51 protein-coding genes and 3 pseudogenes are annotated in these 56,453 nt (G+C 46.3%); 14 read left to right on the top strand and 40 right to left on the bottom strand.

Features of this window, described 5'->3' with window-relative positions:
- Nucleotides 1–230: 230 nt before the first annotated feature.
- From AMS66_RS31605 to AMS66_RS05675, 3 genes and pseudogenes are all read left to right on the top strand, one after another.
- A pseudogene (locus tag AMS66_RS31605) lies at nt 231–622 on the top strand (hypothetical protein); the annotation flags it as partial.
- A 22-nt stretch (nt 623–644) separates the two neighbouring features.
- Nucleotides 645–1,067, top strand: a complete 423-nt coding sequence (locus AMS66_RS05670; protein WP_236703218.1) for an alpha/beta hydrolase family protein — start codon at nt 645–647, stop codon at nt 1,065–1,067.
- A 133-nt stretch (nt 1,068–1,200) separates the two neighbouring features.
- Entirely contained in the window at nt 1,201–1,929 is a 729-nt protein-coding gene (locus AMS66_RS05675) for a YoaK family protein (RefSeq protein WP_236703220.1), read from the top strand.
- Nucleotides 1,930–1,953: 24 nt separating this feature from the next.
- On the opposite strand, the gene AMS66_RS05680 is transcribed toward AMS66_RS05675, so the two are convergent.
- The gene (locus AMS66_RS05680; protein WP_053779870.1) at nt 1,954–2,850 is read right to left on the bottom strand and encodes a LysR family transcriptional regulator; all 897 of its coding nucleotides are present in this window, start codon (nt 2,848–2,850) and stop codon (nt 1,954–1,956) included.
- A gap of 138 nt (nt 2,851–2,988) precedes the next feature.
- Here AMS66_RS05680 and AMS66_RS05685 point away from each other — a divergent pair, with 138 nt between their 5' ends.
- The 3 genes from AMS66_RS05685 to AMS66_RS05695 all read left to right on the top strand — a co-directional run bounded on the left by AMS66_RS05685 (nt 2,989) and on the right by AMS66_RS05695 (nt 6,422).
- Entirely contained in the window at nt 2,989–3,693 is a 705-nt protein-coding gene (locus AMS66_RS05685; protein ID WP_053779871.1) for an O-methyltransferase, read from the top strand.
- 77 nt (nt 3,694–3,770) lie between these two features.
- Nucleotides 3,771–5,102, top strand: coding sequence for an MFS transporter (locus AMS66_RS05690; protein ID WP_053779872.1), 1,332 nt, complete (start codon nt 3,771–3,773; stop codon nt 5,100–5,102).
- Nucleotides 5,103–5,300: 198 nt separating this feature from the next.
- On the top strand, nt 5,301–6,422 hold the full coding sequence (locus AMS66_RS05695; protein WP_053779873.1) for an AbrB family transcriptional regulator: 1,122 nt from the start codon (nt 5,301–5,303) through the stop codon (nt 6,420–6,422).
- A 79-nt stretch (nt 6,423–6,501) separates the two neighbouring features.
- Here the strand turns inward: AMS66_RS05695 and AMS66_RS05700 are convergent, their stop codons facing one another.
- The 10 genes from AMS66_RS05700 to AMS66_RS05740 form a co-directional block, all read right to left on the bottom strand.
- Nucleotides 6,502–6,705, bottom strand: coding sequence for a hypothetical protein (locus AMS66_RS05700; RefSeq protein ID WP_053779874.1), 204 nt, complete (start codon nt 6,703–6,705; stop codon nt 6,502–6,504).
- 76 nt (nt 6,706–6,781) lie between these two features.
- Nucleotides 6,782–7,045 carry a YkgJ family cysteine cluster protein gene (locus AMS66_RS05705; RefSeq protein WP_053779875.1) on the bottom strand — a complete coding sequence of 88 codons (264 nt, stop codon included), beginning with the start codon at nt 7,043–7,045 and terminating at the stop codon, nt 6,782–6,784.
- 29 nt (nt 7,046–7,074) lie between these two features.
- Nucleotides 7,075–7,929: a hypothetical protein gene (locus AMS66_RS05710; protein WP_053779876.1), complete on the bottom strand. Its 855-nt coding sequence runs from the start codon at nt 7,927–7,929 to the stop codon at nt 7,075–7,077.
- A 275-nt stretch (nt 7,930–8,204) separates the two neighbouring features.
- The gene (gene treP / locus AMS66_RS05715; RefSeq protein ID WP_053779877.1) at nt 8,205–10,223 is read right to left on the bottom strand and encodes a PTS system trehalose-specific EIIBC component; all 2,019 of its coding nucleotides are present in this window, start codon (nt 10,221–10,223) and stop codon (nt 8,205–8,207) included.
- A gap of 29 nt (nt 10,224–10,252) precedes the next feature.
- Nucleotides 10,253–11,974: an alpha,alpha-phosphotrehalase gene (gene treC / locus AMS66_RS05720; protein WP_053779878.1), complete on the bottom strand. Its 1,722-nt coding sequence runs from the start codon at nt 11,972–11,974 to the stop codon at nt 10,253–10,255.
- 314 nt (nt 11,975–12,288) lie between these two features.
- Nucleotides 12,289–12,417: a hypothetical protein gene (locus AMS66_RS34325; protein ID WP_269084531.1), complete on the bottom strand. Its 129-nt coding sequence runs from the start codon at nt 12,415–12,417 to the stop codon at nt 12,289–12,291.
- Between the two features lie 62 nt (nt 12,418–12,479).
- Entirely contained in the window at nt 12,480–12,866 is a 387-nt protein-coding gene (locus tag AMS66_RS05725) for a cation:dicarboxylate symporter family transporter (RefSeq protein WP_236703242.1), read from the bottom strand.
- Between the two features lie 163 nt (nt 12,867–13,029).
- Nucleotides 13,030–13,722 (bottom strand): metal-dependent hydrolase, encoded by a 693-nt coding sequence (locus tag AMS66_RS05730; RefSeq protein ID WP_053779879.1) that lies wholly within the window; start codon nt 13,720–13,722, stop codon nt 13,030–13,032.
- 131 nt (nt 13,723–13,853) lie between these two features.
- On the bottom strand, nt 13,854–15,545 hold the full coding sequence (locus tag AMS66_RS05735) for a glycoside hydrolase family 13 protein (RefSeq protein WP_053779880.1): 1,692 nt from the start codon (nt 15,543–15,545) through the stop codon (nt 13,854–13,856).
- A gap of 120 nt (nt 15,546–15,665) precedes the next feature.
- Nucleotides 15,666–16,124, bottom strand: coding sequence for a VanZ family protein (locus AMS66_RS05740; protein WP_053779881.1), 459 nt, complete (start codon nt 16,122–16,124; stop codon nt 15,666–15,668).
- 688 nt (nt 16,125–16,812) lie between these two features.
- On the opposite strand from AMS66_RS05740, the gene AMS66_RS05745 reads away from it, so the two are divergent.
- A complete protein-coding gene (locus tag AMS66_RS05745; protein WP_053779882.1) occupies nt 16,813–17,610 on the top strand; it encodes a CPBP family intramembrane glutamic endopeptidase in 798 nt (265 codons plus the stop codon).
- A 252-nt stretch (nt 17,611–17,862) separates the two neighbouring features.
- On the opposite strand, the gene AMS66_RS05750 is transcribed toward AMS66_RS05745, so the two are convergent.
- From AMS66_RS05750 to AMS66_RS05815, 14 genes are all read right to left on the bottom strand, one after another.
- A complete protein-coding gene (locus AMS66_RS05750; protein WP_053779883.1) occupies nt 17,863–20,295 on the bottom strand; it encodes a glycogen/starch/alpha-glucan phosphorylase in 2,433 nt (810 codons plus the stop codon).
- A 293-nt stretch (nt 20,296–20,588) separates the two neighbouring features.
- A complete protein-coding gene (glgD, locus tag AMS66_RS05755) occupies nt 20,589–21,692 on the bottom strand; it encodes a glucose-1-phosphate adenylyltransferase subunit GlgD (RefSeq protein WP_053779884.1) in 1,104 nt (367 codons plus the stop codon).
- Nucleotides 21,693–21,718: 26 nt separating this feature from the next.
- Nucleotides 21,719–22,888, bottom strand: coding sequence for a glucose-1-phosphate adenylyltransferase (locus tag AMS66_RS05760; RefSeq protein WP_053779885.1), 1,170 nt, complete (start codon nt 22,886–22,888; stop codon nt 21,719–21,721).
- A gap of 463 nt (nt 22,889–23,351) precedes the next feature.
- A complete protein-coding gene (locus AMS66_RS05765; protein ID WP_053779886.1) occupies nt 23,352–24,494 on the bottom strand; it encodes an amidohydrolase family protein in 1,143 nt (380 codons plus the stop codon).
- A gap of 2 nt (nt 24,495–24,496) precedes the next feature.
- Entirely contained in the window at nt 24,497–25,555 is a 1,059-nt protein-coding gene (locus AMS66_RS05770; protein WP_053779887.1) for a pyridoxal-phosphate-dependent aminotransferase family protein, read from the bottom strand.
- Nucleotides 25,539–26,324: an ABC transporter ATP-binding protein gene (locus tag AMS66_RS05775; protein ID WP_053779888.1), complete on the bottom strand. Its 786-nt coding sequence runs from the start codon at nt 26,322–26,324 to the stop codon at nt 25,539–25,541. Before AMS66_RS05775 ends, AMS66_RS05770 begins: the two co-directional genes overlap by 17 nt.
- Nucleotides 26,325–26,326: 2 nt before the next feature.
- Complete coding sequence (locus tag AMS66_RS05780) at nt 26,327–27,079, bottom strand: ABC transporter ATP-binding protein (RefSeq protein ID WP_053779889.1); 753 nt, start codon at nt 27,077–27,079, stop codon at nt 26,327–26,329.
- A complete protein-coding gene (locus tag AMS66_RS05785; RefSeq protein WP_144424419.1) occupies nt 27,079–27,945 on the bottom strand; it encodes an ABC transporter permease in 867 nt (288 codons plus the stop codon). The genes AMS66_RS05780 and AMS66_RS05785 overlap by 1 nt, the downstream gene beginning before the upstream one ends.
- A complete protein-coding gene (locus AMS66_RS05790; protein ID WP_236703222.1) occupies nt 27,942–28,886 on the bottom strand; it encodes an ABC transporter permease in 945 nt (314 codons plus the stop codon). Before AMS66_RS05790 ends, AMS66_RS05785 begins: the two co-directional genes overlap by 4 nt.
- On the bottom strand, nt 28,883–30,502 hold the full coding sequence (locus AMS66_RS05795) for an ABC transporter substrate-binding protein (protein ID WP_053779890.1): 1,620 nt from the start codon (nt 30,500–30,502) through the stop codon (nt 28,883–28,885). The genes AMS66_RS05790 and AMS66_RS05795 overlap by 4 nt, the downstream gene beginning before the upstream one ends.
- Before the next feature lie 233 nt (nt 30,503–30,735).
- On the bottom strand, nt 30,736–31,887 hold the full coding sequence (locus tag AMS66_RS05800) for an iron-containing alcohol dehydrogenase (protein WP_053779891.1): 1,152 nt from the start codon (nt 31,885–31,887) through the stop codon (nt 30,736–30,738).
- 302 nt (nt 31,888–32,189) lie between these two features.
- Nucleotides 32,190–33,050, bottom strand: a complete 861-nt coding sequence (locus tag AMS66_RS05805) for a GNAT family N-acetyltransferase (RefSeq protein ID WP_053779892.1) — start codon at nt 33,048–33,050, stop codon at nt 32,190–32,192.
- Between the two features lie 128 nt (nt 33,051–33,178).
- Entirely contained in the window at nt 33,179–34,873 is a 1,695-nt protein-coding gene (locus tag AMS66_RS05810) for a M3 family oligoendopeptidase (protein WP_053779893.1), read from the bottom strand.
- A 262-nt stretch (nt 34,874–35,135) separates the two neighbouring features.
- A complete protein-coding gene (locus tag AMS66_RS05815) occupies nt 35,136–35,837 on the bottom strand; it encodes a glycoside hydrolase family 12 protein (protein ID WP_053779894.1) in 702 nt (233 codons plus the stop codon).
- A 623-nt stretch (nt 35,838–36,460) separates the two neighbouring features.
- Here AMS66_RS05815 and AMS66_RS05820 point away from each other — a divergent pair.
- Nucleotides 36,461–37,201: a hypothetical protein gene (locus AMS66_RS05820; RefSeq protein WP_144424420.1), complete on the top strand. Its 741-nt coding sequence runs from the start codon at nt 36,461–36,463 to the stop codon at nt 37,199–37,201.
- Nucleotides 37,202–37,343: 142 nt separating this feature from the next.
- Nucleotides 37,344–37,556 carry a hypothetical protein gene (locus AMS66_RS05825; RefSeq protein WP_053779896.1) on the top strand — a complete coding sequence of 71 codons (213 nt, stop codon included), beginning with the start codon at nt 37,344–37,346 and terminating at the stop codon, nt 37,554–37,556.
- 98 nt (nt 37,557–37,654) lie between these two features.
- On the opposite strand, the gene AMS66_RS05830 is transcribed toward AMS66_RS05825, so the two are convergent.
- Entirely contained in the window at nt 37,655–40,402 is a 2,748-nt protein-coding gene (locus AMS66_RS05830; protein ID WP_053779897.1) for a PAS domain S-box protein, read from the bottom strand.
- A gap of 273 nt (nt 40,403–40,675) precedes the next feature.
- Between AMS66_RS05830 and AMS66_RS05835 the strand changes: the two genes are divergently transcribed.
- Nucleotides 40,676–41,503 (top strand): protein-glutamine gamma-glutamyltransferase, encoded by an 828-nt coding sequence (locus AMS66_RS05835; protein ID WP_082350586.1) that lies wholly within the window; start codon nt 40,676–40,678, stop codon nt 41,501–41,503.
- A 188-nt stretch (nt 41,504–41,691) separates the two neighbouring features.
- Here AMS66_RS05835 and infC read toward each other — a convergent pair whose 3' ends face one another.
- From infC to AMS66_RS33510, 3 genes are all read right to left on the bottom strand, one after another.
- Entirely contained in the window at nt 41,692–42,183 is a 492-nt protein-coding gene (gene infC, locus AMS66_RS05840) for a translation initiation factor IF-3 (RefSeq protein ID WP_053779898.1), read from the bottom strand.
- 125 nt (nt 42,184–42,308) lie between these two features.
- On the bottom strand, nt 42,309–43,241 hold the full coding sequence (locus AMS66_RS05845) for a manganese-dependent inorganic pyrophosphatase (protein ID WP_053779899.1): 933 nt from the start codon (nt 43,239–43,241) through the stop codon (nt 42,309–42,311).
- A gap of 147 nt (nt 43,242–43,388) precedes the next feature.
- Complete coding sequence (locus AMS66_RS33510; protein ID WP_053779900.1) at nt 43,389–44,033, bottom strand: hypothetical protein; 645 nt, start codon at nt 44,031–44,033, stop codon at nt 43,389–43,391.
- A gap of 163 nt (nt 44,034–44,196) precedes the next feature.
- On the opposite strand from AMS66_RS33510, the gene AMS66_RS05855 reads away from it, so the two are divergent.
- Nucleotides 44,197–44,433: a helix-turn-helix domain-containing protein gene (locus AMS66_RS05855; RefSeq protein WP_053779901.1), complete on the top strand. Its 237-nt coding sequence runs from the start codon at nt 44,197–44,199 to the stop codon at nt 44,431–44,433.
- Here AMS66_RS05855 and AMS66_RS05860 read toward each other — a convergent pair.
- From AMS66_RS05860 to AMS66_RS05875, 4 genes are all read right to left on the bottom strand, one after another.
- Entirely contained in the window at nt 44,430–45,182 is a 753-nt protein-coding gene (locus AMS66_RS05860; RefSeq protein WP_330219295.1) for a metallophosphoesterase family protein, read from the bottom strand. The genes AMS66_RS05855 and AMS66_RS05860 overlap by 4 nt on opposite strands.
- A 91-nt stretch (nt 45,183–45,273) precedes the next feature.
- A complete protein-coding gene (locus AMS66_RS05865) occupies nt 45,274–46,281 on the bottom strand; it encodes an LLM class flavin-dependent oxidoreductase (RefSeq protein WP_053779903.1) in 1,008 nt (335 codons plus the stop codon).
- Nucleotides 46,282–46,462: 181 nt separating this feature from the next.
- The gene (locus AMS66_RS05870) at nt 46,463–48,400 is read right to left on the bottom strand and encodes an LTA synthase family protein (protein ID WP_053779904.1); all 1,938 of its coding nucleotides are present in this window, start codon (nt 48,398–48,400) and stop codon (nt 46,463–46,465) included.
- 104 nt (nt 48,401–48,504) lie between these two features.
- Nucleotides 48,505–50,775: a putative PEP-binding protein gene (locus AMS66_RS05875; RefSeq protein ID WP_053779905.1), complete on the bottom strand. Its 2,271-nt coding sequence runs from the start codon at nt 50,773–50,775 to the stop codon at nt 48,505–48,507.
- Between the two features lie 251 nt (nt 50,776–51,026).
- Between AMS66_RS05875 and AMS66_RS05880 the strand changes: the two genes are divergently transcribed.
- Nucleotides 51,027–51,404 carry a VOC family protein gene (locus AMS66_RS05880; RefSeq protein WP_053779906.1) on the top strand — a complete coding sequence of 126 codons (378 nt, stop codon included), beginning with the start codon at nt 51,027–51,029 and terminating at the stop codon, nt 51,402–51,404.
- A 484-nt stretch (nt 51,405–51,888) separates the two neighbouring features.
- Here the strand turns inward: AMS66_RS05880 and AMS66_RS05885 are convergent, their stop codons facing one another.
- The 4 genes and pseudogenes from AMS66_RS05885 to AMS66_RS34500 form a co-directional block, all read right to left on the bottom strand.
- On the bottom strand, nt 51,889–52,092 hold the full coding sequence (locus tag AMS66_RS05885) for a YolD-like family protein (protein WP_330219289.1): 204 nt from the start codon (nt 52,090–52,092) through the stop codon (nt 51,889–51,891).
- 111 nt (nt 52,093–52,203) lie between these two features.
- Complete coding sequence (locus tag AMS66_RS05890) at nt 52,204–52,431, bottom strand: hypothetical protein (protein WP_181014092.1); 228 nt, start codon at nt 52,429–52,431, stop codon at nt 52,204–52,206.
- 67 nt (nt 52,432–52,498) lie between these two features.
- Complete coding sequence (locus tag AMS66_RS05895) at nt 52,499–52,702, bottom strand: hypothetical protein (RefSeq protein WP_053779908.1); 204 nt, start codon at nt 52,700–52,702, stop codon at nt 52,499–52,501.
- A gap of 440 nt (nt 52,703–53,142) precedes the next feature.
- Nucleotides 53,143–53,380: pseudogene (locus AMS66_RS34500) on the bottom strand (hypothetical protein); the annotation flags it as partial.
- A 222-nt stretch (nt 53,381–53,602) separates the two neighbouring features.
- On the opposite strand from AMS66_RS34500, the pseudogene AMS66_RS05900 reads away from it, so the two are divergent.
- A pseudogene (locus AMS66_RS05900) lies at nt 53,603–54,456 on the top strand (manganese catalase family protein).
- A gap of 446 nt (nt 54,457–54,902) precedes the next feature.
- On the opposite strand, the gene AMS66_RS05905 reads toward AMS66_RS05900, so the two are convergent.
- Nucleotides 54,903–55,421, bottom strand: coding sequence for a DUF3231 family protein (locus AMS66_RS05905; RefSeq protein ID WP_053779909.1), 519 nt, complete (start codon nt 55,419–55,421; stop codon nt 54,903–54,905).
- Between the two features lie 150 nt (nt 55,422–55,571).
- Here AMS66_RS05905 and AMS66_RS05910 point away from each other — a divergent pair, with 150 nt between their 5' ends.
- Nucleotides 55,572–55,844: a WGxxGxxG family protein gene (locus AMS66_RS05910; protein WP_053779910.1), complete on the top strand. Its 273-nt coding sequence runs from the start codon at nt 55,572–55,574 to the stop codon at nt 55,842–55,844.
- Nucleotides 55,845–55,948: 104 nt separating this feature from the next.
- On the opposite strand, the gene AMS66_RS05915 is transcribed toward AMS66_RS05910, so the two are convergent.
- Nucleotides 55,949–56,062, bottom strand: a complete 114-nt coding sequence (locus AMS66_RS05915) for a hypothetical protein (RefSeq protein ID WP_053779911.1) — start codon at nt 56,060–56,062, stop codon at nt 55,949–55,951.
- A gap of 140 nt (nt 56,063–56,202) precedes the next feature.
- Nucleotides 56,203–56,453 (bottom strand): IS3 family transposase (locus tag AMS66_RS33120; RefSeq protein WP_201782149.1); only part of this gene is annotated, 251 nt, incomplete at its 5' end.

Below are 56,453 nucleotides of genomic sequence, written 5' to 3' on the forward strand. Positions count from 1 at the left end.
TATTTGCAGCAATGCTGCTTAAAGACCAGTTAAACTGTGGTGAACTGGCACATCGGAATAGAACTGGGTATAATCGATGACAGTCCAAGTAGGGCTGCATTCAAAATATACCTAGGTAGAGATGCATACAAAACGTAATTGTCCCCATACTAGACATACTGTAATAAGGCAAAAAAACTGCACCTCCAATTGTTAGTCGTGTCTAACAATTGGAGGTGCAGTTCATGATCAGCAAAAACCAAGCGAATACGTACTATTTCGATGTGGAAAAGTGCAAGCGATGTCCAAATTCAAGGAAGAATCCTACACAGACGGAGCTAAAACTAAAACGTATTCGGTAACGATAAAGTCCAACGAACACACCGAACAAATGGCGTTTCAAGAAAGTGAGTACTTCAAAGAAAGTCGAAGGAACGCTACAAGATTGAAGCCAAGAATAGCGAACTTAAGCACAGATGTTGAAAGAAAATACTTTATTTTCCGAGTCTAACACTTTATTTCCTTCTGACAACAGGAACGGTATGATGTAGCCACATCCTCGGGTCTATTAGGCATGGAGATGCAAGGAGCTATGGCGATATTTGCTGCTAATCTAAAACGAATATTCAAATTAACAGACTAAAAAAATAACATTACATAGAAAAATGGGCCATCTGCTTCGTTTTCGAGAGCAACTGGCCATTTTTTATGCTACAGAATCATTACAGATACATAAACTGGTGCTTTGGAGCGGTGTCGCCGATGTGGAACGCACCTATCATGAACGAACCGACTTGAGACGTACTTTGAAAAGGGTACTTGGCGGTTCGCCACGTTCAATTCCGGAGGCTTATCTCGCCCGTTCCCCCTTGTCGAAGGCACACAAACTCCATTGTCCTGTGCTGATCATGCATGGCACGTCGGATACGCAGGTGAACTACAGTCATGGAACCCGGATGTATCATTGGCTGAAACGTAGAGGCGCCAACGTTACGTTTCACGCTTATGGGGGACAAGATCATCGCTTTCAGGAAAACGTGCATGAGGCGGCAGTGAACAATATGTTTGATTGGCTCGCAGCTCCTTAGTTTCAAGGTAGGGACGATTTAAACATGTTTGCTGCTATGGAAAATTTGGCTTGCATCATAAACTTCATTTTGAAGGATCATGCGTTGTGGATGTATACTGGAGGGGTTACGTTTTTGGAAAGGACGGATGCTTATGAATCAAAATACCCTCCAAAAGTACGCAATGCTGCTGTTATGCATGTCTGCCGGAATGGTCGATGTGATCGGATACCTGGGACTAGGGCATGTGCTTACAGCTAATATGACGGGCAATATTGTATTGCTGGGGATCGCGATTGCCCGTGCTCAGGAATTTGTCGTGCTGCGTGCACTGCTTGCCCTTATTGGTTTTATTGCCGGAAATGCCATTGCGGCATATATGATCGGACATCTGCAGACGAAAAATGGCTGGTCCTCTCGGGTCACAGCCGTATTCACTGTAGAAAGTATATTACTTTTGTTCTTTTCCATCGCCATGATCAGTCCATATTCGGAACAACTATCCTATCTGCTCATTGCCATGCTGGCCGTTGCCATGGGAATGCAAACGACTGCGGCGCGCCGCATTGGGATTGCCGGCATCTCAACGACCGTGCTAACCAATAATCTGGCCGCCGTGGTTGAGGATGCAGTAAGCATTCTTCAGCGGCTGCGACACGCCAATATCCGCTCACTAGTCAAAGCACTATCAGCAGATGCATACCTTCGCGCAGGTGCCGTTGTGATCTATTTGGGCGGCGTTGTTCTAGCTGCGCTATTGTTCCACCACGTACCCATGATGGCAGTCTGGATACCTGTTCTGATCGTTGGTGGAATAACCCTGTTCGCTCGATTATATTCTTGGGGAGCTGTCAAAAAAGCGACGGACGACACGGAAAGTTAGATCTTATACAATGATTCAACTTTTTTATTTCATTAATGATGCTTCCTGTCTGATGAGTTCAACCAGATGTTGTGCGGCAGGAGATAACACTTCCCCTGCTCGTGTACATACGGCTATCGTGTTTTTCAACTGTACATCTCGGACGAATACACGTGCCAGCTTGCCTTGCTGCACATCTTCCTTTACAACCAGAGAAGAAATAAAGTTGGCTCCATAACCTGCTTTCACCGCACTGATCGTTTCGTTCAACCCGTTGAACTGAAGCGCAATGCGGGGAGCGGCCAGGTTATTTGTTGTACAAAGAGAGACCAGACGCTCCCGTGTAGCGCTGCCTTCTTCGCGCATGATGAAGGGCTCCGCCACCATCTCCCGAAGCTCAATTTCCTTCCCCGCATATGGATGATCAGGATGTACGACAAACCACATTTCATCTTCAAACAATTCGTCCCAATGGACACCTGAATGTGTAATGCCACTTCCACCATACACCGCAATCTCGGCCTCATAACGCAGTAGTTGGTCAAAAGCCATTCGAGTATTGGTTGTGCTCACAACCAGCTCCACATCCTCGTGCATCTGCTTGAAGCGGGCAATCCAGCCCGGCAGCAGAAAATTCGAGGGCAAATAGGTTGCAGTAAGACGAATTAAACCTTTCTTGCCCGCCCGAAAATCCTGCACAAAGTTCTCGACATCCTGCTCCAGCATAAACAGACGTTCCGCATAACCTGTTAATTGCATTCCTGCATCGGTAAGAACCAGTCTTCTCCCCTCCGAAGCAAATAATGGAATGCCCAATTCCCGCTCAAACTTCTTCACCTGAGAGGATACCGCTGGCTGGCTAATGTTGAGTTCTTCCGCCGCACGCGTGACTCCCCCATATCTCACGACGGCATGAAACAATCGTAATCCGTGCAAATTCAACCGCTACACCTTCTTCACTTGAAATATATAATCTAAAGTTATATTAACATACATAATATATATTTTATTTATATATCTGTTCCCTTTATAGTTGAAGTATGAAATCCAATACATGCAATCGGAAAGGAATAGATAACGATGAACAATGTTAATGGTTCTACTCAACAGCAAACCTGGACTCAAGTCGACGATTATTTGAACGCCTTATTAATCCCCTCGGATTCCCTGCTGGAGCAGGCACTACGTACCAATGCGGAAGCCGGCTTGCCCGCTCATGATGTAACACCTAATCAAGGGAAATTGCTTCAGCTCCTGCTTCAAATACAAGGCGCAACTCGTGTGCTGGAAATCGGGACGCTTGGCGGATACAGTACGATCTGGATGGCCAGGGCCCTCCCCGAAAACGGACGTATCGTCACACTGGAAGCAGATCCACGCCATGCAGAGATGGCACGAACCAACATCACGCGTGCAGGACTTATGCACAAGGTTGATCTTCGAGTAGGTCCTGCCCTGACTACTCTTCCCGACGTTCAGGAAGAGTACAGAGAACCCTTTGATTTCATCTTCATCGATGCTGACAAACCAAGTAATCCCGACTATTTGCGATGGGCGCTGCGACTGGCTCGTCCGGGAAGTCTGATTATTGGTGACAACATCGTCAGGGACGGGGAAGTTATCAATGCAAACAGTACGGACAACAGAGTTCAGGGCGTTCAGTCATTCCTAAAATTAATTGCAGATAATCCGCGTCTTGAAGCTACCGCACTGCAGACTGTAGGCACTAAAGGCTACGATGGATTCGTGATTGCCCGAGTGCTGGAATCCCCTACTGCAAAATAAACAGTGGTCAATTCTTCCGCAAATCCCCCATTCCTGTTAAACTAAAATCACTGCACAGGCAGACTGGGGGAAACCACTTGAGACTTCTACAACAGATTCATGCTGAAATTCGGGGCTGGTCCCGCAATATTCAATTGTTTTTTCTGGCAAGCATCTTGTATCAGATCGGAAATGGCATGTTCTCTGTCTTGTACAATCTGTACATTCAGGGTCTAGGCTACAATGATACAATGAACGGCCAGATTGTAAGTATTCAATCACTTGCGACAGCGATAATGTTTGTTCCTATCGGACTATGCGGCGATTTCTTCAGCCGTAAGCGGCTGCTGATTACCGGCGCCTTGTTCAGCGGTATCTTTCTGATTGGCCGTTCCTTCGATTATTCTGCCAGCGGACTGATCTGGTTTGCTGTATTTTCAGGACTTTTTGCTGGCGTATTTCAGGTACTGGCCATTCCTTTCCTCGCTGAGAATGTGAAGAAAAGTCAACGACTGAAGATGTTCAGCTATTACTCCTCCCTTGTACTCGCTTCTCAGGTACTTGGCAGCTTGGGTGGTGGCATATTTGCAGACTTGCTTCATACGGCAGGCCTTGCCAAAGTCACAGGTCTGCAAACGGTATTGTTCGTGGGCGGGGCAGCTACACTTGTTGCATTTATCCCGATGTTGTTTGTATCCGAGGACAAGAAGGCACCGCAAGCGAATACTCCGACGCAACCTGTCACTGAATCTGTAGCATCTGAAACTGATGGTAAACAGGGTGTCGTTCATTCCGCGGAACAAGACAGCAAGAACGATACCCTTAGCCAAAAGAAAGATTCCCGTTTGATTGGGCAATTTGTAATAACCCAATTATTAATCGGGTTTGGTTCCGGACTGGTTGTGCCTTATCTGAATCTGTATTTTACCAACCGTTTTTCGGTATCCTTAAGTGCCATGAGTTTGCTAATTTCATTGGGTCAGATCATGACCATCGTATCCATGCTGATCGGGCCAACACTCGCGGCCAAGGTGGGAAGCGTTCGGGCTGTCGTCATCTTTCAGGTCATGTCACTGCCCTTCCTGCTGCTGACCGGCTTCACGAATATGCTGCTCATCGCCTCGGTGAGTTTCCTATTCAGACAAGCGCTGATGAACGCAGCCAATCCGATTCAATCCGCCATTCTGGTGGACCGAGTATCGGACAAACGCCGCGGAATCGCCAATTCACTGATGCAGACCGCCTTTATGATCGGCTGGGCCACCATGGGGCCAGTACAATCTTACCTCGTGACCACTTATGGTACGTATTGGGGTTATGCGATCACGTTCAGTATCACAGGCAGTCTATACGTGATATCATCGATTATGTACTATATGATGTTCAAAGAACCTAAGGCTTCTTCCCGTGTTCTCGTGGCGAACGGATAAATGACAACAATTCAGCAGGATAGCGGGATCGACCTGCTTTCCTGTTCTGCTTGGTAATGAGCCAATCACCATCACTGCCCAAGGATCAATCATTGTATCTTATCATCAGGAGTGATCTTACATGAATGGTACCTTCCATTTCATTTCAAACTTCTACTCATACTTCAATCTACCTCGTGCAGCCGAAAGACGATGCGGATGGAACTGATGCATAAGCTCGGTTCCCACGTTGTCTTTCGGTTTTTTCTCAGTTTGGGTGTCTCTGTCCTTGGTGGGTTACTATTTACAGCGATCCATACCCCCATTCCTTGGCTTCTTGGACCGATGATTTTCATGCTGCTTGGTTCACAGCTTGCCAAGCTGCCGCTCATGTGGCCCACCTCCATTCGGGACTACGGTATTCTAATCGTGGGTTACTCTATCGGATTAACACTGACGGGAGAAGCGCTTCAAGGCATTTTGCATCAGCTTCCCATGATGCTGCTCATGACCTTGCTCTTAATCGGATTATGTACATTGACCGCCTATGTTGCTTCTAAGCTGACAGACTTTGACTTTCCCTCCCTGCTGGTTGGCAGTATTCCCGGCGGACTGTCCCAGATGGTTTCCCTTGCGGAAGAGATGAAATCCATCAATCTGACACTCGTTACTTTTTTGCAGGTCACGCGGTTGATCATGATTGTATTCTGTGTTCCGTTCCTGCTATTTAGTCCATGGATCGGAGGAACAACAGGTGGGGGGACGGATCAGCCAATGATCGAGCCAGCAACTTGGTCAGCACTCTTCCCCGAAATCTTGCTCTATGCCCCGCTCTGTGTCGCTGGTGCATGGGTTGCACGCAAGCTTCGGTTTCCGACAGCATTCATGCTCGGACCAATGATCGTCATGTGTATAATTCAATTAAGTACAGCGATGCACACACCCAATCTGCCGTCATCCCTGCTTAACATTTCACAAATAATGATTGGCAGCCATGTAGGTCTGATGCTTCGGCCTCAGCAGCTGCAACGCAAAATGCAGACCGTAACACTTGCCATCATGAGCAGTGTGCTGCTCATAGCAGGTTCACTTGGTTTGAGCTATCTATTAATGAACATGTTCTCCCTTTCGGCTGCTACATCATTGCTGAGCATGGCACCTGGCGGAATGGATCAGATGAGCATCATGGCTCATGAAGTCAATGCCAACCTTTCGGTGGTATCCGGATATCAATTATTTCGCATTTTGTTTATATTCTTTATCGTTTCTTCGCTCCTTAAGATAATTCTCATGCATATGTTGAGAAAAAAAGAGGCGAGCACCAGCTCTTCGGTCACGTAAAATAGGATGTAGACATACCAAAGAGAGTATCCGACTGATTTCCAACCTGCGGATACTCTCTTTTCTGTGTTTGCTCAAGTTATGAATAAACCCGACTATACATCCAGCTCACAATACCCACGGTTACAGCGGCCACCCCAATAATAAATGCATAATAGCCAAGTTTGCTTTTTGCCCCTGATGTCTGCTTGTCATAGAAGTCTGAGTTTCGCCTGTAGAATCCCATCCACAGTTCTCCAATCATATTTACAACAACTATTACAAACCGTTTGGCAAGTCCCATTTACCCCATACTCCTTTCTTATCTCAATCCCCTTCCATATTAAGTGTAATTATCCTTTTCCATCGAAACAACTCAGTCACGGTGAACTTGGTGCAGTTTCCTGTTCCATCCAGCTCAATCGTTCAAAAGCCTCCTGATCCGTGCTGCCACACATCTCTTGGGAAGCCTGTAATCCGCTGCATACAGCGGGGCGCTCTTTGTGACCAAAGATTCCGCAGCGATTGTCCTTCGTCAGCTGCACACATCGCACACCTGCGGGTTTGCCATCAGCCATCCCGGGTATCGGCGATGAGATAGAAATCGCGATACAGCATGCGGCACAGCCTGTCCTGCATTCCATAATTCTTGTCCTCCCTCCATATTCGACATTTAACGTGATCCACGATTCACCCACGTCCATGTTCGCGCCAAACCCTGTGCGATTCTCCGATTCATGGTTCCATTTGAGAAATACCCGCCATGACTCAACGGATTCCAGCTCCCGATTAAACCGCCAGAGTTGATTTCCATGTCTTCTTTGACGGCCGCCTCATAGGCCGGATCAATAGGGCGCAGCGGGTAACCCAGAATATCGTCCCGATCATAAAAGTTAATCCACTCCCCTTCCATCCCAGGGAAGTACTGCCCTGCCAACGGCGAAGGTACCTGAATCGGCCGGCTAAAATCATGGTACCGTAAGCTCCATAACGGCAACGTCGTTCCAAAGGAATAAAAGTTCGTTAAGGTATCTCCCCGTTCCAATGCGGAAGTAACATCCACGATGGAAGGCGTGCGACTAGACGGATATTGCAGATCATAGAAGAAATTGCTTGCAATCACTGCCCCCAGACTATGAGCAATAATACAAAGGGGAGCATCTGGCCCATTCCGCTGTGCAAGTGCATGCATCGCCAGATTCAGCGTACGATGTACCGCATCATAGTTATGACCTTGATTTTCCACAGGTTGATACGCGACGGCATCAGCCAGATAATGGATAACAAATCGACGCAACACTTGATAGTTCAATCCTTGAGAGCTGACAAGCTGCTGAAACAGCGCCTCTTCCCGATTCTCAAATACGTCAGCCCAAAATACGGGCTCAATATCCAGAACCTGTTTGGCTGCTCCTGGCAACACCATAACCTGATCAAATTCCTTATGCAAACGCGAAATCAGTGTATCCGCATAATCTTCCTTTTGCATACCCAGACCATGAATGACCATTACCGCAACACGAGTCATGGCTCTCCTCCTCCGTCCATTGACTAGCCACTCTCTTTGAACCATATGAACTTTTCAACCTGAACATGCATAGTACTAATGAACATGCTTTCCGATCGCTGTGAACATGAGATTTTGCCACATACACATTCTAGATACAGTTTATCACGTTACAAATAAAAAAACGAAATCCATAAAGAGTCAACCCAAACAAGTAGTATACGTTCAGCTTTATCTCGGTATCAGGATGAAAAAAGAAGCTGCGATATTCGCAGCTCCCCCCATTGTTCGTAAACTTAGCCTTTCAAATGAACCTTAAGCACACCGTTCTGATTGGATGTAACATCACCTGTAGTGACCTCCACCCGATCAACCATATCCTGACCGTCTGGAATAATGATTGGCGTAATGAGCGGATATCCCGCAGCTTCAATCACATTACGGTCGAACTCAAGCAACGTTTGCCCGGCTCTTACCTTCTCTCCAGCTTCAACATGCATGGTAAACCCTTCGCCTTTAAGTGATACCGTATTGATCCCGACATGAATCAGAATCTGCAAGCCACTCGCATGCTCAAGAATGACAGCATGTTTGCTCTTGATGACATGGGCAACCTGAGCATCAAACGGGGCAACGACCTGATTGCCGGAAGGTTCAATAGCCACCCCTTCACCCATTTGTTTCTCTGCAAACGCCGGATCAGGTACTTGTTCAAGCGGAACGGCTGTACCTGTTAATGGTGCCATGATTTCCAGCGTATTCACAGGCTCATCCGCCACCTGAGCAGCACTGCGTGAGCGTTGATTCAGATCTGCATCTGTACTAGCCGTAGTTGTGCGAGAAGCAGATTCAGCTGCAGGCGTTTGACCGCCAGCTACAGTTGCACGATCTGCGTTGCGTTCTTCTTTTCTCAACTTCGCTCTTCCGAAAATAACAGTCAGTACGAACGGAACAACCAGTACAATCGCCATACCGATGAAGAATACTCCCCATTTGTTCGGGAAAATCGACAGGAATCCGGGTACCCCACCTACACCGATAGAGGTGGCCTGAACATTATTCATCGTCAGCAGTACACCGCCGATTGCAGAACCGACCATACCGAAGATAAACGGATAACGATAACGGATATTCACCCCGAAGATTGCCGGCTCGGTTACCCCGAGGAAGGCCGAGACGGATGAAGTTGCCGCAAGTCCTCTCATTTTCTTCTCACGAAGCACGAGCATCATGGCTAGTGCCGCCGAACCTTGCGCGATATTGGATAGTGCCAGCATTGGCCACAGGAATGTTCCGCCTTGGCTACCAATCAGCTGTACGTCTACCGCCAGGAACGTATGGTGCATTCCTGTAATAACGAGCAATGCGTACAGTCCACCGTAGATCAGACCGCCCAGAGCCGCGTATGAATCGTAAATATAAATCAAGCCGGATGTAATTCCATTCGCAATGGCAAAGGTAACCGGACCAATGATCGTAAATGCCAGGAAGCCGGTAATCAATAAGGTGACAGGAGCAACGACCAGCAGTTTGATCGAATCATGTACCCTTTTGTTCAGGAAGATCTCCAACTTGGCAAGCAGATAGGCTGATACCAATACCGGCAGAACCTGCCCCTGATAACCGATCTTCTCAATGTGCCAGCCGAACAGGTTCCACGTAGGCACGGTGCCTTCGTTGACAGCATTGGCGTAGCCATAAGCACTCAGCAAATCGGGATGAACCAGAATCAGACCAAGTACAATCCCGAGCAACGGACTGCCGCCGAACCTAGTTACAGCGGACCAACCAATTAACGCAGGCAGGAAGGTAAAAGCTGTGCTCGCGATGGTATTGATAATAGACGCGAGGTCCTTCCATGCTGGATATACATCCACCAGTGATTGGCCATCAAAGAATATACCTGGCCCTGTCAGAATGTTATTTATACCGAGCAAGAGACCGGCCGTGATGATGGCTGGCAGGATCGGGATGAAGATGTCCGATAGTGTTTTGATTGCACGCTGGATTGGGTTTTGCTTTTTACCCGCAACGGCCTTCACGTCATCCTTGGAAGCGCGCTCACCCCCGGTAATCTGAATCATTTCATCATACACTTTATCCACAAGGCCCGGTCCGATTACTACCTGGAATTGTCCTTGAGAGGAGAACTGGCCTTTGACTAGATCGTTCTGCTCCAGACTCTCCGTATCTACTTTACTTTCGTCGTACAGGGCGAATCGGAGTCGTGTGACACAATGCGTTGCAGCTTCAATATTTTCTTTGCCGCCGACCGCGCGTACGATCTCCTCAACCTGTTTTTTATCCATTGCCATATTGTCACTTCCCATTTATATAATGTGAATTAGTCCTGTTGCGGTACAAGCCACATATAGGATGAATACGGGCTAAGAGAAATTTCTTGCTTCAGTGCAGGCGATACTTCTGTATTGCCAATCAGCAACTCTGCTGATTTACCCGCAATGTGATCATTCCAGACAGCATCCGAGAAAGCAAAAGTTACATCCCGCTTGCTGAAGTTGGATACTACAATCAGCGTCTCGCTTCCATTGGTCCGCGCATATGCAAACACATCCGGATGTGCATCGTCCAAACGTTCATACAAACCATCAGTCAGAACACGAACCTGTTTGCGCAGAGCAATCAGCTTGCGGTAGTGATAATAAATCGAATTCGGGTCAGCCATCTGCTGCGCCACGTGAATCGACGGATATCGTTCATCCACTTTGATCCACGGTGTACCCGTAGTAAATCCGGCATTCTCGCTTCCATCCCATTGCATCGGTGTCCGGGAATTGTCCCGGGAACGCTCCTTCACAATTTGCAATGCTTCCTCAGCAGATTTGCCCCGTTCTTCCTGAAGCAGTCGGTACATATTTGTCGATTCAATATCACGGAACTCGCTAACATCGTTCCAGACCGGATTCGGCATGCCGATCTCTTCGCCCTGGTATACGTAAGGTGTTCCCTGCATGCCATGAATGGTCGTAGCAAGCATTTTGGCACTCTCAGCACGATAATCGCCATCATCAGCGAAACGAGACAACGCCCGCGGTTGATCATGGTTGTTCAAGAACAACGCATTCCATCCCCCGCCTGCCTGCATGCCGATCTGCCACTCACTGAACAGCTGCTTCATCGCTTCAAAATCGTAAGGCATCAGCTCCCACTTCTGTCCGTTCGGATAGTCCACTTTCAGATGGTGGAAGTTAAACGTCATGGAGAACTCCCGGGAAGCAGGGTTCGAATATTTAATACAGTGCTCCAGCGTAGTCGAGGACATCTCCCCAACCGTTACCATATTGTATGGTCCAAACACCTCTTCATACATCTCTGTAATGTACTCGTGCACTCGTGGTCCATCGGTGTAGAACTTACGTCCGTCGCCTGGGGAAACGCTACCATCATCATCGGGGAAACGCTGGTCCTTGGAGATCAGATTGATGACGTCCATACGGAAACCATCTACACCCTTCTCCGCCCAGAACTTGATCATGTCCTGTACTGCCTTGCGTACCTGCTCGTTCTCCCAATTCAAATCAGCCTGTGTTTTGTCAAACAAGGTCAGGAAATATTGTCCTGTCTGCTCATCAAACTGCCAGGCAGGTCCGCCGAACTTGGATTGCCAGTTATTCGGCACACCACCGTCCGAAGCAGGGTCCTTCCAAATATAATAATCGCGATAAGGGTTTTCCTTGGAAGAGCGTGATTGCTGGAACCACTCATGATCCGTAGAAGAGTGATTTACCACAATATCAATCATCAGCTTCATGTCACGTGCCTTCAGACCTTTAAGCAATTCGTCAAAATCCTCCATCGTACCAAAATCAGGATTAATCCGATAATAGTCCGCTACGTCATAACCGTTATCATGCTGTGGAGAGACATATACGGGCTGCAGCCACACGATATCAATACCGAGATGCTGCAAATAATCCAGCTTTTCGGTCAATCCCCGAATGTCTCCGGTACCCGATCCAGTTGTATCGTTGAAGCTCTTGGGATATACCTGATACACCGTGGAGGTTTTCCACCACGATGATGAAGTTGTGTTGGTTGAACTCATGTTAACGCCTCCAATAAATTGTATTGCTTATATGGTTCTCTTGGCCTAACTTCATTTATATATTACATAACTAAACATGTATATACAAGTTGAAACTTCAATATGCTATCTTTTTCCTCTTCTACACATTCCCCATTAATGATTGCTCTGTAACATTTATTTTGCTGCTTGCGTTCGAGAACTCCATGATATCTGTATCTAAAACGAAAAAAACCGTCTGTCACCCCATGATTTCATGCGGGGTAAACAGACGACTCAAATTCAAAGCTATAATGAGTTAAAACTTCATACGAAGCTCGTTTACTTCCTGTTTCTTACAGCATATCCGTTAAAACCATTCCTTGTCCCTGTTCCCTTTTATTCAACTTCACCGAGGACAAGGACGCTTGTTCTTCTCTTTCCAGCTCTTCGGCACTAATCTCCCCGGAAAGCACAGCCCGCATGCGTTATTGATCCAACAACCCTTCCCATTTTGCCACTACAAATGCTGCAACACAGTTACCCATCAAATTCGTGAATACCCGCATGGTATCCATGAAACGATCCGCACCGAGCACATTAAGGCAACAGCAGCTACCGGAAATGCATTCAGGGCCGCTGCTGTAGCAGACAAAGCAAGGAATGCGGAGCCAGGTACACCCGCCATACCTTTGGAGCTAAGCATCAACACCAGTAAAATCGTAATCTCTTGTCCCAGTGTCAGATCAATGCCAACCGCCTGAGCCAGAAAAACGGTCGCCAGCGACAGGTAGATCGAGGCTCCTTCCAGATTGAACGAGTACCCTGTTGGGACCACGAGGCCGACGACAGCACGATCACAGCCAGCTTTGGTCAGCTTGTCCATCATTCGGGGCATAACGACTTCCGAGGAACCTGTGCCAATCGCCAGCATCACTTCGGAACGTGTATATTTTACGAATTGCAGAAAGTTCAGTTGGAGCGTACAAAATTGAACTTGAAACCGAAAAAAAGACGAATATCACGTCAGTTTTCTTGACGTGATATTCGTCTTTAGCCGTTATTTCTTTTATTGTTGAACAGTACTTAATAGACTATTAGAGAGTAAGGGACTGTCCCGGTGCCAGCACACAGCCTTCCAGACCTTTCTCAGCCAGTTGCTGAACGAAGCGTTCCGCATCCTGACGAATGATCGGGAATGTATCATAATGCACCGGAATCGTCAGCTTAGCATTGAACCATTCAGCGGCTTGAAGTGCATCCTCCGGTCCCATGGTGAAATGTCCGCCAATAGGCAGTAATGCTACGTCGATATCATGGCGATCACCAATCATTTTCATATCACCGAACAAGCTAGTATCACCGGCATGCAAAATGGTTTTGCCACCAATGTTAATAATATATCCTGCAGGCAATCCTGCGTACATGATTCGTTGTTCCTCTTCCAGCACGATCCCGGACGTATGAAAAGCCTGAATCATTTTGGCTTGGGCAAAACCAAGATCCACCGTTCCACCCATGTTCATGCCTATGGTGTCCAGACCTTTCCATGACATATATGTAGCTAGCTCCACAATCGCAACCACCTTGGCATGATTAGCCTTGGCAATTGGTTCAGCATCTAGAATGTGATCCATATGTGCATGTGTCAGCAAAACAGCATCGGTCTTAATATCTTCCGGTTTGGTAACAGCAAGTTCGTTGCCACGCAGGAAAGGATCAATGATCAACGACTTCTCTTCTGTACCCAGTTGTACACTGGAGTGTCCGTGGAAGGTAATTTTCAGCAACTTGTTGTCCTCCTACATATGTGTTCATTTGATTTTTAACATGGATTGAATCTATGCTGGAGCAAAATCCCCATTTAAAATCATCCTATTTAATTATAAATCAAACCTCTTCTTCAAAGCAAAATTGTACCTCATCGCTGCATTCGATAAATCCGTGCTTCATAAGGCTGAAGAAGAATCGCGCCCTTATCGGTGGAATAACGTCTGCTTACATTGCTGATGACCGTCTTGGCATTCTCATCGTTCCAACCCTCAGGCCACTGCATCTCGGGCTCATGCTCGCGGAAATTCAGGATAACCAGCATCTGCTCTTCATCCAGCGTCCGGGTGTAGGCATAGATATCGGGATCATCCGGCAAAAGTAACTCATATGCCCCATAGATGAGCACTTTATGTTGTTTGCGAAGTGCGATTAGTTTACGGTAATAATGCAAAATGGACTGGGGATCACGTTCGGCATCCGCCACATTAATCTCAGGATAATTCTCGTTCACCTGAATCCATGGCTCACCATCCGTAAATCCCGCATGCTTGGTATCATCCCACTGCATTGGCGTACGGGCATTATCACGACTCTTGCGCCAGATCGCTTGCATGACTTCATGCTTCGCCCGCCCCTGACCAATATGCTGCCGATAATAATTCATCGTTTCAATATCCCGATAATCCTCAATATCAAGGAAAGCAACGTTAGTCATGCCGATTTCTTCCCCTTGATAGATATAAGGCGTACCTTCCAGGGTAAGCATCCATGTAGCCAGCATCTGGGCAGATCGCACCCTGTACTTCCCATCATTACCGAAGCGGGATACCGGACGGGGTTGGTCGTGATTGCCCATGTAATTAGCATTCCAGCCTCTGTCATGCAGCACGGTTTGCCAACGGCTCATAATTTCTTTCAGTTCGGGCAGCTTCCAATCCCGATGGTTCCATTTGCCGATTCCGGACGATTGGGCGTCCACAAACATATGCTCAAACTGAAACACCATATTGAGCTCATTCCGATCTGTCCCCACATAGGCCAGCGCCTGTTCCGGTCCAAGCCCGGAAGTCTCTCCAACCGTCATTGGACCATAAGGCTTCAGGATCATGTCGTTGAGTTTGTTCAGAATTGAATGCACCTGTTCGAGGTTTGAAAAAAGCTGGTACGCAGGAACGACCGGCAGATTATCCGGATTATGTGCGCTGGGTAACCCCTCTGCCTTGGCGATATGCGCCACTGCATCGAAACGGAAACCATCCACACCTTTTTGCAACCACCAATGCACCATCTCATACATCTCTTCTGCCATCTGTGCATTGTTCCAATTCAGGTCAGGCTGGTGTTCAGTATAGAGATGCAAATAATATTCATTTGTCTCCGGATCATGCTTCCACACAGAACCCCCGAAGTAGGACTCCCAGTTGTTTGGAACTTGACCATTTTTTCCTGAACGCCAAATATAATAATCCCGTTTCGGATTCACTTGCGATGAACGTGATTCGGCAAACCAAGCGTGTTCATCCGATGTATGATTCAGCACCAGATCCATCATGATCTTGAGACCACGCTTGTGTGCTTCAGCCAGCAAACGGTCAAAATCCTCCATCGTGCCATATTTGCGTAAGATGGAGTAATAATCACGGATATCATATCCGTTATCATGACCAGGTGAATCGTAGATTGGACAGATCCAAATCACATCCACGCCCAGCCCAGTCAAATAATCGAGCTTGTCATATATCCCCTGCAAGTCACCCTGACCGTCCCCATCCGAATCTTTGAAGCTGTTGGGATAGATCTGGTACACTACACTCTCTTTCCACCAAACGATATAGACCACCTCGCTTTCATCACTCTTTACTATATAACCCGTTAGTATGTTTTATCCGAAATGTCCCTCTTATAAACAGAAAAGATCCAGTAACATAAAAAGACCCGATCCTTGACCGCTATTCGCAGTTCAATTTCGAGTCCTTCTCTGAGAGAAGATGAAAAAGGCAAACCCTATGTATCCAATCCAGGCACCCATTGTATTCAAAATAATGTCATCAACATCAAATGAGCCAACACGGGTAATCAATTGTATAACCTCAACAGCAAATAAAAGTAAGACGACAACTCCTGTAAAAGGTAAAATCTTTCGGTACCTGCGGAACAACCACGGGATCCATATCCCAAGCGGGATGAACAAGATAATGTTCCCAAACAGGTTCTTCACCCAGGCTTCCGTATGGTATCTGTTCTTTTCAAAAAGAAGAGACTTGATTGTCTCTAATGGTACCAGATTATATTGATAATTCACGCCAGGCGTTCTCCCGCTGACAAAGAGCAAGTTACCCATAATCAGCACGTATAATGTTGCCATACAGGCAACGATTGCCAGCATCCATATGGAGTGGAGCCACGAATCTTCGTTCATTTCCTGAAATCCTCCGACCTTTTTTCCGCGGAGCGGTAAGGTCTATTTTAACGGGATATAGATCTTCATGTCCAGCTACCATAAATCATTTTGCGGATACCTTGTCCCGACCCTTCCACCGTGAACTCGGCGTATAAACCGCCAGGAATTTCAATGGAAAGATAGCCAGGTTTCAGTACTTTTTCTTATATCCCTAGTCACCGTAAAACATAGTTACCTAAACAGAACCTAAACTACAGCAGCATAAATTAAGCTGGTTTTCATCCATTTGGTTAGCTTCTATTTAACTTGGGCTACTAGAATTGTAAATGAGGGAGCAATCCAAATATGTTCCTCATCATCGTAGCTTCTGTTGGATTTCTGGATCATTCTCTGTTAATAAAGTGTTAATTTCTTTTCGCGTTGCCAGCTTAATGAGACTGTTGTTGCGCCTAGTGGTTGGATAAAATTAGTACAGAGAAAATAAAATTTGCGAAAAGGAGGACGCATGATCCTAACCATAAAAGTGCTCGTTGAAGGTGGGGGGGAATGAAAAGCTGAACGTACACAACCTTTGTATTAAACTCCGCAATTTTGTCGGCACTGTTTCCAAAGAATTTGCGGGACTATATCTTGACTAAATCGAAGTTAAAATCATAAGAAAACAAGAGCAATGAAAAAACATTATTTTATAGTGGGAGTGTTTATAATGTCAATCAATAGGGACAAGCTGCAAGAATCTTTGGATCCTGCCCTTCGGGTTCGTCCACGCGTAGGATGGGGTGTTCTCACATATTTCCTCTACAGCGCAGTCTTCTACGCGATCTTCTTGCTCAACGGCATCGACTACACGCGAGTGGGTGAGAGTGAGCGAACCCTTCTTCTCTGGTACATAGCACCCCTCTCTGGCGGTGCCGTGCTGACCATCACAATGGTCACGATCTACGGATGGTGGCGTCCTAGCCTGGTTGAAAGGCGGCGCCTTTCTCGGTGGACAATGACTCTCCCGATCATCATGATGGCCATCGCGATCGTGAACATGCTGACCGGCGATTTCACCCGTGTCACGCCCCTCATGTGGCTGTATCTCATTTCCGGCAGCATCATGGTCGGCTTCAATGAGGAGATGATCAACCGAGGTCAGTTAATAGTTGCTCTACGCAGCCGATTCGGCGAAACCGGGGTCTGGCTGCTCTCAACAGCGATGTTCGCAGTCTTCCACCTGCCAAACATGTTCTGGGGCATCGGAGCGGGTGCCCTGTTCCAGGTAATGATCGCTTTCGGCCTCGGTTCGATCTTCTACCTCGCCCGGCGGTCTACCGGATCGCTCGTGGCCTCCATATTCCTGCACGGGTTCTGGGACTTGAGCGTCTTCTCAGCGAATGGCGCATCGGCGTTACCCATCGCTGGTTTACTAGCTCCGTTGCTGGTGATCGCTGCAGTGATCACGGTTCCGATCATCCTACGTCGTGAAAAGCGACGCGATAGCGCCCAAAGCGTGTCATGATCAATCGGCTGATTCATCCCCTTTTTTGGGTTAGAAGTTTGGAACGTTTTCTTAATTTAGTATGGCTGAGACCAAAATCATTTTCTTGATATTGCGTGCAAGCTTGTAGGACAGGTTATGAACATAAGCCCTACGAGTCTCAACATACAAAAATCCCCTTGTGCTACAAGGAGCGATCTCTGATGAAGGTATATGAACCCAACAGAGATCAACCTAGTGTACAAGGGGTTTTCTTTGTTAAACAATAATTCTTTAACCTTTCCAGTATCCGGACACCGGATGAATACCCCAGATATCCGTCGCATATTCACTGATGGTGCGATCACTGGAGAAGATGCCGGATTGAGCCGTATTCAGAACCGCCTTGCGTGTCCAGCCCGATACATCGCGGTATGCGGAATCAATGGCAGCATGCGCATCGGCATAGGCAGCAAAGTCACGTAATACAAAGTACTCGTCGCCATGCGCCAGCAAGGAATCATAGATATCCCAGAATTCACCATCACGTTCACAAAACACTCCCGGGTGTACCAGTTGCTCCACAACCTCACGAATTCGCTCATCCTGCTGTACAATCTCATTCGGCAGATAACTGCCGGAGCGGTAATATTCAAGTACCTCGTCTGCACTCAAGCCAAAGATGAACATATTGTCTTGACCAACCTGCTCTGCCATCTCGACATTCGCGCCGTCCATGGTACCAATGGTTAACGCTCCATTCATCATAAATTTCATGTTCCCGGTACCGGAGGCTTCCTTGCCTGCGGTTGAAATCTGTTCGCTGACATCCGCGGCTGGAATGATTTTCTCCGCAAGAGATACAGAATAGTTTTCCAGGAAAAACACCTGTAGGCGATCTTTGACGGCCGCATCGCGATTGATCGTATCTGCCACCGTGTTAATCAACTTGATAATTTTTTTGGCAAAATAATAACTCGGCGCTGCCTTTGCTCCAAAAATGAATGTACGTGGCACGATATCAAACGAAGCATCGCTCTTGAGACGGTTATACAAATGCATGACATGCAGAATGTTCAGCAATTGCCGTTTGTAGCCATGCAGCCTTTTCACCTGTACATCAAAGATGGAATCCGGATTGACAGCTTTTCCGGTATGATCCAGGATGTACGCAGCCAGTCGCTCCTTATTATCACGTTTAATGGAATGGAACTGCTGCTGGAATGAAGCATCGTTTGCAACATCTACCAACTCATTCAGCCTTCCCGGCTCCGTAATCCACTCACTTCCAATCGTATCTGTGATCAGATTCGACAGCTTCGGATTGGCATGCATTAGCCAACGGCGATGGGTAATGCCATTGGTTTTGTTATTGAAACGCTCAGGATAGAGTGCATAGAACGGAGCCATCTCCCGTTCCTTCAATATTTCGGTATGCAATGCCGCGACACCGTTGACGCTATGACTGCCCACAATCGCCAGATGAGCCATCCGCACCTGATCATTGGCAACAATCGCCATATGTTGAATACGATCCTGGTCTCCAGGATAAAGTTCGAGCAGCATGCCACAAAAGCGTTTGTTGATCTCTTCAATAATCATGTAAATGCGTGGCAACAACTTGCTGATCATGGCTACAGGCCACTTTTCAAGCGCCTCACTTAGCGTTGTATGGTTGGTATACGATACAGTGCGAGTCGTGATATCCCACGCTTCATCCCATCCATAGCCTTTGACATCGATCAGAATCCGCATCAGTTCGGGAATCACGAGGGTTGGATGGGTATCGTTGATATGGAACGCCACTTTATCTGGCAAGCGATCATACGAAAGCTCAAGCTTATTAAATGTACGCAAAGCACTCTGGACACCTGCTGAACACATGAAGTATTGCTGTTTCAAACGCAGCAGTTTGCCCTCATATTGGGAATCATCCGGGTACAAAAATTCTGAAATTGATTCTACCGAACGGCTGTAATCCAAATACCCGTAATAGTTCGAAGGGGTATCTAGCGAAGTCTCCCGCTTGGGCTCCGCACTCCACAATCGCAAGGTATTCACGTGAGGCTGACCATAACCAATTACAGGCACATCATAAGGTACAGCTACAACCGCTTCTGCATCCTTGGTAACAAATTGGTAATGTCCATCCTGTTCATGGGCCTCCACTCGGCCCCAGAATTGCACTTCTACCTTTTTATCCGGACGGCGCACTTCCCATTCATTGCCCTTATCGAGCCAATTATCGGGTAATTCCACCTGATTGCCGTTAATAATTTTTTGCTCAAACAAGCCATATTTATATCGGATTCCGCATCCATGTCCCGCATAACCGAGGGATGCCAGTGAATCCAGAAAACAGGCTGCGAGTCTTCCCAGACCTCCGTTGCCGAGCCCTGCGTCCGCCTCCTGTTCTTCCACTTCTTCCAATGAGAAGCCCAGTTCAGCCAAACTGTCACGAACGATTTCCAATTCATTCACATTTAACAGGTTGTTGCCGAGCAGACGTCCAATCAGGAATTCCAGCGAGAAGTAATAGACCTGTTTATCCTGGCGCTGCTTAAACCCCTGATTCGACGCCGCCCAATCCTGACCCGCATATTCGCGAATCATGCTTCCAAGTACGTGATAGACGTCTCCCTGCGTTGCTTCCTCAAGCGGTTTGCCCAATTTGCTGACCAGATTCCGCTGAAAAATACTCTTAAACGTTTCCTTGTTGTCAAACAAAAGAAGGTTCCTCCCGGTGAAATCCTGTAGGATAGTGGCGGTTCATACTTGTTTCTTACACATGTGCTACACCTTTCAAAGCTGCACTTCCGGCTAAGAGCCCATTGAAATTTGGAGACAAAGGCGAACGCTGCGCTTCTTCAGAATCGATCTCGTCACCTCCACTGCGTTAGCACGTATAACCGTAGCTTTAGCTGTGGCACCCATGCTTCGAAGCAGCATGAACCTTAAATCCATCCTACAGGATTTTTATTTTATATATATTTATAGATGATATCGGTTACGTGTCGGTATTAGATAATAGTACTCTTCGCCAGAATATACGGGTTCGACGGGTCGCCGATCAGCGTCTGGCCGCCGCTTAGCTTCACATCTTTGTCGAGAATAACGTTCTCCAGAACAGCGCCTTCTCCGATGTAGCACTTTTGCATAATAATGGAGCCTTTAATTTTGGCACCTTTCGCCACATGTACCCCACGGAACAGGATGCTGTCTTCTACCTCCCCGCCCACAATACAGCCGTTCGCGAGCAAGGAATGTTTCACCTCGGCTGTGTCCAAATATTTGGCTGGGGCCTCATACTTGATCTTGGTTTGAACAGGTTGTTCCTTGAACAGTTGTTCATACAATCCGCTGTTTAACAGCTCCAGACTGTTCCGGTAATAGCTGTCGATCGAATTGATCACGGCGTGATAGCCATCATAGGCATACGCAGCAATGTTCAAGCCATCCGGGTTTCTCTGGATCACGTCACGGAAGAAATGGCTTTCGCCATGAGCGATGCAGCGCTGCACCTGGCGCAGGAACAGTTCTTTTTCCATAATGAAAATTTCTGTATATATATTCGGGTGATCGGCGCTTTGGTGAATGTCCACCACATTACCGTTCCCGTCATCTTCAACTTTGACACAGGCGTCATGCTCCGGCAGAAGCTGATCCACTTTTTTGCAAACCAATGTCACATCCGCGCCCTTGCTAATATGATACCTATACACATCCTGCAGATCTGCTTTGGTCACGTGCCGACTACCTGCATGGACTACATATTGCCCTGAACCCCGGCGGAAGAAATCGAGATTATTGTGAAAATGCTGCAAATCCCCTTGTGACGTATCGGTCGGATCGTTCCAGTCCGGGGGCAAAATAAACATGCCGCCATGCTTGCGATCCAGATCCCACGGCTTGCCGTCTCCCAGATGATCCATGAGTGAACGGTACTTGCGACGGACAAATACACCGATACTCTCAATGCCAGCATTCATCATATTGGATAATACAAAATCAATCAGACGGTAACGCCCGGCATATGGCACCGCGGCTCCGCAGCGAAAGTATGTCAATTCCTTCAATTCCTCAAGCTCATGGTCAAGGTTAATAACTCCGATCAATGGTTTCATCGCATGCACCGTCCTTTGGGGTTAGATTAGGCTTTGCTTGTCATTCCCTCGAGAAGCTGACGTTCCAGTTCTTCCTGATCGACCAGTAATATATCACTTTCATCCTCAGGGCCAGATGACAGATGTACTCCATCCGGAATCACCAATCCTTCGGCAATAATGGCTTTGTGAATGCGCACATTTTGTCCGATCTTCACTTTTGGCATAATGACTGAATCGGTAACTGAACTGTTCTCCCCCACCTCGATCCCGTAAAACAACACCGAGTGATTAACCTCACCATGCACAACACTGCCTTCACTGATGATGCAACTCCGAACCTTCGCAGATGGTGAAATATACTGTGCAGGCTGATTGGGGTTGCGGGTATAGATACGCCAGTCTGGATCGTTCAGATTAAACGGGGTGTCCTCATCCAACAGGTCCATATTGGATTCCCACAGACTGCGGATCGTACCGACGTCCTTCCAATACCCTTCAAACGGATAAGCGTATAGTGATTTTTCATTTTCAAGCAACAAGGGAATGATGTCTTTGCCAAAATCATAGGAGGTGGATGCCTGCTGTGCATCCTGAATTAGGAAGCGTTTCAGCACATCCCACTTGAAGAGATAGATACCCATGGAAGCAAGCGTGCTCTTGGGTTCAGGAGGTTTTTCTTCGAATTCATAGATGCGATAATCATCGTGGGTGTTGAGCAACCCGAATCGGCTGGCTTCTTCCAACGGGACGTCAATGACCGATATGGTGCAATCTGCATCCTTTTCCTTATGGTATTGAAGCATTTTCTCGTAATCCATTTTATAGATATGATCCCCTGACAAGATGAGCACATGCTCAGGATCGAATTGTTCGATAAAATTCAGGTTCCGGTAGATTGCATCCGCCGTACCGCGGTACCAGTTACTGCCGTCTTCACGTTCATGAGGAGGAAGCACATATACCCCGCCATTTTTGCGGTCCAGATCCCAGTCACTGCCGATGCCAATATAGGAATGCAGCACCAGAGGTTCGTATTGGGTTAACACACCGACCGTGTCGATGCCAGAATTGGAGCAATTACTTAGAGGAAAATCAATGATGCGATAAGTGCCGCCAAAATAAACAGCAGGTTTGGCCAGTGACTTGGTCAATCCCTTTAATCTTTTGCCTTGCCCTCCAGCGAGCAGCATCGCTACAACTTCTTTTTTTGCCATCATTACAGCCTCCTCCATGTGCATTCGTTCTAATTCATTTCAGAGCCCATAATCCCGATATGCTGTTGTGTGGACACTTTTGTCATGATTAGGAGCATGCTGTACAGACTGTGTTTCATCCAAATTGCAGCCGAACGTCGTTCTTTGTAATGTCTGAAAGTAGATGATACAGGCAGAATTGCCTGGACTTGTTGTGTAGAGGTGATAGGTGGATGTAAAAGTTAAGGTGTACCCCGTGAAAAATGCAATACACTACTCCTATATAACATTAAACACGAAACGGGTTGAGGAATCTTGCTGGAAAACTTCGACAAAAGTATAAGTGGATATCACTCCCTCCTTTATGCCGCTGTTATTAAATATTGTATTCGCTAATAGGGAATCAAAATCCTTTTGGAAAACTTTTGGAGATTGAATTATCGCTCTCTGCATTCACAAGTAAAGAAAAAACGCAGAAACCAATTCATGGTTTCTGCGCCCCAATAATTACGGATACGATGCTCTCCCGCAGCTGATCTGCATTTTTCGTTTGATACGGATCGTCATTGAAAATAATGGCGTCCGCAATATAACCTTCTGCAATCTGTCCCAATTCGTTGGCACTTCCCAGAATCTCAGCAGCATTGGTCGTCGCAGATTGCCACGCCTCTGCCCGGGTCAAGCCATAATCGATCAGCGTATCCAACTCTTGCAGATTATAGCCATGCAGTGAAGGTGTGGCGTAATCGGTACCGAAACCGAAAAGGACTCCTGCTCTTTTGGCATATCCGATGGCTATAGAATGAGCTTCAGCAGCGCGCGCAGCACGATCACTGATCACAGTAGGCAACGCCAGCACGCCTTTCGGATCTGCGGCAATACGATATATCGATGTGGTGGGCACAAAGGCCGTTCGGGACTGCGCAAGTCTGCCAGCCTGATCCTCCGATAAGAACATTCCATGTTCCACGGATTCCACTCCGGCCTGGATAGACCAGTCTATCGTCACACCACCCCAGGTATGGACTAACACCTTTTTATGGTGATCATGGGCATGGCGAACGATGAACGCGAATTCTTCCTCCGAAAATACAGGATCGAGCACTTGTTCAGTAGGGGCTCCCAGCCCACCTGTCGCCATGATTTTAATCCAGCCCGCGCCTGTATCAAAAATTCCGTTCAACCGTTGTTCTAGATGCTTCACACCACGGGCATCTGCCGCTCCCAGCATTTCACTGCTGGTTTCAACTCTTAAGGGATGTTGATAGTGCTGAGCGAGATGCCGAGCGGTGCTTGGCAGCATTCCACCTGCATCGCGAGCCGTAGTTACTCCCGTCCGAAGGGTAGCTGCAAAAGCTTGCGCCTGCATCACTTCAACCTCGTGGCTGTCACGTTTCAATTGATCCGCATGGTCAAAGTCTGTCCAGGCCAGATGCGTATGAAGATCAATAACTCCTGGACTTATCCATAAATCTGTACCCGGAGGCGATGGGTTATCATTCTGTGTCACGGATTCTGTAACAGATGCAAACCGTCCATTCTGAATGGAGATATCGAACCGTTTGCCTTCAATACCTGCTATAGAAATATGTTTAAAGCTTTGCTCCTCCGATTTCACCTGGGTCATATTCATTCCCCCCAAACGAGGCGAACAGCCTCGACTGCTTGCTCATGGTCCTGATTCAATAATGCCGCAATGGTCGCAACAGCTTCCTCCACACCTGCCAAGGACGCATTACCCCCAAAATGATTAATTCGCAGAAGCTGACCAAAAAGTTCTCCATCCCCCGGAGCAACGATGCCGATCGGCTGATCGATATGCAACTTCTCCTCCCCTGCAATCCGAACCGTCGTCGTGAGTGTCGAATATGTTCTGTTGTCTTTTTGCCAAGGCTCCAGACCCAGAACCTGAATTCCCGCTATAGCAGATAACGCAGCCTGTTCATGACGCTTGATCACCTGCTCCAATCCTTCGGACTCAATAGCTGTCAAAGCCAAAATCAGTGCTCTGGCTTCCAGCGTTGGAATGTTGGGAGGAACGCGGACGGGTGCAGTCCCTTCGCCGGATGGCTTCAGATCAAGCAAAGACAGGATGGAGTTGCGCGGTGCATGCGCATTGGATTCGAGAAATTCCCATCCACGCGGCGAAATGCTTACTGCGCTGATGCCGTTAGGCCCGGCCAGAGCTTTTTGTGCACCCACAGCTACAAAATCAACGCCCCATTCATCTACCAGCAGAGGCTCTCCCCCAATTGCTGAGACAGAGTCGCTCACCGTAATCAGGTTATGGGCACGCGCAATCTTTATGATTTCTTCTGCGGGATTCGACCCGCCTGTAACCACCTCTGCTTGAACAAAGGATAGTGCGGACGGTTGATACTTTTCAATCGCGGCAGCTACCTTCTCCACAGGTACAACTTCATCAAAAGGAACTTTGACTTCAATAACCGTTGCCCCTCCGCGTTCAAGCCACTGACCAAACAAACTGCCATAAGGCCCTGTTACGACATTGACAATCGTACGACTCGGTGCAGATATTCCTGCTGCAACGGCCTCTATGCCCAAAATAGCCTCCCCCGGGATGATCACCGGAGGATACTTCGTTGATAGAAGTCTGGAAAGCAATTGTGTAAGCGTATCGTATTCCGACAGGGTAAGCGGTATGTTCCCTTTATATTGTTGGCTCATATAAACCTCCTAAAGAACTTGATTTCGGCATCTTTGGAACTGCGGATAGCAGCTCTTGGCTGTATGCCGTTTCTGGTCGTCTGAAGAATTGATCTTTCGGGCTAATCTCCACAAGTTGTCCCTGCCGCATGACTGCTACCGTATCGCTAATGGCATGGATAACTCCCAGATCATGGGAAATGAACAGTAGCGTAAGATTAAGTTCCCCCTTAAGTGAACTGAACAGATCGAGCACACTCCGCTGTACAGAAACATCCAGTGCACTTGTCGGCTCATCCGCAATCAGCAGACTCGGCTCTACGCTTAATGCGCGTGCAATGGCGATACGTTGGCGCTGACCGCCGGAAAATTCATGCGGGTACTTGTCCAGTGCCCTGCTTTCCAACTGAACACGGGCCAGGAGCTCTCGCGATCTTTTCTCCACCTGTGAACGGTCTACAATTCGATGAAACAACAACGCTTCAGCAAGAATTTGGCGAATGGAATGTTTGGGATTCAGTGAAGCATCCGGATTTTGGAAGATCATCTGAATGCTTTTATACTGCTCCCGGCTTCTCTTCTTCTTTAATTGTTGATCCCCTAGCAAAATCTGCCCCTCATCCGGCGTGATTAATCCAGCAATGACTCGCGCAAGGGTAGATTTGCCCGAACCAGACTCACCGACAAGCCCAAGCGTGGTGTGCTTCTGAAGATTTAGATTGATACTGTCCAGCGCAGTAAAGTCGCCATATTGAACCTTTAGACTCTGTACTTGCAAAGCCAGTTCCATCGTTACTCGCTCCCTTCAAGCTTCGGTAAAGGAAGCACCGAATTAATGAGCATCTGAGTGTAAGGATCTTGCGGGTTTTGCAAAAGGCCAAGCGAATCTCCGTGTTCCACAATCCGCCCCTGCTTCATCACGCACAGCTTTGAGCACAGCGTCGCTGCAATAGCCAGATTATGTGTTACGAAGACCATAGCGAACCCCAGTTCACGCTGCAAACGTTGGATCGTCTCCATAATTTGACGCTGCACAGTAACGTCCAGCGCTGTTGTTGGCTCATCACATAGCAGAATGCCTGGCTTGCACGCCAGAGCCAGTGCAATGACCACCCGCTGACACTGCCCCCCTGACAACTGGCTAGGGTATCGGTCCTCACGCTTCAACGAGTCGGGAAGCCCCAACAGTTCAAGCAATTCCAGAGCTGCTACTCTGGAGGCCTTCCTGCTTAACTTTTGCCTGTAATAGACAACTTCCGCCAGCTGTTTAACAACAGGACAGAGTGGATCGAGTGCACCTCTCGGGTCTTGAAATACCATTGCGCTGTTCACTTCGCTCCAAATGCTTCCGCCCGTCTGCTCCACACCACTTGGCAACAGTCCCAGAATCGAACGCAGTGTAAGTGATTTTCCGGAACCGGATTCACCTACTAATCCCAGGCTCTCCCCTCTGCCGAGTGAGAAATGTACATCTTGAACTAATTTTTGATTGGACTTGGTTGACAGAGTCAGTGCCTTGACTTCAAGAATTGGATCTGTAGACATTATTTTTTCCTCCATACATCGGCCAATCCATCACCCACAAGAGACAAAGCAATTCCCGTATAAACTACTGCGAATCCCGGAACTGCCGAGAGCCACCAGGCTGTCGTGATAAAGGATTGTCCATCCGAGATCATCGTTCCCCAATCCGGGGTCGGTGGTGCGATGCCGATGCCCAGGTATCCAAGCGTAACAATCGCCACCAGCAGCCCCACCATATCCGTCATTAGGACAACGATCGCCTGAGGCAATACATTGGGCAGGAGATGACGAAGAATAATCCGTATTCCCGGCAAGCCCAACGCCTGTGCGGATGCGATCCATTCCTGCTTGCGGTACGATGCACTCAGCCCCCTGACCACACGGGCAAATACAATCCAGCCAACGAGCATAAACGTAATATAAATCCCCCGCTCACCTGCTCCGCTGGCAAAAGCCACAATAATGACGATTAGATAAAAAGGGAAAGCGATAAGTGTATCGGTAACCAGCGATATGACCTTATCCATCCATTTTCCGTAATACCCTGCGAGCATCCCTAGAAATACGCCCATGCAAAAGGGTACAATTTCCGCCAGCACCATAATACTCAAATCGGTTCGCGCGGCATAAATCAGTCTAGTAAACAAATCACGCCCCAGTTGATCCGTGCCCAACCAATGTTCAGCAGACGGAGGCTGCAAAAAAGAACTCAAATTTTGCTCCAAAGGGTCATAAGGACTAATCCACGGTATAATCACAGCCAAGATGATAAGCACGGCAAACATCACACTTCCCACAAGCAGGGAAGGAGTTTTCAATATACGATTCATGAGACTTGTGTTTTGGCTGTCTTCATATAACTGAGGTTCTGTTCGTATCGTTTTCATGGTTTTCCTTTCGTTCTGGGATCAAGCCACCTGGAAAGAAGCTCTATCAGGAGACTGATGATCACGACAGATACAGCACAGTAAAGGGCTATGCCTTGAATGACCGGGAAATCCCGTTTGGAAATGGAACTAAACAAAAGGCTACCAATTCCCTTGATACCAAATACCTGTTCAACGACCAATGTACCACCAATGAGATAAGAAATATTAACGCCAAGAAGGATCAGCGTTGGAAGCGCCGCATTGCGCAGGACATGTTTGAATAGAATGACCCGGCTCGGTAATCTCGCAGCCTTCAATGTAACTACAAAATCAGATTCCAGTACTTCAAGCATCTGGGCTCTCAATGAACGAACCAATGTCGGAATCTGTGAAAAAGCTACGGTAATGGCGGGAAGTGTCAAACTGTATAAGGTGCCCCACCACCCTTCGCCGACTCCACCAACGGGAAACCAGTGAAGATGAACACTCAGCAGCAGAATCAAAAGGATGCCAACCCAGAAGATTGGCATACCCAGCGTTACCGTAGGAAAAATACGTATCAAATGATCCAGCAACTTATCCTTGTGTGTAGCGGCCAATGTAGCAAGCACGAGTGCAATGACAATTGCCAATGCACACGCCATGCCAATGAGCAGCAAGGTAACGGGTGCCCGATCAGCAATCAACTCTCTGGTCGAGGTTCCGTTAATAATGGAATTGCCGGTATCCCCCTGAGTGAACAGTGTCTTCACAAACCGTATGAATTGTTCCCCCAGCGGCAGATCCAGCCCGAGAGCATGGTGCATGCTCTCAACGGCCTCGGGGGTGCTGTACTCGCCAAGAATCATTTTGGCAGGATCACCTGGTACCATTCTGATGAGAAAAAAGACTGCTGTCATCACACAAAGGATCACTGCCAACGCTCTTCCCACAGTACTGATCAACCAGATCTTCTTCATTTCTGAATACGAACGTCTTCAAAACGCACACTGCCGTTAGGCAAAACAACAATGCCATCTACTGAAGAACGAACGCCAATCAGAATATCCGGATAATAAAGCGGAATGTAAGGCACTTCATCGGCAAGCGTTTGAAGCAGTTTGGAGTATATTTCGGCACGACCATCACCGTCCGGTGTTTGTTGGCCTTTATACAGAAGCTTAGTTACTTCATCATTGGTGTAATGCGTCCAGTAAGATTTGCTGAAACCATCTGGGTCGGTCTGGAAAGCAATAATCGAGTTCGCTTCTGGAGAATCGGCTTGCCCACTGTTCAGCATCGCTGCGAAATCATAAGCAAAGAATCGTTCACGGAAGGTGGCTAATTCAATCGATTCAATCTCGATGTTAATGCCAATTTGTTTACCCGCTGCCTGAATGATTTGCGCTTCTTGGGCTCTAGTGCTGTTGCCTGAAGCTACAAGCAGTTTTGTAGTGAATCCATCAAGGAAGGCCGATTTAGCCAGTTCCGCTTTCGCTGCATTTACATCAAAATTTAATGCCTTGAGTGTATCATTCGAATTGTAAGGAATCGTTGTAGGCAGCAATGAATTAGCCGTCTGTGCATAACCAAAGGTAAGCGCCTTAGTCAGACCGTCACGATCAAGTGCTAGAGCCAAGGCCCGACGAACATGCACATCAGAAAAATGCTTATCCAACGTATTAAAGAACAATTGCTCTGTCACCCAGCTGCCGTTGGTTACAACAGTTGTATCTGCGCCATTTTTAATTTCATCGGCATTTTGCAGAGCCAGCGACTCAATGGCATCCACTTCTCCTGCTTTCAACTGGTTGATTGCTTGGCTGTCATCTTCTATCAGCTTGTAAACAAGCTTATCAACCGATTGCTTTCCTTCTTGCCAGTAGTGAGTGTTCTTAGTAAAGGTTACATCGCCTGCAGGGTCCCACTGCTCAACCACAAACGGTCCAGTACCAATCGGTTTCTTGAAAAATTCTTCCTCGGTAACTCCGCCAAAATTGTTCGGAACAATACCGTTCGAGAAGTTGGACAGCTCCGAGATAAACGGCGTATACGGCTCTTTAAGCGTAATAACCAATGTATGGCTATCCGTTGCTTTGACAGTGTCTACCTTGGCCGATATCGCCAATGGGCCGCCAACCTTCAAGTGCCGCTCCAGTGAGAATACGGCATCCTCTGCCGTAACATCTGTGCCGTTGGAGAACTTCAAGCCATCACGCAACACAAACGTATACGTCAAACCGTCATCACTGATGTTATGCGACTTGGCAAGCCAGTCCACAATCTCGCCTTTGTTGTCAAAAGCAACCAAAGGTTCAAATACTTTATCAATGGCAAAAGCATTGTTCGATGTAATCTGATTATGCAAATCAAACGAGGTTACGGAAGCCGGCCGACCATATACAAAAGTCCCTCCCGTTGCAGTCTCGTCCGTCTTTGAATTTTCATCCGTACCTTGACTCGTACCTGGCTGGGCTGTTGCATTGGGAGCGGGATCATTGTTCGATCCGGAGCAACCGCTAACGATTACCAATAATAGAACGGCTAACGCTCCTACCCATAATGACTTTCTGGCTGATAATTTAAACTGTGACATGTCTGACTCTCCCCTTCCTATTTATCTTATGTGTTTAGTATGGATTGATTATGGATTAAAGCACCCCCTCTGTCAAACAAAAAATAATGACTCCCGCGGGATAAAAACTAATTTATCCAGTGAAGGAAATGTATCCGTATTTATAAGACTCAGAAGTTCGCACAACACAAAAAAGCCAGAATATTTTCTGGCATATATTCCGGCTCTCTTTATACTTAACCCTATATGATACTCTATATGATTTTGCGGAACAGCTCCATCACTTCATCCTTGGAGGGTTGATACGGATTGCTTGGTGCACAGGCATCTTTCATGGCATTATCCGCCAGCAATCCTACATCAGGGTCCTTCACGCCCAGTTCAGACAGCTTTTCGGGAATCCCAACTTCCTTGGAAAGTTGACGAATGGCCTCGATCACGTACTCCGAGCACTCCTCGTCCCGTTTGCCTTTTACATCCATACCAATCGCTTTGGCAATATGCCGGAACTTACTGGGTACATGCTTGGCATTCATCTCTTCTACATACGGGAGCAACATCGCGTTACATACCCCATGCGGCAGATTATACACTCCACCAAGTTGGTGAGCCATGGCATGAACATAGCCTAAGCCCGCATTGTTAAAAGCAATCCCGCCAAGAAAACATGCATACGTCATGTGCTCTCTTGCTTCCAGATCACTGCCGTCCCTGACGGCTCTTGGTAAATATTCAAAGATCAGCTCCACGGCAGCAGCCGCTGTAGCACTTGTCACCGTGAACCCACCAGGCGTCACCATGGCTTCCACCGCATGGGTCAATGCATCCATACCCGTGGCCGCAGTAAGACTAGCAGGCTTGCTCAGCATCAGCTCCGGGTCATTCACTGACAGGTCGACGAGACTGTTTCGATCCACCATCACCATTTTCACCTTGCGTTCCTCATCTGTAATCACGTAGTTCATGGTCACCTCACTCGACGTGCCCGCCGTTGTGTTAATCGCAACAAGCGGCACGGACTTGTGTTTCGATTGATGCAAACCTTCATAATCACGGATATGTCCACCGTTGGTCGCTACAATGCCAATGGCTTTGGCAGTATCCTGCGGTGAACCTCCGCCTATCGATATAATGGCGTCACAGCCATGATCCTGAAATACCTGAATTCCGTCATGTACATTCTGACAGGTTGGATTGGGCTGAACCTCATCATATACCACATAGTCTAACCCTGATTTTCTTAGTATAGACAGCACTTGTTCAGCAACGCCGGAAGAGATCAGTCGACGATCACTTACGACAAGCGCTTTGCGAATACCCATATTTTCAATCATCTTGCCTGCTTCGTGTAAACACCCTCTGCCCATCAAGTTCACGGGCGGAACATAATAAGCGTGTGTTGCCATCTGAACCAGCCTCCTGTTACCCCTGATTTACTGTCTTTATTGTAACTGAATCCGTTTTCAGATATAGTGAAATAAATCACAATCAAGTTGATAAATGTTTCATCTGGACGAATTTCATCCAATGATTGTGACTGCTCTTCAACAACTGGCTCATCAGTGCCTGAATTGAGTAGAGAAGTTGAATCCAATTAAAAAACAGGAGCTATCCCTGGTCACTTTCATAACTTGGGACAGCCCCTGTAAATCTTCAGCGTGTGGAGAATTTTTAACGAACCCGGCACACTTTATTTGATTTTACAATATCATTCACAATCCAGAAGCTCCTGAATCGGCATGTAATAGACGGGATAGGCTGTACCTTGTTCAAAACCAAGCTTACCCGCTATCGCGATGGAATCATGACGAAAATCCTCTGTCGTCCAATGTGGAACACAATTCCGTTCCAGAACGAATTGCACATAAGCGCTTGCCATGGCCGTAGCCAGACCCTTGCCGCGGTGTATCGGATCATAGGTATTAATACCTGTTTCGTGGTGGATGCCACTAACAAACACCGAGATACACGTACCCACAACCTGCCCCTCATATACAGTGCAAGTGCCTGCTCCATATTGAATGAAGTCCTCCAACGAATGCCAGAATTTCAAGATTTCATGCTCAATGATACCGATCTTGTCATCTACCATCACAGCTCGATCGATAACTTGAAGCTCATATCCAGGAGGCATGAACAAGGAGCTGGAACTGCGTTCCAGCCACTGTCCATACTTCGCAAGATTGAATTGAAAAGGAATCCGCAACCCTTCTCGCAAACGTCCATTGAACATGTGATGCAGGACTGAGGACCAGTCTGAGCCTGGCTCGGGGTATACTTCAAGATTCAGCATGTCTTCGCCAGCACTCAACGCTTCAGGCAAAAGCTCCTGAACAAGTACCTGCCTGACAAGCCTGTTGAACTGTTCATTATCCGATCTCCCGATCAGATAAAACATTTCATTTTTTGCCCAGATCAGTGCGCTTTTTGGAGCATGAAGATGATCTGCATAGACATGCCCGCATTGAAGTCCTGCAAGCACGCCTCCCATAACCACATGCCCGTTTGTACCCGAGATGAAGGGCGCCAATTGATTCCTTTGGGACGGTTGATTCAGTAAAACCAACATGTTATAACCTCGCATTCTTTGTATAGGGTAGGTAAATGAATACATTCAAATCCGCCCTGCCTCAGAATGCGATAACGTCAGGTTTATTCCTCGTTCCCTTTCACCTCTTCGACCTTTATTTTTTGGGCTTACAGCGCCTTATCGTCTACTGCGTCCAACCAGGCTTCGATATCGCCGATGACGGAGGACACGCAGCCGTCTTCAAACGGAGAATTCAAACCTGCCAGTTCGACCAATCCTGTGAAGGACAGGCTTCCTCCGGCTTTACACAATGTCAGATAGTCAGCCCATGCGGACTTCATATCCTGGTTGCTGCGTTTCCAGAACTGGAACGCACAGATTTGCGCGAGTGTGTAGTCAATGTAATAGAACGGCGACGAGAAGATATGACCCTGCTTATGCCAGAATCCGCCTTGTTCCAGATAGGCGTTATCCTTGTAATTGATATGCGGCAGATAAGTCTTCTCAATATTGCGCCATGCCTGCTTGCGCTCGGTCGGTGTTGCATCCGGATTTGCATAGACAAAATGCTGGAATTCATCGACAGCTACACCGTAAGGAATGAAGAGCAGTCCGGAAGATAGGTGATCAAACTTGTATTTGTCCGTATCTTCCTTGAAGAACAATTCCATCCACGGCCAAGTAAAGAATTCCATGCTCATGGAGTGGATCTCTGCGGATTCATACGTCGGCCAGTTGTATTCAGGAACTTCGAAGTGACGGCTCTCATATACCTGGAACGCGTGACCTGCTTCGTGCGTCAATACGTCGATATCGCCCGATGTACCGTTAAAGTTGGAGAAAATAAACGGTACTTTATAATCGTTCAGGAAGGTGCAATAGCCCCCGCCCTGCTTGCCTTTTTTGCTCACCAAATCCATCAATTCATTGTCAGTCATCATCTGGAAAAACGTATCCGTTTCCGGTGACAATTCAGCGTACATTTTCTTACCATTGTCAATGATCCAGTCGGCATCCCCTTTAGGTGTAGGGTTACCTGTCTTAAAGCTGAAGCCCTGATCGTAATAATAAAGGTTATCCACATCAATCCGGCTGCGCTGACGCTCTCTAAGCTTCGTCGCTACAGGTACGATATAATCACGGACTTGCGCTCTGAAATTGGACACCATCTCCGCGTTATAATCCGTACGGTTCATACGGTCGTAGCCGAGTTCCACATACGTTGGATATCCCAGCTTCTTCGCGATCTGCGTACGCACTTTCACCAGTTCATCGTAAATGCGATCGAATTCAACCTCATGTTCAGCCATAAACGTATATCTAGCTTCCGATGCGCGTTCCCGCATGGAGCGATCCGTGGATAACTCAAAAGGATGCAGCTGCGGTAATGTGCGTTCTTCCCCTTCAAACGGAATTTTGGCCGAAGCAATCAGTTGGTTGTATTCCGTAGAAAGTTTGTTCTCTTTCTGAAGGTCCTCGATAATTTCCGGGCTGAATGTTTTCAAGGACAGATCCGCCAGTTGGAACAGCTGCGAACCCCATTTTTGTTCCAATTCAGCACGAAATTTGGAGTTTACCAATGCCCGATAATAATCGGTGATGTATTCTTGAATGATCGGGGAGCTTTCATCCAAAAATTCGTTTTCTGCTTTATAGAACGTATCATTGGTATCAATGGAATGACGGATGTAGACCAATTGTGCCTGAGTCTCAAAATCACTGCGCAACGCGTTAATTTTGTCCATATATCCACTCTGCTCTTCAACCGTAGTCGCGGCTTCAAAACCACTCAGAAGCTCACGGAATGACGTTTTGATTTGTTCCAGATCGGGACGTGTATACGTATACTCACTAAATTTCATTTATGTACACCCTTTCCTATTAGGAATATTTCGGGATTCCCCGAGTTGAACTAAACCCTATTATACAAAAGAGCAGCCTAAAAATCCCATCTTTACGAAAAATATTTGTCCATCGGTCAAATGGAGCTACATCACTCGTTACATATGTTACGCATGAATGTTAGGTAGAATACACAAGTAAAAGATGCTGCATCAGCTGGAAATGGTTTTCCCTTTGAGCAGCATCTCATTAAATCAGGAATAAACGTGATAAACGGAGCCGTTACTGAACGTTCACATACCAATTGGAGTAATTGATCTGGCCGCTGCCTTTCGTAATTTCGGTTCCATATTCAACGCTGCTGACATATTTGCTGTTGGTAAAATAACTTTTGGAGATCAGGTAATCGGTGAAGTTTTTGACGTTGATGCTAAAGTTGTTGGGGGATTTTGACTTTTTCAGGAACGAGTATACCCACCATTGATGCACTCCGTTGTCGGTAATCTCTCCGCGATACAGATCATAGGTTTGTCCACCAATGGATACATCCGAAAATACTTTGGAACCAATCGGTCCTACACCGGAAGTCCATTCGTTCCAGATCATAATTTCCTCGGTCGGTGTACTTGACCAGGTCGCGTTGCCGATGTCATGCAGCCAGATATCATACGCATTATTATATTCCCCATTGGTGTTGGACGCCTTAGAATAACTTACTCCGGTATTGATACTTTTGTTTGCAGACAGACGTGATGGCAGCCCACTGCCTGGCGTGTAGCCCTCTGTCCAGTGCCAGCCACTGACACTCGAACTCCCCCAGCTATTGTTGAATATATAATACTTGTTGCTGCTGAAATTAAGTTTGGCATACGCTGTGGAATCCGATGCTGCGCTAGCTGTAATTGGAACGGCCGCAATCAGTAATGACATCACCAGCAGCATCCATGCTTTCTTGCCTGATCTTTTTTTCATTTTCCAACCCATAATGTTAGCCTCCCGTAAATTAAATTTTGTAAACGCTTACAGTTGTAATAGTAAAACATTCCCATGTGCAAACATACCACTTAAATCCGACATTATTTCATGTTATTTTTAGTTATTTTGGGATTATATGCAAATAAGCTCACCTCGCAATACTTTACGAAGTCAGCTTATCAGCTTGTCTATTCTTATTCCTAGTGTTGATCGTTGTCCATAATCTTATAGAACCAGCCCATTCCGACCATTCCCACAACCATAATAATGCCCATAATAATGATATACGTCATGAATGTAACCCCCCTGCTCCGTATTTCTTCACACTACTACCAGTTTACACGGTGAAACCCCTTTTGAATTGACTCAACATTGACAAAAATACGAAATCTTCATTTTCACTCAATATATTGTGTCCTTTTTCATTGTAATTCCAACCGGTATGACATTAATCCCTCTGATTTAAATAATATTCGATTATTCAACATTCCTCTTTTTCTATAGATATATCATATCATAGCGTACGATTTACCTTGCTCTTGTAGTGAACAAAGTTTCATCCGCCATCCTTACGGTGTATACTATACTTCTATGAAATGGAATTGGATTATACGCAGAAAGGTTTGAACTGAATGTCGACTCGCATACCCTATTATCGTCAGCTATTACTCGCTTTTTTACTTACTCTTATGCTTTTTATATTATCCGCTTGCGCCGATGGTGAAGCTCATGTCACGGTGAATATGGACGGTTCATCAGATCTGGACCTAAATCTCAGCGTAACCGACTCAGCCCTGGGAATGATGGGACAAGACAATCTCATGACACTGCTCGCAGATACGTTGAAACGGAATAATTTCCAGGCTGAAGTCTCGGACCAGGGAGATCGGACAGAACTCAAAGCGACGACCCATTATGAGAAAAGTAATACCGTCTCTACCTTCAGCACGTCGGATCTGCCTGATGGAATTCAGGTGGAGCAATCTACTACACCTGGCTTCTTCACTTCCAAATTGCATATTGCTGCGGAAGCAGACCTGTTGCAGACCATACCCGATGGAGAGGTCAAAGACCAAATTAACAAGGTCCCGGGATTTCTCAAAAACTTGCTGCTAAAAGATGTCAACTTTGATTTCAAGCTGACGCTGCCGATCAAGGCACAGGATTCCAATGCAGATCTGGTCGAAGATCATGGAAAAACCCTAATTTGGCACGTCTCCCCACTGAATACGAATAAGCTGGATATGACCGTACAGGTCCCGAATATTCGGAATATCATTATTACGGGGGGCATTGCCTTGGTACTAATCATTGCATTACTTATCTGGTTTATGGTCCGTCACAGACGAACCAGACAGAGGCGGAATGTATAACGAAACACAGCTCAAGAAGCTTGGATGAGATAACTACTATTTCATTTCCGACTTGCCAAACGGTGTTATGGATAGTAGAATACATCCGTACTGTGTGAACGGTTAAATTAACTATGGAAAAGCTAAAGAGGTGACAGGTTTCATGAATATCCGGGAATGCCCATTGCCTGGTATCGGAGTAAAGTACCAGTTTGATACAAAAAGCGGTAATAAGTTGGTCATTATTGTCCACGAAGACGGACGCCGTGAATTATTCTCGGTGGACCCCAATGATAACGAAGAACTTACCCTAATTGCAGAATTGGAAGATGACGAGTGCGTAACCCTTTCGGGGTTAATTGGAGGATGGTCCTGACATCTGTCAGGGTTATACCGACGGTATGCAAAATAACCTGCTCCCTCAATTAGGGGCAGGTTATTTTCTTATCCCACTATTCACCTTACAAACGCCCCTCAGCGCTCGTGCTGTGCTCGAATGAACGGAACCCATGTGTTTAACACACGACTAACTTCCGTAGAGCTGAACGGTTTACTGATAAAATCCTGCATGCCGCATCTCAGACAGGCTTCACGGTCTTTCGCCCCTGCAAATGCGGTGATGGCAGCAATGACCGGAATTTCAGGGTGGGTTTGCCTAATTCTGCAGGTCGCTTCAATCCCGTCCATAACAGGCATTTGGATGTCCATAAAGAGAAGGTCGTATGTTTCCCTTTCCATTGCTTTCACCGCTTCTGCACCGTTCTCCACGATATCACATACACCGCCAAGCTTCCGAAGCATTTCTTCCAGCAAATGACTGTTCAATGACTGATCCTCAGCTATAAGTATTTTGATGCCCGTTGCCAGACTTGTTCGATCCATCTCCAGGTCATTATCAGACATCTTTTCAATCCGATCCGTGGACTCATCTTGCCATCGTTCAAGTAACAAAGTAAAGTGGAAATCCGCTCCCTCACCTGTCTCACTCTGTACACCAATGGCGCCGCCCATCAGTTCCACCAGTTTCTTGCTGATGGCCAGCCCCAGACCTGTGCCTCCATATTTGCGATTGATAGCTGGATCGAGCTGTGAGAAGGACTGGAACAGTTGATGCTGCTTGTTGAACGGAATGCCAATCCCCGTATCTTTGACCGAAACTGACAAGATAAGGTGACTCTCATCGTAAAATTCCGCTGGCTTAACGTTCACGTGAACCTGAATGCTTCCCGTCTCCGTGAATTTGACGGCATTGCCTACCAGATTAATCAGAATCTGACGAATCCGTGTTTCATCGCCTCTTACACGTTCAGGAATCTGCTCTGACATTTCGCAGTAGAGTTCAACATTTTTTTCGGAAGCTCTAAGCGCAAATAGTTCCATAACCCCGCCAAGAACGGCTTTGATATCAACTGGCTGGCGTTCGAGATCCATTTTGCCTGCTTCAATCTTGCTGAAATCCAAAATCTCATTCAGAATATGCAGCAGTGATTCACCACTATCGATGATGATATCGGCGAAGCCGTTCTGCTCCCCATCCAGCTCTGTTTCTTTTAACAGATGGGCCATGCCCATAATTCCATTCAGTGGTGTACGAAGCTCATGACTCATAATCGCCAGGAACTCGGACTTGGCCCGGTCCGCATGCTCTGCCACTTCCTTGGCACGAATGATGTCCTTCACCGATGTCATATCGCGGAAAACCAGTACAGCCCCACGATTGTCTCCCTGATCCATAATCGGTTTCAGTTGGAACTCCGCCAGAAAGCTGGAGCCGTCCTGCTTCCAAAATACTGACTCTGATCGCGGCAGGCTTCGCCCTTCACGTACAGCCTTGAGAATCGGAGTGCCATTCGATGGATAAGGGATACCCTCACTTTGCATTTGTAACATAATCTCTTCAAGCGGTTTGCCATTCATTTCAGATGGACAGAAATCCATCATCTCTGTTGCAATCGGATTGGCAAATATCAGGTTCCCATTCGGATCCAGGCCAATGACTCCCTCAGACATGGCATTGAGAATCAATGCCCTTTCGTAACTGAGATTTTCAATCTCCTCTACATACCTTTTGGACTCCGTAATATCACTGGTTATTCCATAGACGCCAACAACGCGATTCTCGAGCAAAATCGGAACATTAATCACACTCGTTTCAATACGCTGTCCGTCTTTGTGAATCAGCCCCACTTCATAGCTTTGTGCGGTTCCTTTCACAGTCTCTTCAAAGTGATACCTCGTCTTATCCAGGTCCACCGGGTCAATCAGATGATCAAAAGATGAGCTAAGCAGTTCCTCCTTAGTATGGCCTGTCAATTGCTCCTGACCTGCATTGGCCTTCAGCAAGTTTCCGTGCAAATCCAATGAAGCAACTCCGAGTGGGTTACTGTCGAACAATGATTGGTATTCCTGAAGACTTAATTGCTGCTGCTTGCTTGCTGTAATATCACGGGTCACCGCGATCATTTCCTGCAGATTTCCCTGTTTGTCATATAGATAATGAGTGATGGTATCTGCCCATACAACAGAACCATCTTTATGCAGGAGCCGATAGCTCATTCGATCAGGAGCAAGGCCCTGAATTTGACCAGCCACGTAAGCTTCGACCAGAGGCACATCGTTGGGGTGAATGCAGAACAGGCCAGATTGACCAACGACTTCTTCTGGATCATATCCCAACATGCTTTGGCTGGCTGGAGATACGTACTTGAACGTCCGCTCCGGATCGGCATGGTGTATGGCAATCAGGTCAAGCGAGGATTCGGTCAACAATCTTGAGATTCGACTGCTCTCTTCCAACTGCTTGCGCTGTACAATCAGTCGACTCTCCGCGTCCTTCTGCTTTGAAATATCCGCTGCCTGTACAAGCAAATAAAGCGGCTCGCCGCTCGCTTCATCCCTGACGATGCAGGCTCGTAATGTCGCCCACAGAAGAGAATCATCCTTACGCTTAAGCCGTAACTCGGTTTCATACATCAGGCTTAATCCATTAGTCATATCCCAGAACTTGGATCTAAACTCCTCCATTTCTAGGTCTTCCTCATAAATCATATGTACAATCGGGGAGTTAATCAATTCATCTTCACTGCATCCCAGCATCTCGCAAAATGCCGGATTAAGCTGTAGCCAACGTCCGTTCACATGCGAGGCAACAGCAATGCCGATCGGTGCATGTGTATATAACTGTTCGAACAGAGAGCGATTCTCTACAATTGGATTCGACACCACATATCCTCCTTTATTGGGAATCTGAATATATTCCGTATGAACAGATCGACCTGAACATAACTTCATCTATAAGAGTAGTACCCCAAAAGTAATGAATTATAAACGAGATCAACAAAATTCCAGGCAATAATCGACATTCTTATCGTGTGTTCAGGCTGTCTGCACCTGTAGACATACAAAAACGCACAGCTGGTGTCATATACTACAGAATACGCGTGCATACCCGTTTGTACAAGGCTGAACATCCCAATGATACTGGAGGTTATGATTATGATCATTGTTGCGAATCAACCGATTGAGCTGGTACGTTCGGATTGGTCTGCTTTTGCATGGCACTGGTTACAGCAACTACAGAACAGTCCAACAGTATACACATATCAATCCATGCATCATCTTCACTTTGAATGGACGTTGCGCGAGTCTTTGGTTGATGCAGCGGAAGCGCTTGATCGAAGCGGGGTCAGCTTTGCATCATTCGAGAAATCCAGGTGCAACCCGGCCTATTGGAATCGAAATGATCAAGGAGGCTTTGAACTGAGGGTTGAGGTGACGCCTGCGGAGGGAATCCGGGACATTTGGAAGAATGGTCATTTGTATGCCTTTGAATGTGCAACAGCGACAGTGATCGTACTGTATGGCGGAGTATTGGGCAGCATTCGGGAAGATGATTTCAATTCACTGTTTCGCAACCTGCTGCTCTACGACTGGCACTATGACAGCGATCTACGATTAACGGAGAAGAACGGCAGCGACTCTGCGCTTCCTGGAGATGTATTGTACTTCAAAAATCCGGACGTTTCCCCTGAAACACCAGAGTGGCAGGGAGAGAATACCATTATGCTGCGTGAAGACCTATATTATGGTCATGGAATCGGGATTGCAAGCGGGGAAGAAATCATTCGTTCACTGAATCAAAACCGCATTCCCCGAAGTACAGTGTCAGCCTATTTAATGGATACGGTTATTTATCCGGACTTTCTATATCTATCCCGGTATGCCAAGAACAGTAACGCGAATTCACAGACAGCCTCGTCTACCCCGGTCTTACCGGGACAGTTGTATGTACGCATTGGCGGCAGCCGTTACTTGCGAACCTAAGTAGCTTGAAGCGTAATTGTCATTAGGGTTACAGAAGTGCTATAACGATATTTCATGCTGAAAACCCCGGAGAGCAGCAAGTCAACTGCTGCTCTCCGGGGTTTTTTGGAGCACTTGGGACAACCAGTCCCAAACGACCGAATTGTCCCACAGTTCCATAGTTATTTAGCTGATTTCGTTCATCGTTATTATCCAATGGGGTCTAACTGTACAACGACCTGTTTGCCGCTCACTTGGATACCTGTCGTTTTACTACCATACTCAGCCAGAGATTTGCACAGCTGTTCTGCCCATTCCTTGCCTGCTGTTCCTTCCTTGGCTCCATGCACCTGGATGACGAGCTTCACCGAGTCACCTTTCGTCAGGATGCGCTCTGCCTGAGATTGCTTGGTCTCCCGGTCGTGGTCTTCCATCTGCAGGTTCAGTCGAATCTCTTTCACTTTGCGTTTATCCGGTGATTTTGCAGCTTTCTTCTTCTCTTGCTGCTTTTCTTGTCTCGCAGCTCCAGCGCCCATCAGTTTGCATGGCGGCGGGCTTGTCATTAGAGACGTACAGATCAGATCCACCTTGTGCTGCTTCGCAAGTGCAAGTGCGTCACGAGTAGACATGATGCCGAGATCTTCACCGTTCAGGCCGGTCAGTTGCACTTCAGTCGCTTTAATCTTTTCATTTTTGATCATAGTACATCCTCCTCTACAACAAAAGCCTGTCCTGACCTATGACAGATCAAGAGCAGGCTTGGATGTTGTAACTGAATATTCATCGTATATGTGGACGTAATGGTTATACGTCGGTTTTGTGCGTCTTACAACGAGTTGAAAGCTTCGGTCAGAACCGGTACAATTTGCGACTTGCGGGATACTACGCCTTTGAGCACCGCTCTGCTATCCGACAATGTCACATTGTATGCTTTCTCTACAGCTTTGGTGGAAGCACCATATGCCAATGCAACAGAATCGTTGTTCAGGATGTCTGTTACGACAAATACGAACAGGTCGAGACCTTTGCTGGAAATAATCGCTTCAATCGCTGCTTCAAGCTCAGGTTGTTTCACAAGCACATCATTCACGTCAACCGCGTTCACTTGTGCAATTTCCACTTTTGCTTGACCCATTACGAATTCTTTGGCATCCAGGGAAATCAGTTCAGCAATCGTTTTCTGACTAAGATCTGCGCCCGCTTTCAGCATATCCAGACCATAGCTGTCTGCATCCACACCAGCAATGGTAGCCAGTTCACGCGCTGCTGCTACATCCTGCTCTGTACATGTTGGGGATTTGAACAACAGGGAATCCGAAATAATCGCGGACAGCATCAGACCAGCAATCGGTGCACTGATTTCCACGCCGTTTTCTTTGTACAATTTATTCAAAATGGTTGCTGTACAACCTACAGGTTCTGCACGGAAATATAGAGGCTGGCTTGTCTCAAAGTTAGCGATCCGGTGGTGGTCGATAACTTCAACAACAGTCACTTCCTCAATATCGCTGACACTTTGTTGACGCTCATTGTGGTCAACCAGGATGACCTTGTTTACTTCATTGGCTGCTGTTTTGATCAGACGTGGCGCTGCCACTTTGAATTGGTCCAGTGCAAATTGAGTTTCGCCGTTGACTTCGCCAAGACGAACTGCTTCAACTTCTTGACCCAATTTTGTTTTCAAGTCTGCATAGGCAATAGCCGAGCAGATCGTATCCGTATCGGGATTTTTGTGACCGAAGATTAATGCTTTTTCCATATTAATAGCCCTCCGTCAATTCTGATTTAGATGAATAGAATGTAATATTTCAATCATACCCTTACTGATTATAGCGTTAATAAGGCTTAATTCCAATCCCTTTACAGCGAATTAATTACAAAATCATGTCAGGGTCTTGTCTTTATGTCACAGTGAGCACAAATTCTGTTCCGCCCTTTCGATAGCTTCAGTTAGGCTTATATATGGATTATCATTCCGTAAACGAATGCATAACTCTGCCGTCCCCCCAGCTTCGATCCATTGTCGGTATGTATACCAATCCACATTCTCAAGAAAGTAAAAGGTTAGAGCTTCAACGGGATTTAATTTATACTTTTGTTTAAAGGTAACTTCTGACATCGAGTCTTGCACCAAATACTCTGCCTTTAACTCATACAACAGTTGAAATATGCTATGTGGATTTATATCCAGAATCCGCTGGACAAACTCATTGCGTCGATCCAGAGTATTTAATATGATATGCATATCACAGATTAACTCTTCATCGTACATAGTGACATTCAATTTCCGTAGAAGTTCTTCTACGCTCAATTCGGAATCATACGGAGCCTGCTCCAAAATGATTGTCCAAGGTTCGCGATATCCAAAACCAAAAACTTCAATAGCATCTGTGATATGCTGACCAATTGTTCTCCATTTTCTTCCCAATGAATCTGTAATATGATAGAAATGAATTCCATCAGGTATAGCTGCCAACTCAGTCCAAACGGGCTTCTTCCTAACAATATGTATTACAGCCTGTTGATTTATCATAGGTGTAACGTCTCTCATCCATCAATCCCCTCCACTTTAGGAGTCTGAAATTGAATTTCTAGTTTCAAGAAGACAACCTGCACTCTCATAGTGCAATTCATATTCCAAATATATCATTTGCACTTTGAAAGTGCAACCATATCCAACTAAAACTTTTAAATAATCTTGCTGGAGGATCACTATGGATTTCGATAAAGTCACATTACACTGCAAACTCGATGAGATCTTGAAAAAGCACAACAACATGTCTGTCCTCAAATTGTCAGAAGAAATTGGACATCGTAGAACAACCATTATGGAACTGTTGCACAACACCAATATGGATAAGAAAAAGATTTCTGCATCCCTCATTGTGAAACTCTGTGTATACTTCGATATCACACCTAATGATTTATTTGAAATTCGCCGCGTGGATTAAATCTCGGGACCCTGACGGGTCTCTCCTCTTTTCACAAAAAGAGTCTGCACACTTCCGTCTTCGCTGATCTCCAGCAAGTTCAATTGAGCACCATAAGCACATCCGCCATCAATGCCAATCTTGTCTCCACTAGGGTCAAACCAGACACCTGGCTCGTTATGCAAGTTTTTGACTGGAGTGTGACCGAATACCACCGTCTCCTCAAGCGAGGTTGGTCTCGAATAGAACGGCTCCCGAATCCAAATGAAATCACGCTCTGACTGGGTCCGCCAATCCTCCACCTCCGGATTAATCCCGGCATGTACAAAGATATAACCAGGAATTTCATATACAAGGGGAAGCTGCTCCAAAAAACGAAGATGATGCTCATAGTGTGTACGGAGCCACTGTTTGGCTTCAGTATAAACACCCCAGTCCAACTGCTCATCATCCAAAGAAACCTCGACATAGCTTGCCAGCGTCTGTAAGCCGCCATTGCGAATCCAGTGTTTGTCATACTCCTCGACATCATGGTTCAGCGCCTTGACCATCATCGCATCATGATTTCCTTTGATCGCAATAATGTTGTACTGTTCGTGCATCTGCATAATCTGTTCCACGACCTCTTTGCTCTTCGGTCCGCGGTCGACATAATCACCTAACAAAATCAGCTCGTCCTGCTTCGGATCGTATGCTGCCTGCTCAAGTAGAGCATTGAATTCGTCGTAACAGCCATGAATATCACTAATGACACATCTGCGAATGTGAATCTCTCCTCTCCCTGATCACGCAAGAGTATAACCGGAACCTTGCTAGCAAGGCTCCAGCCATTTCAGAATACTAATTCCCGTTCAGTACCGATTAATCCTGCTTTAAACCAAAGGCTTCCGCTATCAAGCTGAATGAGCGCAAACGATCCTCGAATGAGTGAATCGCTGATGCAATAATAACTTCATCCGCTTCATAGCGTTCAGCCATTGCTGTAATTTTGTCCTTCACTTGATCCGGTGTACCCACGATGGAAAAAGAACGGCGTTGACGAATCTGTTCCATCTCCATGGCCGTAAATGGATAGTTGTTCACCGTTTCCAGGGATGGGAATGAGTTCTGCTCCAGACCCCGGCCAAGCCGCAGGAAGAATAACTCATTGCTGCGAGCAAGATCAGCAGCCGCTTCCTCGGTCTCTGCACAGAATGCCGACACCGCAATCATGGAATGGGGTTGGTCATTCAGGATGGAAGGCTTGAAATGTCTGCGATAATGCTTCATCGCTTCCTCCCCACCCGGCGTTCCAAAAAATTGGGCAAACGCGTAAGCGGTCCCTTGTGCCGCAGCAATTCGCGCACCTTCGGAACTGGAACCGAGCAACCATACTTCCGGAACAGTTGGTACGGATGGTCCGGCTACTAGGGAAGCAAAACGATGATCCTCCGGCAGCTGTTCATGAAAGTATCCACCCAGATCGGCAATCTGCTGCGGGAAGAATTGTACATTCGATGACTTCCCTTCATTCAGAGCCCTGCTGGCAATCGGCATGCCACCCGGTGCTCTGCCGATTCCAAGGTCGATTCGACCGGGGTGTAGCGCTTCCAGCAAACGGAAGTTCTCGGCGACTTTATATGCACTGTAATGAGGCAGCATAACGCCGCCTGAACCTACGCGAATTCGATCTGTATGTGCTGCAACGTGTGCAATCATAACTTCCGGACTGGAAAATGACAGCGCCCCGCTGCCGTGATGCTCCGACATCCAGAAGCGGGAGAATCCCAGTTCATCTGCATGTTTGGCAAGAGTTACAGTCTCCTGAAGGGTATCCTGTACCGTCCGTCCTTCATTAATATGTCCATGTTCAAGTACACTAAGTTTCATCTATATTCATTCCTTTCGTCATCTGCGTTAGTGGCTGCATCTCCCATTGTAACATTATCGATTACAGTTTCAAAGGTTATCTGCTTCTCATTACACGTTTCGATCTACGATGAATAAACAAATAACGTCACCAGCTTCTGAGCCGGTGACGTTATGGTGCTTCATACATATAAAAATTCAATTACGGTGCACGTTTGGGCAATAGCTTCACATACTCGTCAGACAGCCTCATCAAGCTGAGCACGTGCTCATAATCCGAACGGTACGGCTCAAGATCCGTGACGGGTTCGTACGTTTTTAACGAGTAGGCTGTTCCATCATCAAAACCCGCACCCGGAATAAACATAATGTCATTATTCACAAAAGAACCTGTCGGCAAGTAATACCGGATACCAAACGCATTGTGGTCCATGTTAAGCAGATCGTGTCCAAAGGCTGTAAACTTCTCTTCCTTCAAGGAAATCCCCATCAGGTTCATCACCGTTGGCAAAATATCCAACTGACCGCCAGGCTGTTCAATGATTTGCCCTTTTGCCTGTTTTGGCGTGTGGATCAGAAGCGGGATGTTGAAACGACTTACTTTACCGTCATATGGCACGTTGAGATTGGTCTGAATCTGCTGTGTAATCTCATCGTTTGCTGGCAGACCGAAATGGTCGCCATATATAACGAGTGTTGTATTATCCCATAACCCGTTTGCCTTGAGTTCATTGATCAGCTGACCTACCGCATAATCCGTATAATTGATCGCTTGCAAGTAATCATGCAGTAACGTATTGGTGATTGTGGCCGGGATGGTGATTCTCGCTCGGTCCGCAGGAACGGTAAACGGCGAGTGGCTGGAAGCTGTAATGAACTGAGCATAGAACGGCTGATTAGCAGCCTGATGCGCATCCATTTTTTCCACACCTACACGATATAATTCCTCATCCGATGGTCCAAAATCATTGAACTTATCATTCTCGAAGCTGGGCTTGTCGAAGTACCGATTGAATCCAAGCGCCGGATACATTTTGTTCCGGTTCCAGAAGGTGACGTCATTGACGTGGAACGTCTCTGACTCATATCCTTCTTTGCCAAGCAGCTTTGGAAGACTTGGCAGATCACGGTCACTATACCCTGCTGACATGGGTACAACTCCGGTTGGATAGATGGATGTGTTCGACATGAACTCGGCATCCGACGTATTTCCCTGTCCGATCTGTTGGAAAAAATGAGAGAAATAATAGCTTTCTTTGGCCAGATCATTCAGAACCGGGGTTAATACCTGACCATCCAATGATGCATTAATTGGGAAGTTTTGAAATGACTCCAGTTGTAGGACAATCAGGTTGCTTCCCTTGGCCTGACCAAAATATTTCGTTTTGATGGCCGTGCTCTGACTGGACTTATCCTGGTACGGATACTTGCTAACCAGTTGATTAATCTTGTCGATCGTTTCGTTAATGTTGCCATTAGCAATGGCTTCATTCTCTTTGCTCGTCAGAATCGCTGATGACACCTGATAATTCAGGAAACCGAGATTTTCAGCACGAACCAGTTCATTATCAATCGTTTCTCCTTTGACAATGAAGCTGCCTGACAGCACGATGCAAAATGCAGCCGTAAGGGCTACACCCAACTTGCCCCAATACCGTCTCCGGCTTCTGCCAAAATGGAGTCCACTGTCGCGATAGCTGCTGTTACGAGCTGAGGCACGACGACTGCGCAAGATAAACCATATCGGTAAAGCCAGTACGATGTCCACAAAAAACAGGAAGTGCTCAGGCCGTACCAAAGGTCCGATACTACCTCTCACCTGAGCAACCTGGCCAAGCTCGCTGAGTGCCGTGTATGTGGGAACCGAACTAAAATGTACGTTATAGAGTGTCGCCGCGAACAATACCAGCGAGAACAACACATTGAAGCCTCCGTACACTGCACGCTTCCAGCCTTTTGGCACGATCAGATCGAGGATACATACCACGGTCAGGGCCCCCAATGCGTCAGTAACGAAACCGATGCCGGACAGACCCTGGAAAAAGAAATACCGCAAAAGCGACAGCTTCAGCAGCATAAGAATAAATAACACGGCAAATAACGTCCGTGATGAGGTCCGCTCATTTTTGGAATTAAACATGGTCGCTTTCAACCCTTATCTGAAATTTTTACGTTCCTTTTACAAAACGTATATTTCAGTATAACAGTTTTAAGGTTGGTATTCCATGAGGGGATATGGAAATGTTACGCAATCGTCGATATATCGCCGTCCTGCCTGTTTTTGTTTTGGTCCTGCTTCTGTGCAAGGAGTGACGCCTGTGCGGCAGCAATACGAGCAAGCGGTATCTGTTCTGGCAGACAGCTTACATAATCCAGACCAATACGGTGGCAAAAAGCAATGGAAGCCGGATCGACTGCATTCTCGCCACAGATGCCTGCTTTTAGATGAGGTTTCCGAATTCGGCCCTGAACGAGGGCCATCTCTACCAGTTGCCCCACGCCGTCGATATCCAGTACCTGAAATGGATTGCTGAGCAGTGAGCGTTGTGGCTGGGCGAAATGAAAGAATGACTTCTCCGTATTGTGACGACTGTAACCGAACGTCATCTGTGTCAGTTCATCGGTGCCAAACGAGAAGAAGTCCGCATATCGGGCGATAGGAGCTGCGGTCAGTGCCGCTCGAGGAACTTCAATCCGTGCTCCCACTCTGTAAAGACAGTGCCGCTTCTCCTCTCCAAGCACCTGGTCCGCTACATGATCCACTAGATCTCTCATGACCTGAAGTTCATTGGCATGACCCACCAAAGGAATCATGATCTCAGGCCGTACCCACTGCCCTTGGCGAATGCCCTTCACCGCTGCACGAAAAATGGCTTCAAGCTGCATATCGTAGATTTCCGGGAACACGGTTCCCAGTCTACAGTCCTGCTGTCCTAGCAACGGATATTGTTCATGCAATTCCAGCACCCTGCGGATGACACGCTCAAGCTCCTGCACTTCGGTGGTGTTTTCCTCCAATGCCCTGAGAGCCAACTGTTCACGTCGTTCGTTTAACCTTTCAATATCAGGCAGCAGCTCATACAGCGGCGGATCAAGCAATCTAATGGTTACCGGATAACCATCCATCGCTTCGAAGAGTTGTTCAAAATCAGCCTGCTGCATTGGCAACAGACGTTCCAGTCCACGCTTGCGCTCAGCTTCACTGTCTGCCAGAATCATTTTCTGTACAAAAGGAAATCTCGAAGCAGACAACAACAGTTGTTCTGTCCGACACAATCCAATGCCCTCAGCCCCTAACGCGCGGGCCTTCACGGCGTCCTTGGGATGATCCACATTAGACAGTATTGTAAGCCCCTTCATTTCATCAGCCCATTCAAGCAGGAGCTGTAATTCGGGTGATAAATTTGAAGATACTTTCAGCAATTCTGTCACATGCCAAGGCTGGATACGCAATATTGCATCTTCTTTGGTGATTACCCCTTCATCTACAAGATCTACAGTACTCCTCAGCGTTGCCTGTGAGGTTAATCTCACTTCACTGATTTCCACAAGATACAGGGTCCCTAAATCCACAACAAATTCGATCTCCTGTACCTCTCCCGTGTGAGACTCCAGATAACTGCAAGCATCCTGTAAAAGACTATACACTTCAGGCTCTTCACTCCGCAGTTGATCCAGTCCTTCATTCGAACACCTGGATGCAGCAGCTGAAACGTAATCACCTGTCATGCCTCGTTCCCCGGTACCCGGATGACGGGAATATACCGTGCCGATCCCGCTGCGGTCACCATGATCTCCACTAACCATCAACTGTATAAGAACTGCTGCTCCTTGAGATTCATCGGAGAAATGAGAAGGCTTACGAAGAAGTTCTTGTTGGGAGTTTGGTCGTAGAACACGCTCTGAATCAGAAACTGCACGTATCGCTTCTTTTAACTGTAACTGCACATCCTGAGGGAAAGGATGACGTCCTCTCTCTTCTATTAAGCGTTTATATTCCGCGATGGCGAATTCTAGCTTCGCTTCATCGAGTATCGAGATGTCTTCCAATTTCTCTTCAAATAGAGCATACGGAATATCATGTACCAGCTGACCATAATCCTGTAATAAAATCCGATAACAATTTAGGGCATACTCACGATCATTCGTTTGCCTGGCGAGCCCCTCCACCGTCACATCATTCAGTCCTACATGAAGCAAAGCATGGGAAGCCGTATCACGGGAACACGTTTCACTTGACCGAACGGCAAGCAGCAGTGGCGCTAAGGAATCGCCGAAGAATTTGCCTGATTGCTTCTCAAGATACTGAATTGCGCTGTCAATCTCTTGGGCTCCTTCAGCTGAAAGAGGTGCACGACGGGTACAGAACGCGCGACAGCCTTCCTTTGTTACAATGAACCCGGCCGGAACGGGCCAACCTGCCTGGAGCATCGCTGCAAGTCCAGCCCCTTTACTGCCCATCAGCCCTTTCATCTCTGCCGTACCTTCTTCCAATAGAACTACCCGTTTCGTCATTACAGCGCTCCCATCTGCCATTACATGGCTGTGCTTAAAAGGAAATTCGGTCGCTCGAATTGTCCTTTATCTAATGGTATGTCGCAATGTTGCAGTCAAGGACATTTGCTTCCTCTTTTTGTGCTTGAATTGAAGTTGTATGGCGGGTGCTCATATATGGTAATATAAAGCTTGACTCAATCTAACAAACTACATCCAATGACATACCTGCTTCAACCATGATCAACTACGTATATAAGGAGTGTAAATCAATGTTTACTCAAGTCGGACAAATTATGTTGTATGTAAACGATCAGGACAAGGCTCTTCAATTTTGGACGGAAAAAGCAGGTTTCCATATCGTTAATGAAGTCAATGGGAATGGCATGCGCTGGATCGAGATTGCTCCTGTGAAGGATGCCCAAACCACCATCATCCTGCACGACAAGGAATTCGTTGCCAAAATGTCCCCTGAATTAAACCTTGGCACACCATCTCTTATGCTATTCACAGATAATCTGGATCAACTCTACACTCACTTATCCAATAAACAAGTTACGGTTGGCGAGATTGTAACGATGCCTGGCGGAAGAGTATTCAACTTTGCAGATGACGAAAACAATTACTTTGCTGTTATGGAGAAAAACTAAATCTCCTGGCTTAAAGGTAATAACACACAAAAAGCCCGTTCAGTTGTGAACAGGCTTTTTTTCTGTATATTTTGCTCATATGCAAACCTGCCTGCATACATCGCTGTTTTCCCATGTTGTTGCGCAGTACTTCCAAGTGATAGGCTACGTCAAGCCATAAACCGCAATATATCATCGATCTTCTTCCCATGGGATATAACACCATAATTCATCCAGGTCATGTTCTATGAATATTCACTTGCATTTCCCTCGAATCTTTTGGGCTGATTTTGACTGGTCTTTAGCGGGTTCATCATACTTTAAATTCGTATGAATTCACCGGCATTCGCAGAGATTGTTGTTTTTCTGTGATTTTTTGTAGTTGTGTTTAGGGGATGAATCTACGTAGCAATCAAATTGATTGAATAGTTTGGGTACCCAATTAAGTTGTACAAACCAGATTATAACAAATAGTACCCCAGCCATAAAGGCTAGAGTACTATTTTTAATTTTCCGCTGAAATAATCTCTTCTATTTTAATCCAACTGTAGTCCTCTTCTGCCCGGACCATCTTTATTCTCCTATTTGGCTTATCAATCGATGCGACACCCCCACGCATAACCTCATCATCGAACGGATTGAAAACGGTCAATGTGACAGATCGGCGTTCTTGGTAAGACTCCAGGATTGCTTCTTCAATGAGCTGCATTTCCTGTTCGTCCAGAACCGGCTTCCCCCTTCTCGATGTTCAGGAAGAATTATGCGAGATCCCTCATATACACCATTCGCCGTCAATTTGCTTGCCACATTTCATCCCTCCTCAGTATTGGGTCCAATAGCTTAAATCGTTTGGCAGCGCCGGTATCGGTGCCTCTGGGAGCTTAGGCTTCTCCGACTCTCGTTCCCACCCTTCCAGGATCACAATATTGGCCGTGTTAGACTTATCCTCCCAGTGTATGTATTCAGATGCAATTAGGGCGTCCAGGGCAGCCATAACATCGGGCTTGCCCTTACCCGTTTTGACCGTCAACTCGTGGACCATAGGCAACCGTCGCCGCCCGCTACTGTAGTTGTACAAGATCCTCAGTACCTTGCGTTGAAAATCCGTTAACATGTTATGCCCCTTCCCCTACCGTCTTGATTGGAAGCCATGCCAGCAACCCTGATTCTTTAAATGTTCGCGGTTGACCGGATAACAAATCATCTGCATTAATCAGCCCAGACCGAATGCTCTTAACTTGTATACGACGCTTGGTGATCTTCCCGCTTTGGTCCAAATAAATGATTTCCACTAACCAACCCAAGTACTTTACTGGCATGTTCATCCCTCCATGTAAGAACGTTTGTTTGTATTATATGCGAACGCACGTTCTTTATACAACAAGAAAAAAGCCCCACTAGCGATATGCCAGTGAAGCCTCTTTAACTGATGCTTTCGGATTTGGGAAATATAATACCATAATTACCCTTCTACTTCAATCTGTTTCAACTGACGGCTAATAGGCATAGATTTAATGACCTTTGTTTCCAAGGACAGCCACAAGCAGACCTGACAAAATAAAAAAAGCCTGCCAGTTTTGATAACAGACAGGACCTTCTCAGAGAATTAGGGGGGGAGTTGATACCGGAGCTATGAATAGTCCCGTTGTTGTTTCTGATTAGTGTATCCTTAACCCTCACTAATTATACAATCAGGCACACTACTAGCAAATGTGTTTATATGCAATATGAACCGCCCGCTGTTTAAAGCAGGTGTCTATTAGTCGGATACAACAAGTCCATCAAAGTTCTCAGTGCCTACACGGATCGTTCCCAGCAAGTTGGAGCTAATAAATGCCGTGTAAGTCAATGGGGGGGTTGAAGGCATCGGCAGAGAACGTAATAACTTGTGGTGCAAGTACACTCAAACTGAATGTCGATGTTGCCGAGTAGATAACTGGATCTGTCGATAATGTCCCCCTTACAATTGTAATAGTTACTCCAACAAGAGAAAGTGGACATCTTTCCATTAAAGAGAAAAATAGGTTTCACTAGCGTATGCATAAGCACATTATCACTGAACATCCTACAATAAAATTTCAACATAACACCTTGAATCAATGTCTCGTCAGAAATGTTTATACTTTATTTCAACCAAATATTAGATACCCAATCATTAACATAAAATTAATGATGACGTTCATACTAAATATGGTAGTAAACTTGAATGGAGGACAACCATGTTTTTTTATCGTGAAGATTTGATCAACATGATCGTTCCGGACAAGCCTGATCCGGCTGCTGCAAAAGTGTTACAGGAAACCCTTGGCGGCCAATTTGGCGAAATGCGGACAATGATGCAATATTTTTTTCAGAGTAGTAATTTCCGTGGAAAAGCGAAGCAGTATAGAGACTTAATTCGTGGTGTATTTATGGAGGAATTAAGCTATGTTGAACTGGTGCAACAAACAATAAATCAGTTGTTGACTGGAGCCGGAGCTGAGGGAGTAGGAAATGCCGGCATTGATGGGGCTCCGCTGGACGAAGCTATTAAACATGCCAATCCACATCATTATATTATGGGCGCTCAAAGTTCGCTGCCTGTAGATGCCGCCGGCAATCCATGGCTCGGGAATTATGTATATGATCATGGCAACTTGGTAAGCAACCTGCTCGATAACGTTGTACTGGAATCAACCGGGGTATTACAAAAAACACGGATTTATGAAATGAGCAACAACATGCGTTCCGCGAGACTTTGGCATTTCTAATCGTTCGTGACAATGCTCACCAAAATGTATTCGCGAAAGCACTAGAGACATTAGGCGTAAATTGGGGCAATGTGTTTCCTGTACCCAATTACGATATCAACAAATATCCAGAGTGTCAGAAATATGTTGACCTCGGCTTCCACAATGCCCAATTTAACTTCCGTTTGGACAATACACGAATTGGTGAAGTATTCATTGGCCTAACACCTAGTCGTAATGGCGGCGAGCTACAAGTCACGGAACCTCCTCAGGGATTCCCACTCCCGTTTATGCCGGAGCTTCCTAATGAGCACAGTCCAGGGTTGCATGATTTAAATACCTAAGACATCTTTCGGAAAAGTAAGAATAGGAAACGTATTAAAAAGGAACCCCTGAACAGGGTTCCTTTTTAATACGTTGATTGAATCACATCATGTAAATATAGTATTTTACGATGCTTTCGAATTAGTAAATAAAATATTAATGAGAAAGCCTACCTAAAATGCGGTGGTAGGCCTTAGGAAATGGGAGTCCCATACAATTATATCCAACGCATTACTTTTTATAACCATATTAAAAATCATTAAGGCCGAGCGTGAATTAGCTCCGATTTAGTTTTTTCTCTTGGCTTACTCCAACATCATATTTAACCCTCCCGCCTGCCCACAGCGGGAGGGTTGAGATCACAACCTTAAAGAGGGGTGCCTTTAAATATATGCAGTTTCTTGTTAATTAGGCACTTTAAATTATCCCAATGACAAACCCCTACTAAAATCCGCAGGGATTTTATTTAAGCCTCGACTGCTTCGGGTCTTTTCACTTGAAGAGGCGGGGGAATAAGCCAACCTTTTTCTTTTCTCATTTGAAGAATACGAACGCCTAAAGCAGTTTTAGTAACGTGATATTTCGCAAATAAGGCTCCAATATCTTCTCTAACCGATTGACCCATAACTTGACTACAAGCAACCAATCCCATCGAAGTATCAGATGCAATTTTTGCTGCTATCTCCGGATCCGTAAACCTTGCACCAACAGGAATATCTTCAATTTTTACTGGTGGTCTTTCTGGTAAAGCTGGCGTTGGAGCAATTCCGTTATCTGTGAGGAGGGTATCACACTCTTTAATCTCCAGTTTCGCTTGATCAATTAGTGCTTCAAGTGTTTTTTTCAAATCCTTATCTCCTGCGTGATTTAGAAATGCTTGGTAGAAGGAAAGAGCTCCCTTTGCAACCGTTGAACATTGCCATACGCTGAAAATTTCACCATAATGCATAGGTTCATTTTTTGGATTACCACTTAAAATTCCCATCATAACAACTCCTTCATTATTAATTTCCCACCAGAAGTATAGTTCCATATTCATTAACAACATATTCAAAAATAATAAAATTCTCAATGGAATAATGAACTGATTTTTGGAGAAATTATATTCATCACACTTCAAGGAGGGTTAGTTCTTATGAAAAAACAAATAACAACTGCTATCGTATCAATATTTTTATTAGGAGCTTTGGCTGTTCCTGCCTCGGCTCAAAATGTAAATGAAGCTACTATGGATGGGCGTGACAATAATACTTACCATTACAACAGCTCCAATTATAATCCAAGCGGCGTAAGGGCAAATTCAACAACAGATGACGGTAAGCGTATGGATTGGGGATGGCTGGGCTTACTTGGTTTACTAGGTCTTGCTGGAATGCGCAAAAGAGTATCCGACCATTCGGATCGTTAATAAAGATTAAGTCAGTTGAGCAATGTGTACTGCTCTTAGCGGTCCTCTCACAACCAAAAGCCCTACCAGTGTAATGCTGGCAGGGCTTTTCAAAAGCTAAAGAATTAAACTAAAAAAGCTTTAGAAATGATGACCAACAAGATAAAGAGTACCAGAATTGCACCGATGGACGTGAAACTTCCACCATGTCTTCTTTCCTCATAACCAACTTCACTCATGTGTTTCCCTCCTCGTTTGTGGTATATCATAAAGTATTCAATTCCTTTTTTATTGACAAGGCGAATGTGAAAACAAAATAAAAAAGGCACTGCCAGCTGGTCATAGCCCCGTCAAGTAGACAATAAAAAAAGAAATTTTATTAAGCGGCGACTTTTTCCCGGAATTCAATCGGGGAAAGGTCGCCCAGTTTGTTTTGGAAACGTTCCATGTTGTAAAACGAAAGATACTCCGTAATTTGGCTCCTTGCTTGCTCCAGATTCTGAGGTTTCTCCAAATACAACTTCTCCGTCTTTAAGTGGGAGAAGAACGACTCAATACAAGCATTGTCATAGCAGTTCCCACGCCGAGAATGGCTTCCGGTGAGCTTCTTCTCTTCAAGCAACTTGGCAT

It is taken from the genome of Paenibacillus xylanivorans (assembly GCF_001280595.1).
In the GTDB taxonomy this organism is placed as follows: domain Bacteria; phylum Bacillota; class Bacilli; order Paenibacillales; family Paenibacillaceae; genus Paenibacillus; species Paenibacillus xylanivorans.

Excerpts from the sequence above, each read along its gene's own strand:
- AMS66_RS05670 (WP_236703218.1), top strand. The coding sequence starts at position 645 with ATGGGCCATCTGCTTCGTTTTCGAGAGCAACTGGCCATTTTTTATGCT.
- AMS66_RS05675 (WP_236703220.1), top strand. The coding sequence starts at position 1,201 with ATGAATCAAAATACCCTCCAAAAGTACGCAATGCTGCTGTTATGCATG.
- AMS66_RS05685 (WP_053779871.1), top strand. The coding sequence starts at position 2,989 with ATGAACAATGTTAATGGTTCTACTCAACAGCAAACCTGGACTCAAGTC.
- AMS66_RS05695 (WP_053779873.1), top strand. The coding sequence starts at position 5,301 with ATGGAACTGATGCATAAGCTCGGTTCCCACGTTGTCTTTCGGTTTTTT.
- AMS66_RS05700 (WP_053779874.1), bottom strand. The coding sequence starts at position 6,705 with ATGGGACTTGCCAAACGGTTTGTAATAGTTGTTGTAAATATGATTGGA.
- AMS66_RS05705 (WP_053779875.1), bottom strand. The coding sequence starts at position 7,045 with ATGGAATGCAGGACAGGCTGTGCCGCATGCTGTATCGCGATTTCTATC.
- AMS66_RS05710 (WP_053779876.1), bottom strand. The coding sequence starts at position 7,929 with ATGACTCGTGTTGCGGTAATGGTCATTCATGGTCTGGGTATGCAAAAG.
- treP (WP_053779877.1), bottom strand. The coding sequence starts at position 10,223 with ATGGCAATGGATAAAAAACAGGTTGAGGAGATCGTACGCGCGGTCGGC.
- treC (WP_053779878.1), bottom strand. The coding sequence starts at position 11,974 with ATGAGTTCAACCAACACAACTTCATCATCGTGGTGGAAAACCTCCACG.
- AMS66_RS34325 (WP_269084531.1), bottom strand. The coding sequence starts at position 12,417 with ATGCGGGCTGTGCTTTCCGGGGAGATTAGTGCCGAAGAGCTGGAAAGA.
- AMS66_RS05725 (WP_236703242.1), bottom strand. The coding sequence starts at position 12,866 with ATGCTGGCGATTGGCACAGGTTCCTCGGAAGTCGTTATGCCCCGAATG.
- AMS66_RS05740 (WP_053779881.1), bottom strand. The coding sequence starts at position 16,124 with ATGAACGAAGATTCGTGGCTCCACTCCATATGGATGCTGGCAATCGTT.
- AMS66_RS05745 (WP_053779882.1), top strand. The coding sequence starts at position 16,813 with ATGTCAATCAATAGGGACAAGCTGCAAGAATCTTTGGATCCTGCCCTT.
- glgD (WP_053779884.1), bottom strand. The coding sequence starts at position 21,692 with ATGAAACCATTGATCGGAGTTATTAACCTTGACCATGAGCTTGAGGAA.
- AMS66_RS05760 (WP_053779885.1), bottom strand. The coding sequence starts at position 22,888 with ATGGCAAAAAAAGAAGTTGTAGCGATGCTGCTCGCTGGAGGGCAAGGC.
- AMS66_RS05765 (WP_053779886.1), bottom strand. The coding sequence starts at position 24,494 with ATGACCCAGGTGAAATCGGAGGAGCAAAGCTTTAAACATATTTCTATA.
- AMS66_RS05770 (WP_053779887.1), bottom strand. The coding sequence starts at position 25,555 with ATGAGCCAACAATATAAAGGGAACATACCGCTTACCCTGTCGGAATAC.
- AMS66_RS05775 (WP_053779888.1), bottom strand. The coding sequence starts at position 26,324 with ATGGAACTGGCTTTGCAAGTACAGAGTCTAAAGGTTCAATATGGCGAC.
- AMS66_RS05780 (WP_053779889.1), bottom strand. The coding sequence starts at position 27,079 with ATGTCTACAGATCCAATTCTTGAAGTCAAGGCACTGACTCTGTCAACC.
- AMS66_RS05785 (WP_144424419.1), bottom strand. The coding sequence starts at position 27,945 with ATGAAAACGATACGAACAGAACCTCAGTTATATGAAGACAGCCAAAAC.
- AMS66_RS05790 (WP_236703222.1), bottom strand. The coding sequence starts at position 28,886 with ATGAAGAAGATCTGGTTGATCAGTACTGTGGGAAGAGCGTTGGCAGTG.
- AMS66_RS05795 (WP_053779890.1), bottom strand. The coding sequence starts at position 30,502 with ATGTCACAGTTTAAATTATCAGCCAGAAAGTCATTATGGGTAGGAGCG.
- AMS66_RS05800 (WP_053779891.1), bottom strand. The coding sequence starts at position 31,887 with ATGGCAACACACGCTTATTATGTTCCGCCCGTGAACTTGATGGGCAGA.
- AMS66_RS05805 (WP_053779892.1), bottom strand. The coding sequence starts at position 33,050 with ATGTTGGTTTTACTGAATCAACCGTCCCAAAGGAATCAATTGGCGCCC.
- AMS66_RS05810 (WP_053779893.1), bottom strand. The coding sequence starts at position 34,873 with ATGAAATTTAGTGAGTATACGTATACACGTCCCGATCTGGAACAAATC.
- AMS66_RS05815 (WP_053779894.1), bottom strand. The coding sequence starts at position 35,837 with ATGGGTTGGAAAATGAAAAAAAGATCAGGCAAGAAAGCATGGATGCTG.
- AMS66_RS05820 (WP_144424420.1), top strand. The coding sequence starts at position 36,461 with ATGTCGACTCGCATACCCTATTATCGTCAGCTATTACTCGCTTTTTTA.
- AMS66_RS05825 (WP_053779896.1), top strand. The coding sequence starts at position 37,344 with ATGAATATCCGGGAATGCCCATTGCCTGGTATCGGAGTAAAGTACCAG.
- AMS66_RS05835 (WP_082350586.1), top strand. The coding sequence starts at position 40,676 with ATGATCATTGTTGCGAATCAACCGATTGAGCTGGTACGTTCGGATTGG.
- infC (WP_053779898.1), bottom strand. The coding sequence starts at position 42,183 with ATGATCAAAAATGAAAAGATTAAAGCGACTGAAGTGCAACTGACCGGC.
- AMS66_RS05845 (WP_053779899.1), bottom strand. The coding sequence starts at position 43,241 with ATGGAAAAAGCATTAATCTTCGGTCACAAAAATCCCGATACGGATACG.
- AMS66_RS33510 (WP_053779900.1), bottom strand. The coding sequence starts at position 44,033 with ATGAGAGACGTTACACCTATGATAAATCAACAGGCTGTAATACATATT.
- AMS66_RS05855 (WP_053779901.1), top strand. The coding sequence starts at position 44,197 with ATGGATTTCGATAAAGTCACATTACACTGCAAACTCGATGAGATCTTG.
- AMS66_RS05865 (WP_053779903.1), bottom strand. The coding sequence starts at position 46,281 with ATGAAACTTAGTGTACTTGAACATGGACATATTAATGAAGGACGGACG.
- AMS66_RS05870 (WP_053779904.1), bottom strand. The coding sequence starts at position 48,400 with ATGTTTAATTCCAAAAATGAGCGGACCTCATCACGGACGTTATTTGCC.
- AMS66_RS05875 (WP_053779905.1), bottom strand. The coding sequence starts at position 50,775 with ATGACGAAACGGGTAGTTCTATTGGAAGAAGGTACGGCAGAGATGAAA.
- AMS66_RS05880 (WP_053779906.1), top strand. The coding sequence starts at position 51,027 with ATGTTTACTCAAGTCGGACAAATTATGTTGTATGTAAACGATCAGGAC.
- AMS66_RS05885 (WP_330219289.1), bottom strand. The coding sequence starts at position 52,092 with ATGCAGCTCATTGAAGAAGCAATCCTGGAGTCTTACCAAGAACGCCGA.
- AMS66_RS05895 (WP_053779908.1), bottom strand. The coding sequence starts at position 52,702 with ATGCCAGTAAAGTACTTGGGTTGGTTAGTGGAAATCATTTATTTGGAC.
- AMS66_RS05905 (WP_053779909.1), bottom strand. The coding sequence starts at position 55,421 with ATGGGAATTTTAAGTGGTAATCCAAAAAATGAACCTATGCATTATGGT.
- AMS66_RS05910 (WP_053779910.1), top strand. The coding sequence starts at position 55,572 with ATGAAAAAACAAATAACAACTGCTATCGTATCAATATTTTTATTAGGA.
- AMS66_RS05915 (WP_053779911.1), bottom strand. The coding sequence starts at position 56,062 with ATGAGTGAAGTTGGTTATGAGGAAAGAAGACATGGTGGAAGTTTCACG.